The 57,671-nt window shown below is 42.2% G+C and carries 48 protein-coding genes, 3 pseudogenes, 1 CRISPR repeat array, 1 riboswitch and 1 other annotated feature (2 of these 54 cut by a window edge); of the genes and pseudogenes, 40 read left to right on the top strand and 11 right to left on the bottom strand.

The annotated features are described in order from the left end of the window. The 3 genes in view from cas6e to cas2e are tightly spaced (at most 4 nt apart) and all read left to right on the top strand, a layout consistent with a single transcriptional unit that may run on beyond the window. Positions 1 to 635, top strand: the 3' portion of a protein-coding gene (cas6e, locus tag K1I97_RS00555; RefSeq protein WP_223331083.1) for a type I-E CRISPR-associated protein Cas6/Cse3/CasE. It extends 13 nt beyond the left edge of the window; the window shows 635 of its 648 coding nt (coding positions 14–648); the start codon falls outside the window, past its left edge; it ends in the stop codon at positions 633 to 635. Then, complete coding sequence (gene cas1e / locus K1I97_RS00550) at positions 629 to 1,567, top strand: type I-E CRISPR-associated endonuclease Cas1e (RefSeq protein WP_223331084.1); 939 nt, start codon at positions 629 to 631, stop codon at positions 1,565 to 1,567. The genes cas6e and cas1e overlap by 7 nt, the downstream gene beginning before the upstream one ends. 4 nt (positions 1,568 to 1,571) lie before the next feature. After that, positions 1,572 to 2,474, top strand: a complete 903-nt coding sequence (gene cas2e / locus K1I97_RS00545; RefSeq protein WP_223331085.1) for a type I-E CRISPR-associated endoribonuclease Cas2e — start codon at positions 1,572 to 1,574, stop codon at positions 2,472 to 2,474. A gap of 23 nt (positions 2,475 to 2,497) precedes the next feature. Continuing rightward, a CRISPR array of direct repeats spans positions 2,498 to 3,807; the repeat unit is 28 nt; unit sequence GTTTTTCCCGCACTCGCGGGGGTGATCC. A 523-nt stretch (positions 3,808 to 4,330) separates the two neighbouring features. Here cas2e and K1I97_RS00540 read toward each other — a convergent pair. After that, entirely contained in the window at positions 4,331 to 5,296 is a 966-nt protein-coding gene (locus tag K1I97_RS00540; RefSeq protein WP_223331086.1) for a LacI family DNA-binding transcriptional regulator, read from the bottom strand. Next, positions 5,277 to 6,731 (bottom strand): sucrose-6-phosphate hydrolase, encoded by a 1,455-nt coding sequence (locus tag K1I97_RS00535; protein WP_223331087.1) that lies wholly within the window; start codon positions 6,729 to 6,731, stop codon positions 5,277 to 5,279. The genes K1I97_RS00540 and K1I97_RS00535 overlap by 20 nt, the downstream gene beginning before the upstream one ends. A 377-nt stretch (positions 6,732 to 7,108) precedes the next feature. On the opposite strand from K1I97_RS00535, the gene K1I97_RS00530 reads away from it, so the two are divergent. Next, entirely contained in the window at positions 7,109 to 8,995 is a 1,887-nt protein-coding gene (locus K1I97_RS00530) for a sucrose-specific PTS transporter subunit IIBC (RefSeq protein WP_223331088.1), read from the top strand. Positions 8,996 to 9,148: 153 nt separating this feature from the next. Next, the gene (scrK, locus tag K1I97_RS00525) at positions 9,149 to 10,036 is read left to right on the top strand and encodes a fructokinase ScrK (RefSeq protein ID WP_223331089.1); all 888 of its coding nucleotides are present in this window, start codon (positions 9,149 to 9,151) and stop codon (positions 10,034 to 10,036) included. A gap of 46 nt (positions 10,037 to 10,082) precedes the next feature. Here the strand turns inward: scrK and K1I97_RS00520 are convergent, their stop codons facing one another. Then, positions 10,083 to 10,700 carry a TVP38/TMEM64 family protein gene (locus tag K1I97_RS00520; RefSeq protein WP_223331090.1) on the bottom strand — a complete coding sequence of 206 codons (618 nt, stop codon included), beginning with the start codon at positions 10,698 to 10,700 and terminating at the stop codon, positions 10,083 to 10,085. Between the two features lie 133 nt (positions 10,701 to 10,833). Between K1I97_RS00520 and K1I97_RS00515 the strand changes: the two genes are divergently transcribed. The 16 genes and pseudogenes from K1I97_RS00515 (at position 10,834) to K1I97_RS00445 (ending at position 28,857) form a co-directional block, all read left to right on the top strand. Next, a complete protein-coding gene (locus K1I97_RS00515) occupies positions 10,834 to 13,467 on the top strand; it encodes a DEAD/DEAH box helicase family protein (protein ID WP_223331091.1) in 2,634 nt (877 codons plus the stop codon). A 37-nt stretch (positions 13,468 to 13,504) separates the two neighbouring features. Next, positions 13,505 to 13,603 (top strand): annotated as a pseudogene (locus tag K1I97_RS10265) (DUF6261 family protein); the annotation flags it as partial. Positions 13,604 to 13,710: 107 nt separating this feature from the next. Then, positions 13,711 to 15,555 carry a P-loop NTPase fold protein gene (locus tag K1I97_RS00510; RefSeq protein WP_061426838.1) on the top strand — a complete coding sequence of 615 codons (1,845 nt, stop codon included), beginning with the start codon at positions 13,711 to 13,713 and terminating at the stop codon, positions 15,553 to 15,555. 253 nt (positions 15,556 to 15,808) lie between these two features. Continuing rightward, a complete protein-coding gene (locus K1I97_RS00505; protein WP_049484307.1) occupies positions 15,809 to 16,600 on the top strand; it encodes an alpha/beta fold hydrolase in 792 nt (263 codons plus the stop codon). Between the two features lie 229 nt (positions 16,601 to 16,829). Then, on the top strand, positions 16,830 to 17,063 hold the full coding sequence (locus tag K1I97_RS00500; RefSeq protein WP_049484308.1) for a hypothetical protein: 234 nt from the start codon (positions 16,830 to 16,832) through the stop codon (positions 17,061 to 17,063). Between the two features lie 174 nt (positions 17,064 to 17,237). Beyond that, positions 17,238 to 17,642 carry a YbgA family protein gene (locus K1I97_RS00495; RefSeq protein ID WP_049484309.1) on the top strand — a complete coding sequence of 135 codons (405 nt, stop codon included), beginning with the start codon at positions 17,238 to 17,240 and terminating at the stop codon, positions 17,640 to 17,642. Further along, the gene (locus K1I97_RS00490; protein ID WP_223331092.1) at positions 17,626 to 17,991 is read left to right on the top strand and encodes a TIGR02328 family protein; all 366 of its coding nucleotides are present in this window, start codon (positions 17,626 to 17,628) and stop codon (positions 17,989 to 17,991) included. Before K1I97_RS00495 ends, K1I97_RS00490 begins: the two co-directional genes overlap by 17 nt. Before the next feature lie 376 nt (positions 17,992 to 18,367). Next, on the top strand, positions 18,368 to 20,617 hold the full coding sequence (gene metE / locus K1I97_RS00485; RefSeq protein ID WP_223331093.1) for a 5-methyltetrahydropteroyltriglutamate--homocysteine S-methyltransferase: 2,250 nt from the start codon (positions 18,368 to 18,370) through the stop codon (positions 20,615 to 20,617). A gap of 93 nt (positions 20,618 to 20,710) precedes the next feature. Beyond that, positions 20,711 to 21,577, top strand: a complete 867-nt coding sequence (metF, locus tag K1I97_RS00480; protein ID WP_223331094.1) for a methylenetetrahydrofolate reductase [NAD(P)H] — start codon at positions 20,711 to 20,713, stop codon at positions 21,575 to 21,577. 495 nt (positions 21,578 to 22,072) lie between these two features. Continuing rightward, positions 22,073 to 24,286, top strand: a complete 2,214-nt coding sequence (pnp, locus tag K1I97_RS00475) for a polyribonucleotide nucleotidyltransferase (RefSeq protein WP_223331095.1) — start codon at positions 22,073 to 22,075, stop codon at positions 24,284 to 24,286. Between the two features lie 15 nt (positions 24,287 to 24,301). Beyond that, a complete protein-coding gene (gene cysE / locus K1I97_RS00470; protein WP_223331096.1) occupies positions 24,302 to 24,919 on the top strand; it encodes a serine O-acetyltransferase in 618 nt (205 codons plus the stop codon). A 34-nt stretch (positions 24,920 to 24,953) separates the two neighbouring features. Continuing rightward, complete coding sequence (locus K1I97_RS00465) at positions 24,954 to 25,715, top strand: nucleoside phosphorylase (RefSeq protein WP_223331097.1); 762 nt, start codon at positions 24,954 to 24,956, stop codon at positions 25,713 to 25,715. Positions 25,716 to 25,723: 8 nt separating this feature from the next. Continuing rightward, positions 25,724 to 26,245: a dihydrofolate reductase family protein gene (locus tag K1I97_RS00460; RefSeq protein WP_223331098.1), complete on the top strand. Its 522-nt coding sequence runs from the start codon at positions 25,724 to 25,726 to the stop codon at positions 26,243 to 26,245. Between the two features lie 17 nt (positions 26,246 to 26,262). Then, positions 26,263 to 27,606: a cysteine--tRNA ligase gene (cysS, locus tag K1I97_RS00455; protein WP_223331099.1), complete on the top strand. Its 1,344-nt coding sequence runs from the start codon at positions 26,263 to 26,265 to the stop codon at positions 27,604 to 27,606. Continuing rightward, positions 27,599 to 27,985 carry a Mini-ribonuclease 3 gene (locus K1I97_RS00450; RefSeq protein WP_125416342.1) on the top strand — a complete coding sequence of 129 codons (387 nt, stop codon included), beginning with the start codon at positions 27,599 to 27,601 and terminating at the stop codon, positions 27,983 to 27,985. The genes cysS and K1I97_RS00450 overlap by 8 nt, the downstream gene beginning before the upstream one ends. A 2-nt stretch (positions 27,986 to 27,987) precedes the next feature. Beyond that, entirely contained in the window at positions 27,988 to 28,857 is an 870-nt protein-coding gene (locus K1I97_RS00445) for a helix-turn-helix domain-containing protein (protein ID WP_223331100.1), read from the top strand. 225 nt (positions 28,858 to 29,082) lie between these two features. Here the strand turns inward: K1I97_RS00445 and birA are convergent, their stop codons facing one another. Further along, positions 29,083 to 30,021 (bottom strand): bifunctional biotin--[acetyl-CoA-carboxylase] ligase/biotin operon repressor BirA, encoded by a 939-nt coding sequence (gene birA, locus K1I97_RS00440; RefSeq protein WP_223331101.1) that lies wholly within the window; start codon positions 30,019 to 30,021, stop codon positions 29,083 to 29,085. Between the two features lie 276 nt (positions 30,022 to 30,297). On the opposite strand from birA, the gene K1I97_RS00435 reads away from it, so the two are divergent. From K1I97_RS00435 to pnuC, 6 genes are all read left to right on the top strand, one after another. Continuing rightward, positions 30,298 to 31,491, top strand: a complete 1,194-nt coding sequence (locus K1I97_RS00435; protein ID WP_045617941.1) for an O-antigen ligase family protein — start codon at positions 30,298 to 30,300, stop codon at positions 31,489 to 31,491. Positions 31,492 to 31,635: 144 nt separating this feature from the next. Continuing rightward, positions 31,636 to 32,079, top strand: coding sequence for a MarR family winged helix-turn-helix transcriptional regulator (locus tag K1I97_RS00430; RefSeq protein ID WP_223331102.1), 444 nt, complete (start codon positions 31,636 to 31,638; stop codon positions 32,077 to 32,079). 3 nt (positions 32,080 to 32,082) lie between these two features. Next, complete coding sequence (locus K1I97_RS00425; RefSeq protein ID WP_223331103.1) at positions 32,083 to 32,847, top strand: nuclear transport factor 2 family protein; 765 nt, start codon at positions 32,083 to 32,085, stop codon at positions 32,845 to 32,847. A gap of 14 nt (positions 32,848 to 32,861) precedes the next feature. Next, positions 32,862 to 33,590 carry an ATP-binding cassette domain-containing protein gene (locus K1I97_RS00420; protein ID WP_223331104.1) on the top strand — a complete coding sequence of 243 codons (729 nt, stop codon included), beginning with the start codon at positions 32,862 to 32,864 and terminating at the stop codon, positions 33,588 to 33,590. Beyond that, on the top strand, positions 33,583 to 35,103 hold the full coding sequence (locus K1I97_RS00415; protein WP_223331105.1) for an ABC transporter permease/substrate-binding protein: 1,521 nt from the start codon (positions 33,583 to 33,585) through the stop codon (positions 35,101 to 35,103). Before K1I97_RS00420 ends, K1I97_RS00415 begins: the two co-directional genes overlap by 8 nt. A gap of 337 nt (positions 35,104 to 35,440) precedes the next feature. Beyond that, positions 35,441 to 36,232: a nicotinamide riboside transporter PnuC gene (pnuC, locus tag K1I97_RS00410; RefSeq protein WP_223331106.1), complete on the top strand. Its 792-nt coding sequence runs from the start codon at positions 35,441 to 35,443 to the stop codon at positions 36,230 to 36,232. Between the two features lie 34 nt (positions 36,233 to 36,266). Here the strand turns inward: pnuC and K1I97_RS00405 are convergent, their stop codons facing one another. Both K1I97_RS00405 and K1I97_RS00400 read right to left on the bottom strand, forming a co-directional pair. Continuing rightward, positions 36,267 to 36,599, bottom strand: a complete 333-nt coding sequence (locus tag K1I97_RS00405) for a glucuronide permease (RefSeq protein ID WP_223331107.1) — start codon at positions 36,597 to 36,599, stop codon at positions 36,267 to 36,269. Between the two features lie 26 nt (positions 36,600 to 36,625). Continuing rightward, positions 36,626 to 37,180 carry a TetR/AcrR family transcriptional regulator gene (locus K1I97_RS00400; RefSeq protein WP_223331108.1) on the bottom strand — a complete coding sequence of 185 codons (555 nt, stop codon included), beginning with the start codon at positions 37,178 to 37,180 and terminating at the stop codon, positions 36,626 to 36,628. 130 nt (positions 37,181 to 37,310) lie between these two features. On the opposite strand from K1I97_RS00400, the gene K1I97_RS00395 reads away from it, so the two are divergent. The 3 genes and pseudogenes from K1I97_RS00395 to K1I97_RS00385 all read left to right on the top strand — a co-directional run bounded on the left by K1I97_RS00395 (position 37,311) and on the right by K1I97_RS00385 (position 42,119). Continuing rightward, entirely contained in the window at positions 37,311 to 38,210 is a 900-nt protein-coding gene (locus tag K1I97_RS00395) for a cation diffusion facilitator family transporter (RefSeq protein WP_223331109.1), read from the top strand. Positions 38,211 to 38,319: 109 nt separating this feature from the next. Continuing rightward, positions 38,320 to 40,845: an ABC transporter ATP-binding protein/permease gene (locus tag K1I97_RS00390; protein WP_223331110.1), complete on the top strand. Its 2,526-nt coding sequence runs from the start codon at positions 38,320 to 38,322 to the stop codon at positions 40,843 to 40,845. Positions 40,846 to 41,082: 237 nt separating this feature from the next. Beyond that, a pseudogene (locus K1I97_RS00385) lies at positions 41,083 to 42,119 on the top strand (zinc-binding dehydrogenase). 67 nt (positions 42,120 to 42,186) lie between these two features. Here K1I97_RS00385 and galR read toward each other — a convergent pair. Next, positions 42,187 to 43,188: a DNA-binding transcriptional regulator GalR gene (gene galR / locus K1I97_RS00380; protein WP_223331111.1), complete on the bottom strand. Its 1,002-nt coding sequence runs from the start codon at positions 43,186 to 43,188 to the stop codon at positions 42,187 to 42,189. Positions 43,189 to 43,352: 164 nt separating this feature from the next. On the opposite strand from galR, the gene K1I97_RS00375 reads away from it, so the two are divergent. From K1I97_RS00375 to K1I97_RS00360, 4 genes are all read left to right on the top strand, one after another. Further along, positions 43,353 to 44,531: a galactokinase gene (locus K1I97_RS00375; RefSeq protein WP_223331112.1), complete on the top strand. Its 1,179-nt coding sequence runs from the start codon at positions 43,353 to 43,355 to the stop codon at positions 44,529 to 44,531. An 11-nt stretch (positions 44,532 to 44,542) separates the two neighbouring features. Beyond that, positions 44,543 to 45,199 (top strand): HAD family hydrolase, encoded by a 657-nt coding sequence (locus tag K1I97_RS00370; RefSeq protein WP_223331113.1) that lies wholly within the window; start codon positions 44,543 to 44,545, stop codon positions 45,197 to 45,199. Next, a complete protein-coding gene (locus K1I97_RS00365; RefSeq protein ID WP_223331114.1) occupies positions 45,199 to 46,686 on the top strand; it encodes a UDP-glucose--hexose-1-phosphate uridylyltransferase in 1,488 nt (495 codons plus the stop codon). The genes K1I97_RS00370 and K1I97_RS00365 overlap by 1 nt, the downstream gene beginning before the upstream one ends. Positions 46,687 to 46,755: 69 nt before the next feature. Then, the gene (locus tag K1I97_RS00360; protein WP_000651199.1) at positions 46,756 to 47,160 is read left to right on the top strand and encodes a PaaI family thioesterase; all 405 of its coding nucleotides are present in this window, start codon (positions 46,756 to 46,758) and stop codon (positions 47,158 to 47,160) included. 32 nt (positions 47,161 to 47,192) lie between these two features. Here the strand turns inward: K1I97_RS00360 and K1I97_RS00355 are convergent, their stop codons facing one another. The 4 genes from K1I97_RS00355 to K1I97_RS00340 form a co-directional block, all read right to left on the bottom strand. After that, complete coding sequence (locus K1I97_RS00355; RefSeq protein WP_223331115.1) at positions 47,193 to 48,455, bottom strand: nucleobase:cation symporter-2 family protein; 1,263 nt, start codon at positions 48,453 to 48,455, stop codon at positions 47,193 to 47,195. Further along, positions 48,455 to 49,036 carry a xanthine phosphoribosyltransferase gene (locus K1I97_RS00350; protein WP_223331116.1) on the bottom strand — a complete coding sequence of 194 codons (582 nt, stop codon included), beginning with the start codon at positions 49,034 to 49,036 and terminating at the stop codon, positions 48,455 to 48,457. The genes K1I97_RS00355 and K1I97_RS00350 overlap by 1 nt, the downstream gene beginning before the upstream one ends. A 120-nt stretch (positions 49,037 to 49,156) precedes the next feature. After that, positions 49,157 to 49,252, bottom strand: a riboswitch (purine riboswitch). Between the two features lie 133 nt (positions 49,253 to 49,385). Further along, entirely contained in the window at positions 49,386 to 49,772 is a 387-nt protein-coding gene (locus tag K1I97_RS00345) for a bleomycin resistance protein (RefSeq protein ID WP_223331117.1), read from the bottom strand. A gap of 11 nt (positions 49,773 to 49,783) precedes the next feature. Further along, positions 49,784 to 50,611: an exodeoxyribonuclease III gene (locus tag K1I97_RS00340; protein WP_223331118.1), complete on the bottom strand. Its 828-nt coding sequence runs from the start codon at positions 50,609 to 50,611 to the stop codon at positions 49,784 to 49,786. A gap of 133 nt (positions 50,612 to 50,744) precedes the next feature. Here K1I97_RS00340 and K1I97_RS00335 point away from each other — a divergent pair, with 133 nt between their 5' ends. The 6 genes and pseudogenes from K1I97_RS00335 to K1I97_RS00310 all read left to right on the top strand — a co-directional run bounded on the left by K1I97_RS00335 (position 50,745) and on the right by K1I97_RS00310 (position 57,432). Then, positions 50,745 to 51,200: a DUF3290 family protein gene (locus K1I97_RS00335; RefSeq protein WP_000675332.1), complete on the top strand. Its 456-nt coding sequence runs from the start codon at positions 50,745 to 50,747 to the stop codon at positions 51,198 to 51,200. Further along, positions 51,197 to 51,832: a DUF421 domain-containing protein gene (locus tag K1I97_RS00330; RefSeq protein WP_000174455.1), complete on the top strand. Its 636-nt coding sequence runs from the start codon at positions 51,197 to 51,199 to the stop codon at positions 51,830 to 51,832. The genes K1I97_RS00335 and K1I97_RS00330 overlap by 4 nt, the downstream gene beginning before the upstream one ends. A 54-nt stretch (positions 51,833 to 51,886) precedes the next feature. Continuing rightward, positions 51,887 to 53,632, top strand: coding sequence for an ABC transporter ATP-binding protein (locus K1I97_RS00325; RefSeq protein ID WP_223331119.1), 1,746 nt, complete (start codon positions 51,887 to 51,889; stop codon positions 53,630 to 53,632). Continuing rightward, positions 53,622 to 55,363 (top strand): annotated as a pseudogene (locus tag K1I97_RS00320) (ABC transporter ATP-binding protein). Before K1I97_RS00325 ends, K1I97_RS00320 begins: the two are co-directional and overlap by 11 nt. 104 nt (positions 55,364 to 55,467) lie before the next feature. Continuing rightward, positions 55,468 to 56,160: a sugar transferase gene (locus K1I97_RS00315; RefSeq protein ID WP_223331120.1), complete on the top strand. Its 693-nt coding sequence runs from the start codon at positions 55,468 to 55,470 to the stop codon at positions 56,158 to 56,160. 42 nt (positions 56,161 to 56,202) lie between these two features. Next, on the top strand, positions 56,203 to 57,432 hold the full coding sequence (locus K1I97_RS00310; RefSeq protein WP_223331121.1) for a DegT/DnrJ/EryC1/StrS family aminotransferase: 1,230 nt from the start codon (positions 56,203 to 56,205) through the stop codon (positions 57,430 to 57,432). 34 nt (positions 57,433 to 57,466) lie between these two features. Continuing rightward, positions 57,467 to 57,671: a binding site (T-box leader), on the top strand (it continues 27 nt past the right edge of the window).

Genomic DNA, 57,671 nt, shown 5'->3' with positions numbered 1-57,671 from the left:
GAGTAGAAATTGATCGGACCAATCGCCGAAAAATTAGGTGCTTAACACATATAGGCGCTTACCATGCTTGGGTAGAAGAGAGTTTTCCAGAAGAAATGGAACAATCTATTCGAACAAGGAAATTATGGCGTATAGATCGTATCCAAGATAAAGATTACCTGATTATTGTTAGTGAAAATAAACCTGATTTACAACGATTAGAAAAATACGGGGTTTCTGGTAGTGCTCAAACTAAGGATTATCAACAATTTTTAGATAATATCTATACTGGTAGCCGAATGAAATTTCGAGTGGTGCTTAATCCAGTTATTTCCTTAGTATCACCAGATAATCTTAAAAGAGGTATTGTAAAACCTCATGTTACGAGTGAATATCAGATGAATTATCTAATAGACCGCTCTGACAAAAATGGATTTTCACTGATAAAAGAAGATTTTTCAATCGTTGAACGTGGTTATGAGGTGTTTAAAAAAGCTGTTAAACCTATCCGATTGATAAAGGTTGTTTATGAAGGGATCTTAACAGTTAGTGATGCAGATCTTTTTAAGAAGCTTTTGACTGAAGGAATGGGAAAGAAAAAAGCATACGGTTTTGGTTTAATGACCGTAATTCCATTGGGAAACGAATCATGGTAAAAAAAAGTGGAACGAAGAAAACATCTCTGCGAGAACTTCCTAAAATAAGCGATCGTGTCAGCTTTATTTACGTAGAACACGCAAAGATAAATCGTGTGGATAGCGCTATTACAGTGCTTGATAGCAACGGAACAGTTAGAATACCTGTTGCTATGATTGGTGTATTATTGCTAGGGCCGGGTACTGATATTAGCCATCGTGCTGTAGAGTTGATAGGAGATGCTGGAACCAGTATGGTTTGGGTTGGTGAGCGAGGTGTTCGTCAGTATGCTCATGGAAGATCCTTAGCACATTCAACAAAATTCTTAGAGAGACAGGCTAAGCTGGTTTCAAATTCTCGGTCGCGTTTAGTTGTTGCCCGTAAAATGTATCAAATGCGATTTCCTGGTGAAGATGTCACCACATTAACAATGCAGCAACTACGGGGTCGTGAAGGAGCTAGGGTGAGAAAAGCATATAGGATGCAATCTGAAAAATTCAAGGTTCCTTGGGATAAAAGGGACTACAGACCTGATGATTTTGAAGGAGGGACGGTAGTGAATCAGGCGCTATCCGCAGCTAATGTAGCACTTTACGGTTTGGTGTATAGTATAGTGGTAGCGCTAGGTGTTTCTCCAGGTCTTGGTTTTGTACATACCGGCCATGATTTATCCTTTATTTATGATATTGCAGACTTATATAAAGCTGAATTGACTATTCCCTTAGCTTTTGAAATTGCAGCTAACTATACTGAGGATGATGATATTGGTAAGTTTGCTCGATTGAAAACAAGAGATTCCTTCGTAGATGGCAAGTTAATGGCTCGGATAGTTGCTGATATTCAATATCTATTTGAAATAGATGATGAAGAGGAGTTAGTGATTGATACGCTTTCTTTATGGGATGATAAGGATAAACTTGTTAAACATGGAGTTAGTTATACGGAGAATTGATAATATGCCACTGACTGTTTTAACTTTAAAAAATGTTCCGCCGTCTTTAAAAGGGGATTTAACCAAGTGGATGCAAGAAATTGCCACAGGGGTTTACGTTGGAAATATCAATACTAGGGTTCGTGAAAAGTTATGGAATCGTATTAAGGCGAACGTTGGAAAAGGTGAGGCTACAATTAGTTATGCCTTTAGAAATGAAATTGGCTATCAATTTGATACCGTAAATGCTCAGCGGAGTGTGCTAGACTATGATGGAATCCCATTAATTCTATTACCTAGCCAAACAGACAGCAATGGAAAAATATCCAGTTTTGGATACAGTGATGCTGCTAAGTTTAGACGGATCAAGCGTTTTGGCCGTCATTCGGAAGTTTCTTCAAAACCACAGAGTTCCTATATTGTGATTGATATTGAGACGGATGGTTTAGATGAGAATGAACATACCATTATAGAAATTGGGGCACTTAAGGTTACTCCATCCACTACAGAAGAGTTTAATGCTCTTATCAAATATGACGGAATCTTGCCTACGAAGATTTCTAAATTAACGGGAATTTCTCAGACTCTATTAGAACAAAATGGTCGAAATTTAAAAGAAGTACTTTCCGATTTTTTGCTTTTTATAGGTGAATCAGCTTTAGTTGGCTATGGTATCAATTTTGATGTTAAGTTTATTAACAATGAGCTTAACAAGTTAGGCTTGCCTTTATTATCAAATAAAACTCATGATTTAAAGAAATTTGTCAAGAGTGAAAAACTATTTCTGGCTAACTATCAATTACAGACAGCTCTTAAGGAATATGGAATTGAAGAGGTAGTTCCTCATAGAGCTTTACCGGACGCTAAGTTAATCTATCAGTTATCAACAAAAGTGAATAAATTTTTGGATAGAATCAATCGGGATTAGCGATTTCAATGGGATCTTTTAGTGTTTTTCCCGCACTCGCGGGGGTGATCCTGTTCGATACGATATGTTAGATGCTTTAGTAGAGTTTTTCCCGCACTCGCGGGGGTGATCCCATTCTTTAAAATCAAACTTGCAACTTCTTCTCGTTTTTCCCGCACTCGCGGGGGTGATCCTATTCAAGTTATCAACCTAGTTGACTTTGTGACGTTTTTCCCGCACTCGCGGGGGTGATCCTAAGATCCTGGCGATTTTTGAAATGCAGATAGGGTTTTTCCCGCACTCGCGGGGGTGATCCCGCTACTAATGAACTAATTTTGCATGTCTTTACGTTTTTCCCGCACTCGCGGGGGTGATCCTTATAAATCCAATTCCAATGCGCTTTCTGACCTGTTTTTCCCGCACTCGCGGGGGTGATCCCTCGGCAGTCAACCGCTTTTCTTGCATGCCATCGTTTTTCCCGCACTCGCGGGGGTGATCCTAAGTATCAACCCTCTACAACCTTTTGCGAAAAGTTTTTCCCGCACTCGCGGGGGTGATCCCATAGCCGAAATTCGTGCAAATAATCGCTTCAGGTTTTTCCCGCACACGCGGGGGTGATCCCACATTAAAGTTAATTGTACCTGTCACAGAATTGTTTTTCCCGCACATGCGGGGGTGATCCTGGCTACGAGCCAATCTATTACAGCTACAAGCCGTTTTTCCCGCACATGCGGGGGTGATCCTATCAGCATGACTGACCGTGACCTTGATACGTTGTTTTTCCCGCACTCGCGGAGGTGATCCCGGATAAGGCATGGCAATGATGTCTCCGTTTGAGTTTTTCCCGCACACGCGGGGGTGATCCTCGTATTCCTTGAACTGGAATTGCTGGATATAAGTTTTTCCCGCACACGCGGGGGTGATCCCAGGCAAACACAGATGCTTGTATTCGCTTTATGGTTTTTCCCGCACATGCGGGGGTGATCCCGGTCTCGAAGACCTGAAGAAAGCACGCAAGAAGTTTTTCCCGCATACGCGGGGGTGATCCTAAGTTTCAAGATAAGTTTAAGAAGATTGGTAGGTTTTTCCCGCACACGCGGGGGTGATCCTGATCCGACTGAGGGCTTTGTAGTCGCTCGTAAGCTTTTCCCGCACACGCGGGGGTGATCCTGATCCGACTGAGGGCTTTGTAGTCGCTCGTAAGCTTTTCCCGCACATGCGGGGGTGATCCTGGTGTAACTGTCCCAGCTAAACATGATACACTTGTTTTTCCCGCACATACGGGGGTGATCCCGCTGGTGCAAGTAGTTGGCTTGCTCAGGAAGCGTTTTTCCCGCACACGCGGGGGTGATCCTAAGGTTTTCGTTGAGGAGCATAAGATGTACCGGTTTTTCCCGCACACGCGGGGGATTGACTACATAAAATGAGATATAAGAAAAATATCCCTATTGAAAACTGATAAATTAGAGATAGGAGTGTTTTATTATAGGAAAAAAACATATTTTGTGTAAATGAAGATATCTTAAATAACAAAGGAGAAGACAAGTAAATCGAATGAATTCATCATGTAGACATTTGGTAACAATAACATCAGTTGGGTAAAAAACTTTTAGAAGAGTATAAGGAAATTTGTCTTGTATCTGTTGTCTTAAAGTGTTTCAGAACTAAATGCTCAATATTTTTTGATTGGAAAAACGAGACTAAAATCCTTCTGCCAAATCCTTGGCTCTCCTGGCTGGTGCTAGTGAGACCGAGGTTGCTCCCCTGGTCGAGCGCCTCATCGCAGAGAAAACCTTTAACTTAGAGATAGCCCAGCGCTATCTAGAAAATTTACGATCATAAAAAAACTCAGATCAATTGGTCTGAGTTTTTTGTAGTTAAATACTTTTTCCAGGTAATAGGGTGACTGGTAAGAAGTAACCAGTTGTCGCGACTTCCTTGCCTTCAATCTTCTGCAAGAGGAGATCAACAGTGAGGTGGGCAATCTCTTTTAGAGGCTGCTTAATTGTTGTCAGATGAGGGTAGTAGTTCTCGATAAAGTAAGTCCCATCATAGCCGATGATCTTAAGCTCTTCAGGAACAGAAATTCCCAGTTCCTGAGCGATTTTGATAACTAGGATAGCTGTCAAATCATCCGAAGCAAAGATGGCATCTGGTTTCTGATGAGTCAAGATATTCTTGATTTCCATTTCTTTTCTGACGGGAGAAAAGTCACTCGAAACATTGATAATAGGAGCTTTTGGGAGTACAGATGCAAAGCCAGCATGACGCAGTCCAGTAGGTGAGTTGGAATTGTCATTCCCTGTAATCATGATAATAGATTGGGCACCTGTCTTGACTAGGGTTTGGGCAGCGAGGACCCCGCCACCGTAGTTATCAGAGGAGACAACAGGGATGTCTGGTGATAGATTTCGGTCAAAGGAAATGATCGGCGCTGTCACACGATTGTAGTCTTCGATTCCCAAGTTGTGACTTCCAGAAATGATACCGTCGACCTGATTGGCCTCTAGCATTTCGATGTATTCCCGTTCTTTTTCAGAGTCATGCTCGCTGTTACAGATGATGGTCTTGTAACCATTCTTGAAGAGCTGGTGTTCCAACTTGTCAATCAACTCTGCATAAAAGACATGACTAATGTTTGGGAAAATGAGACCAATTAACTTAGCAGATTTTCCTTGGAGGCTTCGAGCCAGGTTGTTGGGCTTGTAGCCCAATTCTCTCATGGCTTCATTGACCTTTTGAATGGTTTTTTCCGATAGATACCCCTTTTTATTGATAACCCGTGAGACGGTAGTGGGGCTGACGCCTGCAAGTTTTGCGACATCAGTTAGTTTTGCGACCATAATCTAATTCATAGTAAGTTCCAGTTGGATTTCCAGATTTGATGAGGATACCGTTTTGGTCCGTATGCGGAAAGACGCGACCAGAAAATACTTTTTCTCCTTTATTGATGAAAATTTCAAAGATAGAATTGTCGATGAAGATGTTAGCAGTAGTAGCTTGGTTATTGATAGGGCAAGAACGAGTCGTCCCAAATTCTTGGGCATACTGCTCACCAGCCTGACTACGATCCACTGTAACTTGACCATTTACAAGGTCGAAGTTGATTGAAAGCCCCTTACCATCTTTATCAGCTAGTAAGACAATCTCGCTCTGGCTATTGGCTTCCAAGTTGAGCTCCAGTTCATAGGTGTTCTTGGTTTGAGCACGGTTTGAGAAGGTTTCCTCAGAAGCACGAAGTTCTTTGATAGCTGCGACTGGGTATTGGTAGAGTTTGCCATCTTTGATAGTGAGTTCTTTTACCAAGGAGAAGGTTCCTTGGTGGTCAAAACGGTCAGATGGGTAGGCTACATCTGGTAAACCAAGCCAACTTACTGCTAGTGCACGTCCGTCAGGAGCGTTGAAGGCTTGAGTTGCATAGGCTTCGAAACCATAGTCTAGATTATGAAGTTGAGACACATCTACCATTTTAGCATTTTCAGGATCAAAGGAAACCCCGATTTTGTACATATTTGGAAAGATATTATCGTAGTCTAGAACTTTTTTATCCAATCCTTGTGGACAGTAGAGAAGGACAGGTTGCTCACCTACAAAGACCAAGTTTGGACATTCCATCATGTAGGCAGTGCGGTCGTTGGCAAAGTCTAGGTCACCAACTGCCTGCCAGTTTGTGTAGTCATTGTTCACAGCCTTGTAGAGACGAACAAATCCTTTTTTCTCCAAGTCCTGACCACCCACGATGGCATAGTATTTCCCCTTAAAGTTGAAAATTTGTGGGTCGCGGAAGTGGTCAGTAGAGTCAGAAGGTTGGTCGATCAAGACCTTGTCAATCTTCGTGATTTTACCACTTTTGTCCAAGAGAGCCCCAATCTGGTAAGGGTGACGGATCCAGTTTTCATCACGGACATTTCCTGTATAAAATAGGAACAACTGATCGCCAAACTGCATGGCAGAACCAGAGTAGGCCCCGTGGCTATCGAGTTTTGTATCAGGTAAGACTTTGACATTAGTTTCTGCAAAGTGCACCAGATCATCACTTTCAAGCTGCACCCAAGACTTCAAGCCATGAGCTGCACCAAAAGGAAAGTTCTGGTAAAAGAGCATCCATTTGCCATCAAAATAAGAAAAGCCATTCGGATCATTGAGAAGCCCCATTTTTGGCTCGACATGGTAACGAGTATGCCAAGGAGATTGCGCCATCTTTTCCTTGATTTGCTTGATTTCATCATTAGACCAATCTTCATAGCGTCTGTAGCGACGCTCTGTTGTCCATTCCATTTTATCTTTCCTCCTAAAGTTCTACTATCTTAATAGTAAACGTTTTCGGCAAAAAAAGCAAGTCTTTTATGTTAAAAAAGAGGAAAAAATGTCAAACGATTGCCAGAAATTAAGCAGAAGAAATCGAGCAAATTTTCACGAAAAAATGAAAGGAAATGAAAAACGAAAGCTTTGAACCCTCTAATTTAAGGATATTTTTATAAGTAAATAGAAGAACTCAGTCAAAAACTATCATGAACGGAGATAAAGAAGAAAAGGAAAATAAAAAACTCTGCAAAACGCTTGACATATTTTAGAAACATGATAAAATAATAGTCGTAGGGCGAATAAAATCGCTTTCAAACAAGAACAAAATTTTTATAAGGAGATTATTGCAAATGAACAATCAGGATATTGCAAAAAAGGTCATCGAAGCCCTTGGCGGACGTGAAAATGTCAACAGTGTAGCCCACTGTGCGACTCGTCTACGTGTCATGGTCAAAGATGAAGGGAAAATCAAGAAGGAAGTGATTGAGAACTTGGATAAAGTTCAAGGAGCTTTCTTTAACTCAGGCCAATACCAAATCATCTTTGGGACTGGTACAGTAAACAAGATGTACGACGAAGTGGTTGCACTTGGTTTGCCAACATCTTCTAAAGAAGACATGAAAGCAGAAGCTGCTAAACAAGGAAACTGGTTCCAACGTGCTATCCGTACTTTCGGTGATGTCTTTGTACCAATCATCCCAGTTATCGTAGCAACTGGTCTCTTCATGGGTGTTCGTGGTCTCTTGAATGCTCTCGGAATGACACTTCCAGAAGATGTTACCATTTACAGCCAAATCCTCACAGATACAGCCTTCATCATCTTGCGAGGTTTGGTTGTGTGGTCTACCTTCCGCGTATTCGGTGGAAATCCTGCCGTTGGTATCGTCCTTGGTATGATGCTGGTTTCTGGTTCGCTTCCAAACGCTTGGGCAGTAGCCTCAGGTGGTGAAGTAACGGCTATGAACTTCTTTGGCTTTATTCCTGTTGTTGGTTTGCAAGGTTCCGTTCTTCCAGCCTTCATCATCGGGGTTGTCGGAGCCAAGTTTGAAAAAGCTCTCCGCAAAGTGGTTCCAGATGTCTTGGATCTCTTGGTGACACCATTCGTGACACTTTTGGTTATGTCTATCCTTGGACTCTTTGTCATCGGACCAGTCTTCCACGTTGTTGAAAACTACATTCTTCTCGGAACAAAAGCGATTCTTGGTTTGCCATTTGGTCTCGGTGGTTTGGTCATCGGTGGGGTTCACCAATTGATCGTCGTATCAGGTGTGCACCACATCTTCAACTTGCTTGAAGTGCAATTGCTTGCTGCTGACCATGTGAATCCATTCAACGCTATCATCACTGCAGCAATGACAGCTCAAGGGGCTGCAACTGTTGCCGTTGGTGTCAAAACTAAAAATCCTAAACTGAAAACACTTGCTTTCCCAGCTGCTCTTTCTGCCTTCCTCGGTATTACAGAGCCTGCTATCTTCGGGGTAAACTTGCGTTTCCGTAAACCATTCTTCCTTTCATTAATCGCTGGTGCTATCGGTGGTGGATTGGCTTCAATCCTTGGACTTGCTGGTACTGGTAATGGTATCACCATCATCCCTGGTACAATGTTGTACGTTGGGAATGGTCAATTGCTTCAATACCTTCTTATGGTAGCTGTATCATTCGTTCTTGGTTTTGCACTTACTTACATGTTTGGTTACGAGGACGAAGAAGAAGTTGCTACTGAAGTGGCAACAGAGCGCTTGGTCCAAGAAGAAACAACTGGTAACATTCCAGTAGCTCCTCAAAATGAAACACTTGTAACTCCTATCGTTGGTGACGTAGTTGCTCTTGAGAATGTCAATGATCCAGTCTTTTCAAGTGGCGCAATGGGACAAGGAATCGCAGTGAAACCAAGCCAAGGTGTGGTTTACGCACCAGCTGATGCCGAAGTATCGATCGCATTTCCAACAGGTCACGCCTTTGGTTTGAAGACAGCCGATGGAGCTGAAATCTTGATTCACGTTGGTATCGACACTGTATCTATGAACGGTGAAGGCTTTGAACAAAAGGTTGCTCAAGGCGACAAGGTCAAAGCAGGTGACGTTCTTGGAACCTTTGACTCAAACAAAATCGCTGCCGCAGGTCTTGACGACACAACAATGGTTATCGTTACCAACACAGCAGACTACGCTTCTGTAACACCAGTCGCAAGTGGTTCAGTTGTCAAGGGTGACGCGATCATCGAAGTGAAAGCCTAATCCTCTTCAAAAATCAAATCTAAAAACGAACAAATGACATGTTTGTTCGTTTTTGCTTGAATGGTAAGATTTACAGAGGAAAATCTAAAATATAGAGAAATGTAGCTCTTCAAAATGTGCTATAATAGAGAAAACAAAGATAAGAGGTTTATCATGACAAAATTATACGGAAGCTTAGAAGCAGGCGGTACAAAGTTTGTCTGTGCTGTCGGAGATGAAAATTTTAATGTTGTAGAAAAAACACAGTTTCCTACAACAACTCCTATCGAGACGATCGATAAAACCATCGAGTTCTTTTCAAAATTCGATAACCTTGCAGGTCTTGCTGTCGGATCATTTGGTCCGATCGATATCGACAAAAACTCAAAAACCTATGGCTTTATCACAACGACTCCAAAACCAAACTGGGCAAATGTGGACTTGCTTGGTGCCCTTCGTCGTGCCCTTAATGTACCCATGTATTTCACCACAGACGTAAACAGCTCTGCCTATGGTGAAGTGGTTGCCCGTAACAATGCTGGTGGTCGTATCGAAAACTTGGTCTACTACACTATCGGTACAGGAATCGGTGCAGGTGTTATCCAACGTGGGGAGTTTATCGGTGGTGTGGGTCACCCTGAAATGGGTCACTACTATGTAGCCAAACACCCAATGGACGAGGAGAAAGAGTTTAACGGCGTTTGTCCTTTCCACAAGGGCTGTTTGGAAGGCTTTGCGGCTGGACCAAGTCTTGAAGCTCGTACAGGTATTCGTGGTGAAAATATAGAACTCAATAACTCTGTCTGGGATGTTCAAGCCTACTATATTGCTCAGGCTGCTGTCAATGCTACTGTGACTTTCCGCCCAGACGTGATCGTCTTTGGTGGTGGAGTCATGGCCCAACAACACATGCTGGACCGTGTGCGTGAGAAATTTACAGCTCTTCTAAACGGCTACCTACCAGTACCAGATGTGCGTGACTACATTGTTACTCCAGCAGTCGCAGGAAATGGTTCTGCTACACTTGGGAACTTTGTCCTTGCTAAGAGTGTCGCAAAATAAAACAAACAAAAAATCCGCTTGGGCAACCAAACGGATTTTTCTATTCTCAAAACATCTGCCAGAAGAAATCAATAATATAGGTCAAACCATAAGTATAAACTACTAGGGTAAAGGGTTTGGTCAACACGATGATAATCATATAGCGCTTGAAGGTCATCTTGGTGAGGGCAGCCAGCATGCAGAGAAAGTCAGCTGGACTGATAGGCCAAATCATCATAAAGATAAAGAAACGCTCGAAACGATTGCCCTTATCTAGCCAACCGATGTATTTGTCATAGGTGTGCTTGCTGACGACTGACTGGACAAAGGCAGCTCCGTAGAGACGAACCAGGTAAAAGATAATGGCACAGCCAATCACGATGCCGATATAGTTATAGATGGTTCCAATGATATGACCGTATATAAAGACTCCAGCCACTGAAGTCAAAGCACCTGGAATGATCGGAACGACGGTTTGTAGGATCTGTAAAAAGATAAAGAGTGGTGGTCCCCATACCCCAGCTTGCTGGATAAAGGCTGATAGGGTTTCCTTGGACTGTAATACTCCTGCCTGATAGGCCCAAATACAGAAAATCAAGGTGCCGACTCCCCCGACGATAGATGAGATATTGATGACTTGCTGCAGAAGGGGAGAAACAGCTTTCATTTGCTTATCCTGTGACATAGAAACTCCTTATAGATAGTATGATTCTACTATACCATATTTTATGGAGAAAAACTATATAGATCATCTGAGAGGTGAAATAAGTGTGGTAAAATGAGAATAAGAAAAAGACGGTATAGGAATGAGGGGTATCATGTTAGGTTTAAACTTTAAAGGAAGTTGGCGTCAATACCAAAAACAGGTTTTGGATTGTTTTCAAGACTACCAAGCAGACGGTCATGTTCACCTAGTGGCTGCACCAGGGTCTGGAAAGACCACCATTGGTATCGAGCTAATCGCTCGTTTTGGCAACCCAGCCCTTATCTTGGTTCCAACTGTCACCATTCGTGAACAATGGGTAGATAGAATCCAAACAGCTTTTCTAGAGGACAATCAGAGACTTTCAGATCTCGTTTCCCAAAACTTAAAGGAGATGAAGGCACTAACGATTGTGACCTATCAGGCTTTTCATAGTGCCATGAATCAATTGCAATCACAAGAAGATGGAGAAGCAGAGGATTTTGTGGGGTTTGATTTGCTTGCAAGTCTAAGAACTCAGAAAGTTGCGACTCTTTGCTTGGACGAATGCCACCACCTGCGCAATGAATGGTGGAAAAGTCTGGAAGCCTTTCGCAAGCAGTATGGACAGCTGCAAGTCATCTCCCTGACAGCAACACCACCATATGACAGCGAGCCAGAACTCTGGGAACGATATATCCGTATATGTGGGGAAATTGACCAAGAAATCACGGTACCTGAACTAGTCAAGGAAGACACTCTTTGCCCTCATCAGGATTTTGTCTATATGTGTTCACCAACAGCTGAAGAGGCGGAACGTCTCAAACGGTTTGAGGAGACTAAGTGGGACTATATTCATCACCTTATAGTCGATCCTGATTTTCAAACATTTGTAGCAGGGTCTAAGGTCCTCAAAGGGGATATTTCATCTGATTTGCTTTTAGAAGATCCCAAGTACTTGTCTGCTATGTTGATTTATATGCATTCTCAGGGGTTAACGATTCCTCCCTCTTTGCAAAATTTACTGGGAACCCAGAAGCTTCCAGCATTGACCTCCTACTGGCTGGAGACGCTGTTGCAGAGCATACTCTATCAGACACCAGATTGGTATGAGGATCCAGATGGATATAGGAAAAAGTTAGAGGCTGACTTGAAGGCGCGTGGGTTGGTGGAAAAACGTCAGGTTTATCTGGTTAAGTCTAAGGCTTCTGACCAGATTTTAAGCCAATCTCTAGGGAAGTTGTCTGCCATTGCCGATATCTTTTTGACGGAGTATGAGAGTCTAGGTCTGGAACTGAGACAGTTAGTACTAGCTGACTATATTCGCAAGGATTTTGCCACCTATCTGGGAGATAATCAGGCAACCATTTCTCAGTTGGGGGTACTCCCTTATTTTGAAAGCATTCGTCGAAAAGCTCAGGAGCAAGAGATACCTGTGTCTTTGGCTGTCTTGTCAGGTAGTGTCGTTATTTTGCCTACCGATGTGGCAGCAGAGTTTAAGGATCTCTTGCCTCAGGTTCCTCTTAGTTTCTCACCTATTGGTCACTTGGATCCAAAAGATTATGTGCAGGTTGGTTTTCCGAGCTCAGCTAAGGGAATCGTAGCAGCAGTGACGGAGCTTTTTCAACGAGGGCGGATTCAAGTCCTAGTCGGAACCAAATCTCTCCTCGGAGAGGGTTGGGATGCTCCTTGTGTTAATTCCCTAATCCTCGGAAGCTTTGTGGGGAGCTTTATGCTAAGTAACCAGATGCGCGGGCGTGCCATTCGTATCTGGTCGGGACATCCAGAAAAGACCAGTAACATCTGGCATCTGGTAGCCGTTCAAGCGCAAGCACTTATCACTCTTCCTGGTGAGGAGCCTAGACCAGAGAGCAATCAAGATCTGCAGACCTTGTCGCGACGGATGGAGCATTTTCTTGGATTGGCCTATAATCAGGAGAGTATTGAGACCGGTTTGGATCGTTTGGATTTTCCAAAGCCCCCTTTTAAGAAAAAGCAAATCAGTGAGTACAATGAGCGAGTTAAGAGTCTCTCCAAGGATCGAGCAGGCTTGAGACAAAAATGGCAGGAAGCTCTTGTCGTAGCGGATCAGTTCGAGGTAGTTACAGAAGTCGCAACTCAAAAACAGAAGGTCCCAGTCATGCTCTTGCTTGATGCATTAAAATGGGTTCGCATGTCATTGCTCTTGTTGGCAGTAGATTTGTTGGTCTTGCTATTTAGACTGAGATTGATCGGTGTTTGGTGGCTTACGACAGCATGTCTCCTCTTTTTAGTCTTTGCATCTTGGCGCTACCTCCGCTATAAGAGTCCTTATAAACGTTTGCAATCTCTGGGTGAGCAGATCCGAAAGGCTCTGCTAGATTCGGGGCATCTAACGGATGATCAATCCCGTGTTCAGGTAGAGGAGGACAAGGAAAACTACATGGTCTTTGCCTATCTCAAGGGAGGAAGCATGAGGGACAAGGAGTTGTTTGCGCAGACTGTGGGAGAGTTCTTTGCTCCAGTGGACAACCAGCGTTATCTCTTGAAGGCAGAGAAAGTCCGACAAGGTCAGTCACCTTACTATGCCGTGCCTAGTCTTTTTGACAAGCGCAAGGAAGAAGCACAGAAATTCCTCGACTTTCTGACGCCGACTATCGGACGCTATCACCTCGTCTATACACGAACAGAGGCAGGAAGGAAAACCCTTCTCGAAGCTCGTATCAAAGCTCTCTCTAACAAAAACGACCGTATCTTGATTAAGAAGAAGGTTAAAAGCCGGTTGGAGTAGGGGAGTTTACAAGAGATAAATAAGTAAATTCTCTTAAAATATAAACACAATTAGAGACAGTAAGAGACGATTGACTAGTTCAAGTAAGAAGGAGAAGAAAGTTAAAGTAGAAGAAATAGAACAAGTAGCTGGATAAGGACAACCCCTTAGAAAAGGATTTCTAAGGGGATTTTTGTGGATTCGTGGTATAATTTTTATAAAAGTAGGCGCTATGAAATATTTTGTTTTTTAGAAAGAAATACTATGGATGATAGATTTATTACATTAAAGCACTTTGATACTTCAGTAGCAGCTAAAAATGTTGCTAAATTACTTGAAGAAAATAAAACTTATTTCTTAAATGGGAACTGGGGTTCTGGAAAAACAGAATTTCTAGTTGAAGTTGGTAAGAATACTAATAAAAAATTAGTTACGATAGACTTTTGGAGATTAAACGATAACCGCTCAACGATTGAGATTGTTTTTTCAAAATTACACCCGTTGGTATATAGCCTTTTAAGGATTTTCATAGTTTTATGTGTCGCAGTTTCTATCTTAATGACTAATGTAGTTGATTTGGGTTTAAGTTCTTTTTTTGAATCTTTTTGTGTTAAATTAATTATTGGGAGTATTGTTTTATTAGTAGCAATCTATCAATTTTTTAAAATCAAATCAGATGGTTTTTACAGTTGTTTACTAACTTCTAAATGTCTATCATTATCTCGAAAAGTATTAGTTATTGATGATTTTGATCGAATGTCTAACAAACAACAAGAGGAGAGTTATAAAATTTTTAGCTTGCTTAATGGCAAGATTCCAATTGTTTTTGTTGGAGATATTGAGAAAGTGCATCTTAACGACAATAATTTCCTCTCTAAAATTATTGATAGACGGATAGAACTACCATTTGTTCTTCACCCATCAAATATTTGGCAAGATTATTTTGAGTTGCTAGGAAAGAAATTTAGTACGAGATTGTCAGATGATTTTTGGAAAAGGTTCAGCTTTGAAAATAGAAATTTGCGAGATAGAAATCATTTTAATGACTATGTCAATCAAGAATTCTTTTCAAGGGGTAAATTAGGACATGTTCAGGAGGAACAGCAACTTTGGATTATCTATACCTACCTTTTTTATCCTGAATTATATAAACAATTATTAAAGGCTGAAGAAATAAAAGTCAAGGATGATGAAAAAATTAGTTTTACATGGCTGTTCAAGTTTGGACGAAGCATACAAGAAATACTGTCAGACATTCAACAATCAGCTCTTAACCAATATCCACCAAGCTATAAAATGAATGGCTCGGCCTATTTTCTTTATGAAGAATCTCTAAATCGTACAAAAGAGGAAATGGATACATTACTTGAGACAGATAGTCAGGAATTATCAAGAGAACTAAGAGAGGGGAATCATAAGACTGATTTTTATCAATATCTCTCAAGTGAATATAAATCTTTTTCTGAAAATCAGAAAGCTAAACTACTACGTATGACTATACAGGAATCTCTTAAATCTTATAATAGCCCTGCAATGGACTATATTGTTGCAGAAAAGTTAAATGAAGAAATTCCCCGATATGAGAGGAATAGTCCTTTAAGTGAGGAAATAATAGGTAGAATTGTGAATTTCTGGGAAAGTATTCTGAGAAAAGAAGGTTTGGATCCGTCTGAGATACTTTATTTTATGGAAAAACATAGAGTGCTGACCTTCTATGATTTGGGTCGTCACTATTCAAACTTAGAAATTAATAATGAAAATTTCGCTAAGCTAAGACGAAAAGATTTCTTTCTCTTGACCTATCTTAGTTCAATTGAAAAATTTAATGAATTTGAAAGTTGGAATAGAAGTATTTGGGATGCCATGGAGCAGTTTGGAGGCAGAGAGTTCTTAGTATTTTGGGAATTTCAAGGAATTCTTTCAAATGGATTGGGTTATTACTGTTTTGATGTTGTTCCTAGAAACAAAAAATATTTTCTTATGATGGGTGAAAATCAAGATAAAATGAAAAAGAATAGGTCTGTCATTGAAAAGATTCAGCCGCAACTTGAGCAATTGGAAGCTAAAGGATTTACATTTGAGGAGAAAATAGATAGGGAATACTGGTAGGCAATCTATGAGTTTTAAAGGATAATTGGTTAGTATGTTCTCCTTTTAGTAATATTCTTCATGCTTGTACCCTTTTCTCGTGTTAAATTTCGCTCCCACTCGTCCTCCCTAGTTCAAGTGGTTTTTCTAGGAATATGATAAAATAGAAAAGATAATATATTTATTTAATGGAGTGATTGTGATAGTATTTATTGAATTGATAAATGAGAAGATTAAAGCAGTGTAGATAAATTGGAATTTGTGGAGAGATAGGATGATTAAAAAAAGTGTGGAATCGGAACAAGGAAATACGTATTATTGGACTAATGAAAATGTCGAAAAACCATGCATTGTAATGCTTCCTGGATTGACAGCTGATCATAGATTATATGATAAACAAGTAGATGAATTTAAAAAGGATTTCAATATTATTGTTTGGGATTGCCCATGTCACGGAGAGTCCAGACCATACAGTACGTTTAATTACAAATTAGTGACGCAAGAACTGGAAATTATATTAAAAACGGAGAATGTTAAATCGGCAATATTTATTGGGCAATCACTTGGAGGAATGATAGCTCAATATTACATAGAAGGACATCAAGAACAAGCAATAGGTTTTATTTCTATAGATAGCGTTCCTTTTGGAAATTATTATAGCAAATCAGATATGTTTTGGTTAAACCAGATTGAGTGGCTAAGTAAACTATACCCAGATAAAATGCTAAGAGATTTTATGGCAAAAGGTTGTGGTGTTTCTGAGTATACTCAGAACAGTATGAAACTTATGCTCTCAATCTATAGTAAAAGGGAACTATGCCATTTGATGTGGATAGGTGAAGCAGCATTTATTCCTGAAAATCATGAAATAAATTTGAAATGTCCTGTAATACTTTTACTTGGGGAGAACGATAAGGTTGGTAAAGTGTCGCAGTATACAAGAGAGTGGCACAAAAGGGAAGGATACCCACTACATATTATTAAAAATGCCGCTCATAATTCAAATCAAGATAATCCTGATGAAGTAAATGATTTAATAAGGAAATATATAAATAAATGGCTATAAAGATATTGTAACTACTGTAAAATCGACAAATCCTAGTTTGTTGAACTTAGCAATTTATAAGTTTTTAAGAGATAGAACCTATAAAATTTGCACGAGAACTGTAGGTAGGAGAAGAAATCTTCCTATTGACTTATCTCAGTGTAGTTAATAAATTTGGGCAAATTAAGTCATGGGATAGCAGTATATGAAATGCGATAGATTGTTTTGGAGATAAGGAATTTTTATCATTTTGGAAATTCCAAGAGATTCTTTCTACAGTGGAAATTATTTTGACTTTGATAAAATTCCAGAAAATATGACCTATACTCTTTGGATAGAAAAATACGCTTTTGAACCTCCTCATGAATTTGAAGATTATAGGGAGGATGTTATTAGAAAGATTCGTCCGAAACTTGAGCAACTGGAATTAAAAGGATTTAAATTTGTAGAAGAAATAGATGGAGAACATAGACGTAGGAATTAGGATTTTAAAATTTGGGATTTTTTCTAATTCATTGCTTATTTTTAACCGTTATACCAAAGTTAATTTTTAGCAGTGAAAATATGATAAAATAGAAAGAAAATACATTTCCTTAAAAAATTAAGATACAACTTTGTTTCCATATTTCCTGGAAACTGATAGAAAGTAAGGAGAAACATGGAACAAACTAACCAAAAATCCCAGTGCCAACAACTCTGGGCTAGAAACAAATACCTCGTTTTGAGTCATTCTAGCAATATTTACAATGAGATTCGCCAATACTTGAAGAATGAAGTGGTGGAGGTAAGTCATGTTCAGGAACTGATCGACCGTGCCTGTCAAATCCCTGAGCATAGAGGTCAGGTTTGCAATGCCTTTCAGCATATTTGGGGCTATTTCAAAAAGAAAGCGACAGATGCCGAGCGTAAGGACTATATGCTCTTGCTTGATCGCTACCGCTATGGTCAGGCTTCTAAGGAAGACTTGATCTCTAAGACTCGAGAGTTGCTTGATCGCTATCCCAATACCTACTTGCAACATTCGACTTTACTGAAAGGAGACTCCCATGAGACTTTGGCATGAGGCTTTGATTTCACAACTTCCCCGTCCTCAACTTTTGGGGCAACATCGAGAGTGCTGCGCCCTGCGTGGCAATGGCTGGGGTAGAAAGCATGCGACGGTGGACTATGTCTTTACCCACTCGCCCTATCGTCTCTACGCCTATCATCTCTTGATCATGGAGGAGATGGCTGACCGTGGCTACAATGTCAGTCCAGAATGGTTGGACAAGAACTACCGAGGCAAAATTTGTCCAGCTTATGAAGACTTGCCTGAGGAAAAGTTGGACAATCCCATCTATAGTGAGCATGATGCAGGATACTATGAGGAATGTCTGGCTAATCTTCGAGAGAAAGGCATTGAGTTGGTGTAAGAGTCAGGATTAGCTCCACATTATAACTCTTCTCGTCATTTTTTTGAATAATAAAAATGAGATCTTTAGAATTTTCTGAAGGTCTTCTTTTTAAGGGAAATATCAGAATTACAAAAGAAAACCAACCTATAGTCTTTTCTAATAACAAGCCATAGTCATTGATGAGAATCGTCAATAGCTCGTTTGAGCATTCCAACTAAAATACAGCAATAAAACAAGCAATATAAAGGATTTGAGATGCTGGTCTCAAGTCTTTTTCTATTGTCTAAAAGAGTGATATAGTTTCAAACTATATCAAAGCCTAATTATTTACAATTATACAGACAGTTTCTTTTCTGTTAAGATAGTTTCAACAACAAATTTTGGAGGACACATCATGTCAACTACGATCATCGGTTTCCCTCGTTTGGGTGAATTCCGCGAATTGAAATTTACAACTGAAAAATACTTTAGAAAAGAAATCTCAGAAGAAGAACTCTTGGCTGCGGCTAAAGAATTGCGTGCAAAACACTGGAACATTGTCAAAGAAAAAGGCATCACTGAAATCCCATCAAATGACTTTTCTCACTATGACAACTTCTTAGATGCAGCTTTCCTTTTCAACGTAGTACCTGCATCCGTTCAAAACTTGGACTTGTCTGACCTTGAGCGCTACTTTGCTTTGGGACGTGGTTACCAAGGAGAAAAAGGGGACGTGCGTGCCCTTCCGATGAAGAAATGGTTCAACACCAACTACCACTACATCGTGCCTAAATTTGAAAAAGACACCCAAGTTAAATTGGCTGGTCACAAGATCTTTGATGAGTTCCAAGAAGCCAAAGAACTTGGTCTCAATACTCGTCCTGTCCTTGTAGGTCCATTCACTTTCCTTCAATTGTCAGACTTTGAAGAAGGTGTGAAAGCAGAAGACTTCGTAGATAGCTTAGTAGCTGCTTACCAAGATGTTTTTGCGAAATTGGCTGAACTTGGTGCGACTCGTATCCAACTCGATGAAGCTGCTCTTGTCAAAGACTTGACAGAAGAAGAAAAAGCTCTCTTCTTAAACCTCTACAACAAACTCTTGGCTGACAAGAAAGGTCTTGAAGTCTTGCTTCAAACTTACTTCGGTGATGTTCGTGATGTCTACACTGATCTTGTGAACTTGCCAGTAGATGCCATTGGTTTGGACTTCGTTGAAGGTAAGAAAACTCTTGAACTCGTTAAAGGCGGATTCCCAGCTGACAAGACTCTTTATGCGGGTATTGTCAATGGTAAGAACATCTGGCGCAACAACTACGAAAAGAGCTTGGCTATTCTTGAGCAAATCCCAGCTGAAAATATCGTTTTGACAAGCTCATGCTCACTTCTTCATGTACCATTTACAACTGCTAATGAAGACTTTGAACCAGCTATCTTGAACCACTTTGCTTTTGCAGTTGAAAAATTGGATGAAATCCGTGACTTGGATGCTATCCGTAACGGTCAAGGAGCAGAAGCTCTTGCAGCTAACAAAGAACTCTTTGCAACTGAACGTGTTGGTGAAAATGCTGAACTTCGTGCACGTATCGCTGGATTGACTGACGCAGACTACACTCGTTTGCCAGCCTTTGCAGAACGTGAAGCAATCCAAGAAGAAGCTTTCAAACTTCCAGCCCTTCCAACAACTACCATCGGTTCATTCCCTCAAACTAAGGAAGTTCGTGCTAAACGTTTGGCCTTCCGTAAGGGTGAATTGTCACAAGAAGAATACGATGCCTTCCTTGCTGAAACGATCGACGAATGGATCAAATGGCAAGAAGAAGTTGGATTTGACGTGCTTGTACACGGTGAGTTTGAGCGTAATGACATGGTTGAGTACTTCGGTCAAAACTTGTCAGGTTACCTCTTCTCTAAGAATGGTTGGGTACAATCATACGGTATGCGTGGAGTGAAACCACCAATCATCTGGGGTGATGTCACTCGTCTTAACCCAATCACTGTTAAATGGTCTAGCTACGCACAAAGCCGTACTGACAAACCTGTTAAAGGTATGTTGACTGGACCTGTTACCATCCTTAACTGGTCATTCCCACGTGAAGACATCTCTATCAAGGACTCTACTCTTCAAATCGCTCTTGCTATCAAGGATGAAGTTCTTGACCTTGAAGCTGCAGGTGTGAAAATCATCCAAATCGACGAGGCTGCTCTTCGTGAGAAATTGCCACTTCGTCGTAGTGACTGGTACGAAGACTACCTTGACTGGGCTATTCCAGCCTTCCGCTTGGTACACTCAACAGTAGCGCCAGACACACAAATCCACACTCACATGTGTTACTCAGAATTTACAGATATCATCCCAGCTATCGACAACATGGATGCAGACGTTATCTCATTTGAAGCTAGCCGTTCAAACCTTGAAATCTTGGACGAACTCAAAGCGAAAAACTTCCAAACAGAAGTTGGACCTGGGGTTTACGATATCCACTCACCTCGTGTGCCTAACGAAGGCGAAATCGACCACACCATCGAAGCAATCCTTGCTAAAGTTCCAAGCAAGAAAGTTTGGATCAACCCTGACTGTGGTTTGAAAACACGTGGTATTCCAGAAACGAAAGAAAGCTTGATCCGCCTTGTCGAAGCAGCAAAAGCTGCGCGTGAGAAATTGTAAGATAAGATTTCTCTCTTGACACTGACTGATCAAGGAACTGCTTGGCCCTGCTGGCTCAGCAATCATGAAATCAAAAAGAAAAGGATAATGACTATGTCACGCCAAACACCGTCACTTTCATTTGAAGTGTTCCCTCCAAACCCAGCTGTGGGTAATGATAAGATTATTTCTGCTCTTCAAGATATGCAGGAGCTGACACCGCACTTTATCAGTGTGACCGCCAGCAATAATAAATTTAATATCAAGGAAACGACGGTTCGTTTGGCTGACTTTATCCAGAATGACTTGGCGATTCCAACTATTGCCCACTTGCCAGCTATCTATCTGACCAAGGACAAGGTTGCTGAAACCATTGCGGACTTGGATAAGGTTGGGGTACAGAAAATCTTGGCCTTGCGTGGGGATATTATCCCTGATGTGGAACCACAAAAGGATTTCCGCTATGCAACGGACTTGATCGAGTTCATCAAGGAACAAGCCCCTCACTTTGATATTATCGGAGCTTGCTACCCAGAGGGACACCCTGACTCGCCAAACCAGATCTCGGATATCCAAAATCTCAAGAAGAAAGTGGATGCAGGTTGTTCAAGCCTCGTAACGCAACTTTTCTTTGACAATGAGCGTTTCTATGATTTCCAAGACAAGTGTACCTTGGCAGGGATTGATGTTCCCATTCATGCGGGGATCATGCCCATTCTTAACCGTAACCAAGCGCTTCGTCTATTGAAAACGTGTGAGAATATCCACCTTCCACGTAAATTTAAGGCCATCTTAGACAAGTATGAGCATGACCCTGAGTCGCTCAGAGCAGCAGGACTTGCCTATGCCGTGGATCAGATCGTGGACTTGGTAACCCAGGATGTCGCAGGTGTGCATCTCTACACCATGAACAATGCTGAAACAGCAAAATACATCCACCAAGCAACCCATGCCTTGTTTAACCATCAGTCTTTAGGATAACAAAAAGCAAACCATTCTTCTCAGGTGAGGGGAATGGTTCCTTTTTAATAGAAAAGCCCGCACTTTTTAAGAAAAATATGATAAAATAGACTCTGTACGTACTTGATACAAAGATGAGGGTATAAAAGTGTTAAAGGCTTTGTCGATTCTCAATTTTATGATAGAAATTTTTTCATAATTTGTTCTTTTCAGTATTTAGTTTGAGCGACACGAACGAGTCAAATCGATGTTATTTGACGAGAGAGTTAGTAAAGCATTTAGCTAATCGCCTAATAGCGATTAGCGTGAAAGGATTAGATGCTTTAGCATCAAACCTTTCTAATGATTTGTATCTTGAAAATTGAACTCGGCCGAAAAGCTGTGTAAAAAAGATAAACTGTCTTGTCTTCATCGAAGACTTCGCCAGTTTCCTATTTTTACTTTGCTTTTTGCGACCTTAGTATCTTGATCTTTGTAGGCAAGGCGTATAATTTCATCAATCCAAAGGGGATTAAAATGACAAAACATGTGTTTCAAACGACTTTTGCGGGTCGTGAGTTAATCGTAGAGACTGGTCAGGTTGCTAAGCAAGCAAATGGCTCTGTTGTCGTGCGTTACGGTGAGTCAACTGTCTTGACTGCGGCCGTTATGTCTAAGAAAATGGCAACTGGGGATTTCTTCCCACTTCAAGTCAACTATGAAGAAAAAATGTATGCGGCTGGGAAGTTTCCTGGTGGTTTTATGAAACGTGAAGGACGCCCTTCAACAGATGCGACTTTGACAGCGCGTTTGATTGACCGTCCAATCCGTCCGATGTTTGCGGAAGGTTTCCGTAACGAAGTGCAAGTGATCAATACGGTTCTTTCTTATGATGAAAATGCCTCTGCTCCAATGGCGGCAATGTTTGGATCATCCTTGGCACTTTCTATCTCAGATATTCCGTTTGACGGACCTATTGCTGGGGTACAAGTAGGTTATGTTGATGGCCAAATCATTATCAACCCTACTCAAGAACAGGCAGAGCGTTCGCTTCTTGAATTGACAGTAGCTGGGACCAAACACGCTATCAACATGGTGGAGTCTGGTGCCAAAGAATTGTCAGAAGAAATCATGTTGGAAGCCCTTCTGAAAGGTCACCAAGCAGTCAAAGAATTGATTGCCTTCCAAGAAGAGATCGTTGCGACAGTTGGTAAGGAAAAAGCAGAAGTTGAATTGCTTCACGTGGATGAGGAATTACAGGCTGAAATCATCGCAGCCTACAACAGTGACCTCCAAAAAGCGGTTCAAGTAGAAGAAAAATTGGCTCGTGAAGCTGCTACTCAAGCAGTTAAGGATCAAGTAACTGCTGTTTACGAAGAAAAATATGCAGACCACGAAGAATTTGACCGTATTATGCGTGATGTGGCTGAAATCTTGGAACAAATGGAACACGCTGAAGTGCGTCGTTTGATCACAGAAGACAAGGTGCGTCCTGACGGTCGTAAAGTCGATGAAATCCGTCCTTTAGATGCGCAGGTTGACTATCTTCCTCGTGTACATGGTTCTGGTCTCTTTACTCGAGGACAAACTCAAGCCCTTTCAGTTTTGACCTTGGCTCCGATGGGAGAAACTCAAATCATCGATGGTTTGGATCCAGAGTACAAGAAACGCTTTATGCACCACTATAACTTCCCTCAATACTCTGTAGGGGAAACAGGCCGTTACGGTGCCCCTGGTCGTCGTGAAATTGGTCATGGGGCTCTCGGTGAACGTGCTCTTGCTCAAGTCTTGCCAAGTTTGGAAGAATTTCCATACGCTATCCGCTTGGTAGCAGAAGTCTTAGAATCAAACGGTTCATCTTCTCAAGCCTCTATCTGTGCGGGAACGCTTGCCCTTATGGCTGGTGGTGTGCCAATCAAGGCGCCAGTAGCTGGGATTGCTATGGGTCTTATTTCAGATGGAAATAACTATACAGTATTGACAGATATCCAAGGTTTGGAAGACCACTTTGGTGACATGGACTTTAAGGTTGCCGGTACTCGTGACGGGATTACAGCCCTTCAAATGGATATCAAGATCCAAGGGATTACTGCAGAAATCTTGACAGAGGCTCTTGCTCAAGCCAAGAAAGCTCGTTTTGAAATCCTTGATGTGATTGAAGCAACCATTCCAGAAGTTCGTCCAGAATTGGCTCCAACTGCACCGAAAATTGATACCATCAAGATTGATGTGGACAAGATTAAGATTGTCATCGGTAAAGGTGGAGAAACCATCGACAAAATTATCGCTGAAACAGGCGTTAAAATCGATATCGACGAAGAAGGCAATGTGTCTATCTACTCTAGCGACCAAGATGCCATTAACCGAACCAAAGAAATCATCGCTGGCTTGGTTCGTGAGGCTAAAGTAGATGAAGTTTACCATGCCAAGGTTGTTCGTATCGAGAAATTTGGTGCCTTTGTCAACCTCTTTGATAAGACAGATGCACTTGTGCACATTTCTGAAATGGCTTGGACTCGTACCAACCGTGTAGAAGACTTGGTAGCTATCGGTGATGAAGTAGATGTTAAGGTTATCAAGATTGATGAAAAAGGACGTGTTGATGCTTCTATGAAGGCTCTTCTTCCTCGTCCACCAAAACCTGAGCGTGATGAAAAAGGTGAAAAGTCTGAACGTCCTCACCGTCCACGTCATCACAAGGACCACAAACCTAAGAAAGAAGTTACAGAAACACCAAAAGATTCAGAATAAGAAAAGGAGAAATGTATGGGATGGTGGCGCGAAACCATTGATATTGTAAAAGAAAATGATCCAGCGGCACGCAACAGTTTGGAAGTTTTGCTGACTTATCCAGGTGTCAAGGCCTTAGCGGCTCACCGTCTCTCGCATTTTCTCTGGAAGCACGGCTTCAAACTCTTGGCTCGTATGCACAGTCAGTTTTGGCGCTTTTGGACTCAGATTGAGATTCATCCGGGTGCTCAGATAGAATCAGGTGTCTTTATCGACCATGGCTCAGGCCTGGTGATTGGAGAGACGGCGATTGTTGAAAAAGGCGTTCTTCTCTATCATGGAGTGACTCTTGGTGGAACAGGGAAGGATGTTGGCAAACGCCATCCGACTGTGCGTAAAGGAGCTCTCATATCAGCCCATGCCCAAGTCATCGGACCAGTGGAAATCGGTGAAAATGCCAAGGTTGGTGCAGCAGCAGTTGTCGTGGCAGATGTACCTAGTGATGTGACGGTGGTCGGAATTCCGGCTAAGATTGTCCGAGTTCATGGACAGAAGGATGAGCCAACGATTCACGAAGTCGAAGAAAAACGAGAATACTACGTCAATAAACTCGAACATGCCCGCGAAGCCAGTCACAGATCGTCGGGGTTGTAGAGAGTAGTAATGCCTTGGGTAGGAGGTTAGGCAAATGCTATTAGAAGAATTCGAAAATGTACCTGCTGTTATCGAACCAACTGATCGAAGTATTCGTGGTGGAGAAATCTGTGACACGATTATTTTATCTTTTAATGGAGAAATCGTTGAACGAGTAAAGCAGTTTGAAGATGTTTACGAAGGTGGCTATCTAACCAATCTAAATGGCAGACTTCCATGGTATATCTATGAAAAAGATGGGAGTAAGGTAGCCGTTGCTATAGCTACGATTGGAGCCCCGGTGGTTGTTGGACTCTTAGAAGAACTCAAAGCAAGAGGATTTAAGAACTTTATTGTTTTGGGTTCTTGCGGAGTTCTAGATCAGTCTATTCAGGCAGATAAGATTATCCTACCAAGTTCAGCTCTACGTGATGAAGGTACAAGTTACCATTACGCTCCTGCAAGTGATGAGATAGCTTATGACGAAACTTTGCTTTTAACCATGGAAGAAGCTTTGAACAAATCTTGCATTGAGCATATCCGCACCAAGTCTTGGACTACTGATGCCTTTTATCGAGAAACGCCTGATAAGGTCAAGCGTCGCTTGGCTGCTGGAGCCCAAGTGGTGGACATGGAAGCTTCGGCTATCATGGCTTGGAGTCAATTTCGCAAGAGTAAAGTCTATCAGTTCTTCTACACAGCTGACTATGTGGATCATCATAACCGAACCTGGGATGCCCGCCATGAAGAGCGGACAGCTGATGCCATGACTTTTTTCACTATCGCTTTGACAATAGCAAAGGAACTAGAAAGGTAACTACAAGAATGGCAGTATATTTTTACGGCTGTATCACCATGGATGGCTACTTGGCAGACAGCCAGCACAGGATAGACTGGCTGCATCAGCTTGGTTCTGTAGAGGATACAGGCTATGATGACTTTTACAGGCAAATGGATATCACCATCATGGGCAAGCGGACCTTTGAGGAAATCCAAGATTTGCAAGATGTAGAAAGTTTTTATCAAGCTACGGAAAACTATGTCTTTACGCATGATAGGCACCTGCCTGTCAGCAATTACCAGCCAGTAGCTGGGGATGTGGTAGACTTTGTTCACCAGATTGACAAAGGCAAAAATGTCTTTGTGATTGGTGGTAATTCCTTGGTAGGACCGCTCTTGGATGCGGATCTTTTCGACTACCTCATTATTCAGATAGCGCCCCTTATCCTAGGAAAGGGGGTTCCCCTCTTTACCCAAGAGGAAGGGCAGCGCTTTTACCGACTGGATAGCCTCAGACAATTTGGCCCTTTTGCAGAGCTGGTTTTCAGCCGAAAAAGTCAGAAATAGAGAAGGGAGTGGACCGCATGATTAAAATTTATGACACCATGTCTCGTGATTTGCGAGAATTTGTACCTATTGAGGACGGCAAGGTTAAGATGTATGTCTGTGGGCCAACGGTCTACAACTACATCCACGTGGGCAATGCCCGCTCAACAATAGCTTTTGATACCATTCGCCGTTATTTTGAGTATCGGGGATTTGAAGTCAACTATATTTCCAATTTTACAGATGTAGATGATAGGATTATCCATCGCGCCAAGGAAGAAGGCATCACGCCTCAGGAGGTTGCGGACAAGTATATCGCTGCCTTTCGTGAGGATGTGACGGCCTTAGGCGTGAAACCTGCGACTCGCCATCCGCGTGTGGTGGAGTTTATGGCTGACATCATTCGTTTTGTCGCTGACTTGATTGAAAAAGGCTTTGCCTACGAGAGTCAAGGAGATGTTTACTTCCGAGTGGAAAAATCCCACAATTACGCCAAATTAGCTAACAAAACCTTGGAAGATTTGGAGCTGGGTGCTTCAGGTCGAACCGATGAAGAAACGGCACGTAAGGAAAATCCAGTGGACTTTGCTCTCTGGAAAGCTGCCAAACCAGGCGAGATTTCTTGGGACAGTCCTTGGGGAGCAGGCCGTCCGGGTTGGCATATCGAATGTTCGGTTATGTCAACAGAGATTTTGGGCGATACCATTGATATCCACGGCGGTGGAGCTGATCTAGAGTTTCCACATCATACCAACGAAATTGCCCAGTCAGAGGCCAAAACAGGCAAGACATTTGCCAATTACTGGATGCACAATGGCTTTGTCAATATCGACAATGTCAAGATGTCCAAGTCCTTGGGAAACTTTATCACTGTTCATGATGCCCTCAAAACCATCGATGGCCAAGTGCTTCGTTTCTTCTTTGCAACACAACACTACCGTAAGCCCATCAACTTTACGGAAAAAGCAGTGCGTGATGCAGAGACTAATCTCAAGTATCTAAAAAATACTTACGAACAACCATTTACAGGAAACGTGGATGCCCAAGACTTGCAAGCCTTTAAAGACAAGTTTGTAGCAGCTATGGATGAGGATTTCAACTCCGCAAACGGTATCACAGTAGTCTTTGAAATGGCCAAATGGATCAACTCAGGTAACTATGATGCAAGTGTCAAGCAAGCTCTTGCGGATATGTTGGAAGTCTTTGGAATTGTCTTTGTCGAGGAAGTTTTGGACGCAGATATCGAAGCCTTGATTCAAAAACGTCAAGAGGCGCGTGCCAATCGTGACTTTGCGACAGCAGACCAGATTCGTGACCAATTGGCAGAACAAGGGATTAAACTGCTGGATACAAAAGATGGAGTGAGGTGGACTCGTGATTGATGTCAATCTCATTAACGGGATTGCGTTGGCTTTTGAGGGAGATGCAGTTTATTCCATGTATATCCGTCGCCATCTCATCCTTAAAGGCATGACCAAGCCCAATAAACTCCACCAAGAGGCGACCAAGTATGTGTCAGCCAAGGCTCAGGCTCGCTTGATTGCCCTCATGTTGGAAGAGCAAGTCCTGACGGAAAAAGAAGAAGAAATCTACAAACGTGGTCGCAATACCAATAGTCATACAAAGGCTAAAAATGCTGATGTGGTGACCTACCGCATGTCTACAGGTTTTGAAGCAGTGATGGGCTATCTCCATCTGACTGAAAATCTGGAGCGGCTAGAGACCTTAATTTCTTGGTGTATCCAAAAAGTGGAGGAGTAGAAATGCTTGCTAAAGAACTACAAGACTGGTTTCCGGGGGCTCAGATTTCAGATCAACCGGTAGAGAAAGAGGGGCACTTAACTCTTCCTTTAGCTTCTCAGCAGTGGGTTTTACTGAAGGAAGCTGGGCTCAGCGAGCGTGAAAAGCAGCTGGTTGCCCTTTTGACCCATCAGGAGCAAGCTCGTTCGCTCAATCCTTGGTATCCCTATCTGATTGAGGGGAAGGGGCATGCGCCTCAAACTTTTAAAAAGATTCAGCTGGTTTATTGCCATCTTTCCTATTTCCAACAGGAAAATCTAGTCTCTTGGCTAGACATGATGCGAACTCTTTTTCCCAACTGCCAGACAGTGCTACAGGTCGGGGCTCAGGATTATGTATTTGTGCTTCAACAAGATAAGTACAGCTCTGTTCGCTCGATTTTATCTGATACGATTGAAGCGGTTGAGTATGACTTTGGTCTTCGTCTGTCTATCATGTTAGGCCAGGTTTGGTCTCAGACAGGCCATCAAGCCCTGTCAGATTTAATCCAAGCAGAGCGAGATTTGTTTAAGACTTGGTGGCGTCAGGGTCACCAAGGTGTTCACACATTTTCACAACTCTATCTTTGGAGTATGGGGGAAAGACTAGTGGACTTGAAAGTCATTAAAGAATGCCTACACCAGATGATCTTAAATCAGGATCAGATTCAGGAAATTATCCTCTCTCTCTGGGAAAACAGTGCTGTTCTGACTAAAACAGCCCAGCAACTCTATTTGCACCGCAACTCTCTCCAATACAAGATTGATAAGTGGGAAGAATTGACAGGGCTACAGTTGAAGGAGTTAACGGATCTTACTTTGTGTTATCAGTTGATTTTACCAGATATTCTTTAAAGTTTTATATTCATTTTATCACCTGTGGTGGGGTTGTGAAAATTTACATTATGGAGAGGGTTATATTGGCTCTCTCCCTTTTGGTGTTCAAAACGATCAGAATTATCTTATAAAAAATAAAGGTATTTCGTTTATTGACCTTGATGAACTTGTTGGTGGATCAATCTCAAAAAGCTAGACAAAATATCTAGCTTTTGAGAGGGGGACCAAAGATGAAAATTTTGTTTATTGCCAGCTAGTTAGAGATATTTCTCCGCCATTCAGCCAGATAGTATGTTTATCTTTAAGTTCGACTTTAAGTTGACCGGCGTTTGAGATTTCTTTTGCAAGGCCTTTTTTCTCTTTTCCATCTAGCTGGAAGGTGACTTCTTTTCCAAGAACTAAAGATCTCTCTTTATAGATATAAAGTAGCTCATCTGGATCAGTCTTGTAGAAACAAGTCCATATTTCGCTAATCAACTCATTGCGACTAATTGGGGTAGGTAGTGTGAATAAACTTCCTGCTTTCTCGTTTAAATCGTCTGGGAAATTTGTAATAGAAAAATTTATTCCAAGTCCGATAATGACGTCAGTAACCAAGCCTGTCTCTACGGATGTCATTGCTTCAGTGAGGATACCTGCTATTTTTTTCTTTTTAAAGTAGATGTCATTTACCCATTTGATATCTACTTCAATCAAGGTCAGATTTTTAATCGCTTTGTAAACTGCACCAGCTACAAGGAGAGTATAGGAAGGAAGTTTTTCATAGGGAAGATTTGGTTGAATATGCAAGGACATATAAATTCCCCCTTGAGAAGGTGAGTAGTAAGGACGCTGAAAGCGTCCACGCCCTGCTGTCTGACATGTGGAAAGATAGAGGATGTTTCCCTTGTTTCCATCCTCAATACCTTTTTTTGCATCTGTTTGTGTTGATTTGGTTTCAGGTTTGTAGAGAATGGTTAAGTTGGTTTTCTCTTGAATCACATCAGGCAATATCAAATCGCCTTGGATAAGCTTGTAACCTCTATTTTTAATACTGTCAATCATGAGCCCTTCTTGTTGGAGGCGTTGGATTGCTTTCCATATGGATGTCCGACTTAGATTCAGTTCTTCGCCAATTTTTTCTCCGCTGACATAGTCGTTTTCTCTGGCTAGTATTTGGTAGACTAGTTGGTGTGATTTCATACTTTCTTTCCTTTTTACTGTCGTTCAATAGTAGATATTTTCGCCTTTCTTATATTCTACCATAGCTTTTCCTTTTTTAGAAAGTTTACTTCTTTTTCTCTAACAATTATTGGACTGGAATATCTCCGAATATAGTAGAGTATACTTTCATTCTCCCCTAAAAGTTTTTTATTTTGGTAGCGTGTTCATTGTTCCCAAATGACGGAAAAAATGGTAGAATATAAAGATAGTTTAGCATTTATCTTCTGGAGAAATCCAGAACAGAAAGGATCCGTTTTGAAATCAATTGGATTACTGGATAAGATAAGAGGGCTTTCGAAAAAAGATTTCTTTTTGTATTTGATGATCATAAGTATCTTTTTACCTTTTTATTTGTTCTTAGCGCTCTTTGCTTTATATTTGATAGGTTTACTTGTTACTGGGGAGATGAAGGGAATTATCAAAGGATTGGCCAAACATCCTGTACTTCTCTTTTTTATTGCCTACAGTAGTATCATCTCCATCGTCGCCAAGAACTGGCTTGGATTGGTTGCATCTTTACTGATGTTTCTCTTCCTCATTTTCTTTAGTTATTACCAGAAACGTCTGACACATGCTTTCTTTCGACTGATACTGCAGACAATCTTGTTTGGTAGTGTGCTCTCTGCTGTTTTTGCTACTTTGGAGCATTTCCAAATTGTAAAGAAATTTAACTATGCCTTTCTTTCGCCCAATATGCAGGTGTGGCACCAGAACCGTGCAGAGGTCACCTTCTTTAATCCTAACTACTATGGGATTATCTGTTGCTTCTGTATCATGATTGCCTTTTATCTCTTTACAACGACGAAGTTAAGATGGTTGAAAGTTTTTTGTGTGCTAGCAGGTTTTGTAAATCTATTTGGTTTGAATTTTACGCAAAATAGAACAGCCTTTCCTGCCATTATCGCTGGGGCCATCATTTATCTCTTTACAACCATTAAAAACTGGCGCGCCTTCTGGCTCAGTATTGGAGTTTTCGGGATTGGACTTTGTTTCCTCTTCTCAAGCGATTTGGGTGTCCGTATGGGAACGCTAGATTCTTCAATGGAGGAGCGAGTTTCAATCTGGAATGCGGGTATGACTTTGTTCAAGCAAAATCCGATTTGGGGTGAGGGTCCACTGACCTATATGAATTCTTTCCCGAGAATCCATGCACCTTACCACGAACACGCGCATAGTCTTTACATCGATACTATTTTGAGTTATGGTTTGATTGGAACCATTCTCCTATCCATTTCTTCGGTTATCCCGGTTCACATGATGATGGATATGAGTCAGGAGTCTGGCAAACGACCAATTATCGGTCTTTATCTCTCCTTCCTTACAGTAGTCGCTGTACATGGAATTTTTGATTTGGCTCTCTTCTGGGTACAGTCAGGATTCATCTTCTTGTTGGTTATGTGCAGTTTACCACTGGAACATCGAACACTGGTGTCCGAAATGACAGATTAAGTTAATAAATAGTGAAGATCTTCTACTCTAGGTAGGAGGTCTTTTTTGTTGGTGAAAATTATTTCTAAATCGAAATAGTTGACAGATGGAATGATAAGTATTACAATGTAATATAATTCGATATCGAAATAAATTGGAGGTGTTATGAAAGATAGTCATTTGGTAGCCCATCATATTCGTTTGTTGAATGGACGGATTTTTCAAAAGTTATTGAGCCAGGATCCTGAGGCTCTTTATCGGAGTGAACAGGGAAAGATTTTAGCGGTTTTATGGAATAGTGAAACTGGCTGTGCAACTGTGACAGATATTGCTCTGGCGACTGGTCTCGCCAACAATACGCTCACAACCATGATTAAGAAACTTGAGGGGCAAAAGCTGATCACGATTAGTCCATGTGGGGTAGATAAGAGGAAAAAATATGTTGTTCTGACTGAACTTGGTTGGTCCCAGAAAGAAATTGGCCAGCGTGTCAGTCAAAAATTGGATGCAATTTTTTATAAAGGATTCACTGAGGAAGAAATTTGTCAGTTTGAAAGTTATCAGGAACGCATTTTGGACAATCTGAAAGAGAAAGCAAATGAGGAATAAATCATGTCAAAACAAGTTGAAAATGCACAAAATCTATATATTCATTCCATTCAAGATGGGCGTGTTGCCGAGGCTCAAGCTCAGTCAGTAGGGGATACCTACATTCAACACTCGACAGGTGTGCCAGATGGGAAAGAAGGGTTTGCGGCTTTCTTTGCAAATTTCTTTGAGCGCTATCCCGAGCGTGAGATGAAGATTGTCCGTACTATTGAGGATGGCAATCTGGTTTTTGTTCATGTTCATCAATATCTCAATGGTGGGGAAGCTCAATGGGTGACGACGGATACTTTCCGTGCGGATGAGAATGGCCGTATCGTGGAGCATTGGGATGTTATTGACTACTATCGAACACCTGAAAATGACCAATTAAACCAGATTTTTGGAGATTTTGAAATCACAGATTTGGATAAGACAGCAGAAAATAAAAAAACCGTTCGTCGTTTCTTGACAGAAATTTTCCAAAATGGGGAGCTGGAGCAGTGGAGTGATTATGTGGCAGACGATTTGATTCAGCATAATCATGAGATTGGACAAGGAAGTGATGCTTATAAAAACTATGTGGCTGAACATGGTGTCACTTTTGACTTTGTTTTCCAGCTTTTGGGACAAGGAAATTATGTGGTCAGCTATGGGCAGACTCAGATTGATGGAGTTGCCTATGCCCAGTATGACATCTTCCATTTGGAGAATGGCTTGATTGTGGAGCATTGGGACAACAAAGAAGTCATGCCTAAGGTAGAAGACTTGACTAATCGAGGAAAGTTTTAAATTGAGGACAGAGAATGATTGAATACAAGAATGTAGCGCTACGCTACACAGAAAAAGATGTTTTGAGAGATGTCAATTTACGGATTGAGAATGGGGAGTTCATGGTTTTAGTTGGGCCTTCTGGGTCCGGTAAGACGACCATGATTAAGATCATTAATCGTCTCTTGGAACCAACTGATGGAAATATTTACATGGACGGTAAGCGCATCAAAGACTATGATGAGCGAGAATTGCGTCTTTCTACTGGTTATGTTTTACAGGCCATTGCTCTCTTTTCCAATCTAACGGTTGCGGAAAATATTGCCCTCATTCCTGAAATGAAGGGTTGGACTAAGGAAGAAATTACGAAGAAAACAGAGGAGCTTTTAGCTAAGGTTGGTTTACCAGTGGCTGAGTATGGGCATCGTTTACCTAATGAATTATCTGGTGGGGAACAGCAACGGGTGGGCATTGTCCGTGCCATGATTGGTCAGCCAAAGATTCTCCTCATGGATGAACCTTTTTCAGCCTTGGATGCTATTTCGAGAAAACAGTTGCAGGTTCTGACGAAAGAATTGCATAAAGAGTTTGAGATGACAACGATTTTTGTGACCCATGATACGGATGAAGCTTTGAAATTGGCAGACCGTATTGCTGTCTTGCAGGACGGAGAGATTCGTCAGGTGGCGAACCCTGAGACCATTTTAAAAGCTCCTGCAACGGACTTTGTAGCAGACTTGTTTGGAGGTAGTGTTCATGACTAATTTGATATCAACTTTTCAGGAGCGTTTTGGTGATTGGGTAACAGCTCTATCTCAACATTTGCAGTTGTCGCTTTTGACTTTGTTACTAGCTATTTTTATCGCGATTCCCTTGGCTGTTTATCTTCGTTATCATGAAAAGATGGCGGACTGGGTCTTGCAGATTGCAGGAATTTTCCAGACCATACCGTCACTGGCCTTGTTGGGGCTCTTTATTCCTTTGATGGGAATTGGAACCTTGCCTGCTTTGACAGCTCTGGTGATTTATGCGATTTTCCCGATTTTGCAAAATACCATTACTGGACTGAAGGGAATTGATCCAAGTCTACAAGAGGCTGGGATTGCTTTTGGGATGACCAGGTGGGAGCGTCTCAAGAAGTTTGAAATTCCACTTGCTATGCCCGTCATTATGTCTGGAATTCGGACAGCGGCTGTCTTGATTATCGGTACGGCGACCTTGGCGGCCTTGATTGGGGCTGGCGGCCTGGGTTCCTTTATCCTTTTGGGAATTGACCGCAATAATACCAGTCTGATTTTAATCGGGGCCCTTTCTTCTGCAGTGCTGGCCATTGCCTTTAACTTCCTACTAAAAGTGATGGAAAAAGCAAAATTGCGGACGATTTTCTCTGGTTTTGCCTTGGTGACAATATTGCTCGGTCTGTCTTATAGTCCAGTCCTCTTAGCTCAAAAAGAGAAAGAAAACTTGGTGATTGCTGGGAAATTGGGACCAGAACCCGAAATTTTGGCTAATATGTATAAGTTGCTGATTGAAGAAAATACCAGTATGACTGCGACTGTTAAACCGAATTTTGGGAAAACAAGCTTCCTCTATGAAGCTCTGAAAAAAGGGGATATTGATATCTATCCTGAATTTACCGGTACGGTGACTGAAAGTTTGCTTCAACCATCACCTAAAGTAGGTCATGAGCCAGATCAGGTTTATCAAGTGGCGCGTGATGGCATTGCCAAACAGGATCAACTAGCCTATCTCAAACCCATGTCTTATCAAAATACTTACGCTGTAGCTGTTCCGAAAAAGATAGCTCAAGAATATGGCTTGAAGACCATTTCGGACTTGAAAAAAGTGGAAGGACAGTTGAAGGCCGGTTTTACTCTCGAGTTTAATGATCGTGAGGATGGCAATAAGGGCTTGCAATCAATGTATGGTCTCAATCTCAACGTAGCGACCATGGAACCAGCTCTTCGCTATCAGGCAATTCAGTCAGGCGATATTCAAATTACGGATGCCTATTCGACAGATGCAGAGTTGGCGCGTTATGATTTGCAGGTCTTGGAAGATGACAAGCAACTCTTCCCACCTTATCAAGGAGCTCCACTCATGAAAGAAGCTCTTCTCAAGAAACATCCTGAGTTGGAGACAGTTCTCAATAAATTGGCTGGTAAAATTACTGAAAGCCAGATGAGCCAGCTCAACTATCAAGTTGGTGTCGAAGGCAAGTCAGCAGAACAAGTAGCCAAAGAATTTCTACAAGAACAAGGATTGTTGAAGAAATAGCTTGAAAATGCTAAACTCAACTTTGCTAAACGACTATATAAAAAAATGCTCAGACAATCTTGTCTGGGCTTTTTTGGTTTCAGAATTAATGATTTTCATTTTTAAATGGAAAATAAGAGGAAATTTTCAAAATTATCTAAAATTTTACTGTAAACACACTTGACTATTCATAGAATAGGTGTATAATGTGTTGTGAACTGCTTAACAAATAAGGATTTTCAGCTCATGTCGACTAAGGATAGAAATCTTGTGTATAGACAGTTCAGGAGATATATAATAGAGCGTTGCGTCCGAAAGTCTATCCAGACACGGCTCTTTAAAAACAAAAGGAGAAAATATGACGACTTATTTGCAAACAAAACTCAAGAACATCAAAATAACTCTTGGTGAAATGTCTGGTGGCTACCGCCGTATGGTTGCTGCTATGGCTGATCTGGGATTTTCAGGAACCATGAAGACTATCTGGGATGACCTCTTTGCCCATCGTACTTTTGCCCAGTGGCTTTACCTACTGGTTTTAGGAAGTTTTCCAATCTGGCTTGAGTTGATTTATGAACACCGCATTGTTGACTGGGTTGGGATGATTTGTAGCCTGACTGGAATTATCTGTGTTATCTTTGTATCGGAAGGTCGAGCAAGTAATTACCTTTTTGGCTTGATTAACTCTGTCATTTACCTTATCTTGGCTTTGCAGAAAGGCTTTTATGGTGAGGTGCTGACGACACTTTACTTCACGGTCATGCAGCCAATTGGACTTCTAGTGTGGATCTACCAAGCACAGTTTAAAAAGGAAAAACAGGAGTTTGTCGCACGTAAACTGGACGGCAAGGGTTGGACCAAGTATCTTTCCATTAGTGTTCTCTGGTGGTTGGTATTTGGGTTCATTTATCAGTCTATCGGAGCCAATCGTCCTTATCGCGATTCCATCACCGATGCGACCAATGGGGTTGGGCAAATCCTCATGACGGCTGTCTACCGTGAACAATGGATATTCTGGGCAGCTACAAATGTCTTTTCTATCTATCTCTGGTGGGGAGAAAGCCTGCAAATCCAAGGGAAATATCTGATTTACCTCATCAATAGTCTAGTTGGGTGGTATCAGTGGAGCAAGGCCGCAAAGAGTGCTTAAAAAGTAAAAAAGGATCATCTGATCCTTTTTTGTGTTAGAGCAAAATGAATAATACCGTAATGATAATAGCGCTCGTTATACGAACGATGTGGTGCGAGATATGTTGGTTTTCTTGCTGTCGCCCATTCCAGTAAGCACCGTAGCAGATTATGCTAGAGCCCACTATCCATAAGATGATCGTTGCTGGTGGAACGAAGAAAAAGATAGCAAGAGCTAGTGAAGTGAGACAACTGCCGACCAAGATGCACGTGTTTCCTAGACTGTAGTTCTTTTGTTTCATGGCTGCGAAAGCTGCCGCGAGATGAAGGAGGGAGAAAATAAGAGCCAATACAATCGTTAGAATTCCTAGGATAATAGAAGTTAACATGGTTGATTCCTTTCTTCGTGATAGGATTAAATTTCGAGTGATTTTGTAGAAGTCATCTCAATCACATCTAAGTAAAATCTCACCACTTGCTCTTCTGTATAAGATTTTCCTTTTTTTAGCCACCAGGTCAGTGTTTCGATAAAGTTGGTTACTACAAAATGTTTGAGGTAGGAGGCCGGTATGTTCGGATAGGCCTCTTGCAAATCCTCCGCTACCATGGGGTAAACATGGTGTTCGAGTTCCTTGTGTAGTTGGCGGAGAAAGTAGTCGTTTTTGGAAAAAAGAAGACTGGTAACATGGTCTTGGTTTTTTTGAAAATGTAAAAAGATATGTGCGAGGTAGTCTTCTGTAGTCAAGTGTTCTTCCCTTTCAAAGAGATGATGAAAGAGGTAGCGACAGAGTTCATCTAAAAGCAGTTCCTTACTCTCGTAGTGACAGTAAAAAGTGGAGCGCCCAACATCTGCCAAGTCAATGATATCTTGGACAGTAGTAGCATCATAGCCCTTGTCGTTCAAAACTTGTAGAAAAGCTTGATAAATGGCTTTTTTCGTCTTACTAACCCGACGATCTCTTTTTGGCATATAGACACTTGAGACAAACTGTTCAGAACTGAACAAGGCTGACAGTTTGCTTCTATCCTTTCTTTGGATTTTATTAGATAATACAAATGAAAGAAGTATATATACCTATTATACCAAAGGAGGGAGAGAAATGAGTTCTAAAACATCTATCTGGCTAGCCTTTTTCTTGAATCTATCATTTTCTGTTGTCGAATTTATTTTTGGAGGCATCTTTAATTCAAGTGCGGTCTTAGCGGATGCGGTTCATGATTTGGGCGATGCCCTTGCCATAGGCTTATCAGCTTGCTTGGAAACTATTTCCAATCGTCAGGAAGACAAACGTTATACACTTGGTTATAAACGCTTCAGTCTGCTAGGCGCCATGCTGACTGCTTTGATCCTTTTGACAGGATCTTTCATGGTGCTCTTGGAGAATATTCCTCGACTCCTATCCCCTCAGCCTGTCAACTACCAAGGGATGCTGTGGTTTGGGATTCTTGCGATTCTTATTAATCTCGTGGCTAGTCTAATCGTTCGTAAGGGTCAGACCAAGAACGAAGCTATCCTGACCTTGCATTTTCTAGAAGATATTCTAGGATGGCTAGCGGTTATTCTGGTTGCTGGTGTTTTGTATGTGACTGACTGGTACTTTCTCGATCCACTCTTGTCTCTTTTAATTTCTAGTTTTATCCTCTGGAAAGCCATTCCTCGTTTTTGGTCAACACTCAAGATTTTCTTAGATGCTGTGCCTGAAGGGATCGAGACCGCCGAGCTAGAGAAAGAGTTAGCAGCGCTAGCTAATGTTAAAAGTGTTAATCAACTCAATCTCTGGACTATGGATGGTTTGGAAAAAAATGCCATTGTTCATGTTTGCTTAGAAGAGATTGAACATATAGAGTATTGTAAAGAATCTATTCGTAATTTACTCAAAGATTATGGCTTTCAAAATGTTACCATTGAAGTTGATTCAAACCTAGCAAGTCACCAAACCCATAAGCGAAAAATTGAGGAGTTGGAAGTAGGTCAAAGTCATGGACATTATCATTCATAAGAAGTCGATTTTCCATTTGTTGATTATTTTTGATGAATTGTAAATGTAACATATTTACTCCATTATGAAATTGTGATAGACTACATATATCACTGAAAGGAGATAGACGATGTTACAGCTACAACACATTTCAAAAGTCTATCATACGGGCGATCAAGAGTTCCACGCGCTAAAGGATATCTCGATTCGCTTCCGTGAGAATGAGTTTGTCTCTATTCTCGGGCAATCGGGTTCTGGGAAAACCACCCTATTAAATATCATCGGGGGACTCGACCAATACACATCTGGTGATTTACTCATCCAAGGAAAATCAACAAAGCAATTTAAAGACCGCGATTGGGATAGCTACAGAAACCACACCATCGGTTTCATCTTTCAGTCTTATAATCTCATCGGGCACCAAACTGCACTCTCTAACGTAGAAATTGCAATGACTCTTTCGGGTGTTTCAAAAGCAGAACGTAAGAAACGTGCTATCGAAGTGCTCGAACGCGTAGGCCTAAAAGACCATTTATATAAGAAACCAAGTCAAATGTCTGGGGGACAAATGCAACGAATCGCGATTGCGCGTGCTCTTGTTAATGATCCAAAAGTCGTTTTAGCCGACGAACCGACAGGAGCGCTCGATTCTGAGACTTCTGTTCAAATCATGGATTTATTAAAAGACATTGCCAAGGAACGTTTGGTTATCATGGTGACGCATAACCCAGAGCTGGCGCAGAAGTACTCCACACGTATCGTACAAGTATTAGATGGAAACATCTTGAGCGACTCAAACCCATGCGAACCAACAGAGGAGACAAAGCAAGTCGACATCCAGTTCACGAAGACGAAGATGAGCTTTATAACCGCCCTTGTACTTTCCTTTAATAACCTATTGACGAAGAAAGGTCGTACCTTACTAACAGCTTTTGCGGGTTCTATCGGGATTATCGGGATTGCTCTTATCTTAGCCCTTTCCAATGGTGTGAGTGACTACGTTAAAAAGGTGCAGGAAGATACTCTCGTCTCTCTCCCACTGACGATTAGCGAGCAGAACCAGAGCAACTTGTTGGCGACCTCTCCAGATTTGAGCGAGAAGCCTTACAAGGATAATCATGAGCTCGGTATCAATACGGTTTTAACTAATTTATTGAAAAAACAAATCGGAAAGAACGACTTAGCTTCCTTCAAGACTTACTTGGAGGAACACGCTTCGAAGGTCGAATCTCTCACAAAAGACATTCGTTACCGATACAATTTACAACCGTTTATCTATGCAAGTGATACTTCCAACGGACCCAAAAGTATTCTGCCTTCAACCTTAGCTGATGAAGTAGAAACAGCGAACCAAACGATGAAGGGATACTTACAAAACCTCAACTACTGGAGTGAACTTTCTAGTGATTCTTCAATGCTAGAAAGCAAGTACGACGTGTTGGAAGGACGCTTCCCACAAGACAAGTCCGAGATCGTCCTTATCGTAGATGAAAACAATCAAATTAGCGATTTGTTGCTCTATAGTTTGCGTATCAAAGATCCCAGTGAATTGAACGATACGAAGAAGCTCGACGAACTCTCTTCTCAAACGTATCAATATAGTGATTTTATCGGAAAAACTTTCAAAGCAGTTGTCAATACAAACCGTTTTGTGAAAGAAAATAACTTATGGGTCAATAAGATTGATAATGCTTCTTATATGAAAACTCAAATCGAGGATGGGCTCCAACTTAAAATTGTGGGTGTCCTTCGCCAAAAAGACGGCACAAGTTCAGGCGTGAATACTCCTTCAGGAGGAATCGCCTACACAAGCGCCCTTATTGATTACACTTCCGAATACATTCAAAATAGTGATATTGTTAAGGAACAGGAAGCCAATCAAAATCTAAATGTATTTACGGGTAAAGACTTTGCCAAAGATCCTAAACCATTCAGTTCGGAGAATTTAACCGAAGAAGAAAAAATTCAGTTGGCTAAAATGACGCCTGAAGAACAGGCGCAGTATGTCCAACAATATAACGACAATTCGGCTTCAACTTACGAGGAAAACCTCGCAAAAATGGGCGTCATCAACAAATCCAAACCAGCTGCCATTGAGCTCTACACCTCTTCGTTCCAACAAAAACAAGACTTAAAAGAGTTCATAAACGCCTATAACACAGCGAAAAAAGAAGCTGGAGAAGACGATAAAGTACTCGCTTATTCAGATGATATCCAAACTATCATGTCTTCAATTACGACATTGGTTGGCGTAGTGACAACAGTACTCGTTGGCTTTGTGGCTATCTCACTCATTGTATCTTCTATAATGATTTCGATTATCACGTACATTTCAGTTCTCGAACGTACAAAAGAAATCGGAATCCTACGTGCAATGGGGGCTTCGAAGAAAGATATTCGTCGTATCTTCACTGCTGAAACAGCCATCGAAGGATTCATCTCTGGGGTGCTCGGTATCACGATTACCTTTCTTGCGACATTCCCAATCAATGCGATTGTTGCGAAAATGACAAATGTAGGAAATGTAGCGCAATTACCAATAGAAGTAGCTCTAATCCTTATCGGTATTTCTATTGTCCTTACCATGTTAGCCGGTCTAATCCCTTCACGCATCGCTGCTAAGAAAGACCCAGTCGAATCGCTTCGTAGCGAATAACAACTAAACCACAAAAAGGTGGATAAAGGAATATTTCTTTATTCACTTTTTCTATTGGCTGGAAACTATTAAAAACGTAATCGAAAAATCTCTCCTTATAAAACTTAAATTTCAAGAAGAAAAGACTATATTGGACTAAACTAGTGCCTTATCGCCGTTAATAATGATTGATACGAGCGAAAGCTTGACAAAAAGTGTATAATGAAAGTAAGAAACCAATAGAAAAGGAGTGGTTCTATGAAGAAAACAGTTTATACAAAAGCTGGTCAGGTTGGACTTGCTACAATTGAACGTCCGCAAATTGAGGCGCCAGATGATGCCATTATTCGCATTGTCCGTACTTGCGTTTGCGGTTCTGACCTTTGGAGTTACCGTAATCCCGAAATCGAAGAAGGGCACAGTAATAGCGGTCATGAGGCTATCGGAATTATCGAAGAAATCGGAGAGGCTATTACAACGGTCAAACCGGGAGATTTTGTTATTGCACCTTTCACCCATGGCTGTGGGGAGTGTGATGCCTGTCGCGCTGGCTATGATGGGACTTGTGACCGCCATATTGGCACCAACTGGTCTAACGGGGTCCAAGCAGAGTACATCCGTTTCCACTTTGCTAATTGGGCTCTTGTCAAAATTCCGGGTCAGCCCTCTGATTATACAGAAGGCATGCTCAAATCCCTCTTGACACTGGCGGATGTCATGCCGACCGGCTATCATGCTGCGCGTGTTGCTAATGTGCAAAAAGGGGATAAGGTTGTCGTTATCGGTGACGGGGCTGTTGGGCAATGCGCTGTTATCGCCGCTAAAATGCGTGGTGCATCACAAATTATCCTTATGAGCCGTCATGAAGACCGCCAAAAGATGGCCTTGGGGTCAGGTGCGACAGCTGTTGTGGCTGAACGTGGCGAAGAGGGAATTGCCAAAGTCCGTGAAATCCTTGGTGGTGGAGCAGATGCAGCCCTTGAATGTGTTGGGACTGAAGCAGCCGTAGATCAAGCCCTTGAGGTTCTTCACAATGGTGGACGTTTAGGCTTCGTTGGTGTTCCTCATTACAATAACCGTGCGCTCGGTTCTACCTTTGCTCAAAATATTACGGTAGCAGGCGGTGCGGCCTCTGTCACGACTACGACAAGCAAATCTTATTAAAAGCCGTTCTGGATGGTGATATCAATCCAGGCCGCGTCTTTACTTCAAGTTATAAACTGGAAGATATCGACCAGGCTTATAAAGACATGGACGAACGCAAAACCATTAAGTCTATGATTGTGATGGATTAACAATGAAAATCCTAATGGAGATTTGAGACTCCCTATTAGGATTTTTTGCGTTGCTATATTTGTTGAGTTATGGTAGCGTACTTTCTCTCAAAGTCAGTCTGGTGCCCAGCATAGTCAGACTAGGAATTTTCCGACCATGGAGAACTTCCTTATTAAGAATATCCATACCTGCTCGGCCCATTTCCTCGGTATAGACGGTAATGCTAGAAAGAGGAGGATATACCTGCTTGGTCAGGCTAGTGTCGTTAAAAGAAATGAGGCTGACGCGGTCTGGTAGGCTGATTCCAGCTTCTTGGAGGGCACGGAGGGCACCGATGGCTAAACTATCGCTGGCGGCGAAAAAGGCTGGTGGGAGTTGTTCTCCTAGCTTGTGAATTGCCTCCTTCATCAAGTCATAGCCAGACTGGGCAGTAAAGCTCCCTTGAAAGACCAGTTCTCCATGGTAGATTCCATTTGCTTGGGTAATGTCTTTGAAATTTTCTAGCCGCTTATCCTGAATAATTTCTTCTTGGTCGGTTGTTTCCTCAAGGCCTGTGAGAATTCCGATACAGTTCATACCTTGACTGAGGAAATGGTCTACAACTTGTTTCACAGCAGTGTAAAAGTCAGTGATAATACAGGTATGACCTAATGAGAGGGTGTCACTGTCTATAAAGACTAAAGGTTTTTGGTATTCTTCAAAGGCAGAAATCTGAGCTCGGCTAAATTTTCCGATGCAGAGAATGCCAATCACTTCCTCGCTTAATGTAAAAGGATGGTCATTAAAATAGCGCAAGATATCATAGTCCAACTCTTGGGCTCTTTTTTCAATACCGAGACGAATCTGGTAGTAGTAGAGGTCGTCCAACTCCCCTTGTTCGCTGACCCATTGGATAATGGCAATCTTTTGCTTGGGTTTGTGGGATTCGCCTGTCTTGAGGTGCTTAGTATAGCCCAGCTCTTCCGCAACGGTTAAAATACGGTGTCTGGTTTCTTCTGTAACAGATAGACTCTGGTCGCGATTGAGGACACGAGATACGGTCGCGATAGAGACAGAGGCTAGCTGTGCAATGTCTTTTAAGGTAGCCATAAATCCTCCTCCTTTTAGGTTAGTATATCATATTTTTCTGCTTTTTACTGATAGTTTAGTAAAAGTTTAGTAAAAAGGATTGACCTTGGTAAATCCCTTGGATACAATAGAAGAAAACGATTACACGTTAAGGTGACTTAACGGTCAGTCAAAGGAGAATTCATATGACACAAGATCTTACTACTGAAGCACTTCGTAAAGACTTTCTTGTCGTTTTTGGTCAAGAAGCAGACCAAACTTTCTTTTCACCAGGTCGTATCAATCTGATTGGTGAACACACAGACTACAACGGTGGGCACGTTTTTCCAGTTGCTATTTCTTTGGGGACATACGGTGCAGCTCGCAAGCGTGACGATCAAGTCTTGCGTTTCTACTCAGCAAACTTTGAGGACAAGGGTATCATCGAAGTGTCTCTTGCAGACCTCAAGTTTGAAAAAGAGCACAGCTGGACCAACTATCCAAAAGGGGTTCTTCATTTCTTGCAAGAAGCTGGACATGTGATTGACAAAGGGTTTGATTTTTATGTTTATGGGAATATCCCAAATGGTGCTGGCTTGTCTTCATCAGCATCCTTGGAACTCTTGACAGGGGTCGTGGCAGAGCATCTCTTTGATTTAAAACTAGACCGTTTGGATTTGGTTAAAATCGGAAAACAAACAGAAAACAACTTTATTGGAGTCAACTCTGGTATCATGGACCAGTTTGCTATCGGTATGGGGGCTGACCAACGTGCCATTTACCTGGATACCAATACGTTAGAATACGACTTGGTGCCACTTGATTTGAAGGACAATGTTGTTGTTATCATGAACACCAACAAACGTCGTGAACTGGCGGACTCTAAGTACAATGAACGTCGTGCTGAGTGTGAAAAAGCAGTAGAAGAATTGCAAGTTGCCATGGATATTCAGACCTTGGGTGAATTGGACGAGTGGGCCTTTGACCAATATAGCTATCTGATTAAAGACGAAAATCGTTTAAAACGTGCTCGCCATGCTGTGCTTGAAAACCAACGTACCCTTAAAGCTCAAGCAGCCCTTCAAGCAGGAGATTTGGAAACATTTGGTCGCTTGATGAATGCATCACACGTTTCTCTAGAACATGACTATGAAGTAACTGGCTTGGAATTGGATACTCTTGTCCACATAGCTTGGGCACAAGAAGGTGTTCTCGGTGCTCGTATGACAGGGGCAGGTTTTGGTGGATGTGCTATTGCTTTGGTGCAAAAAGATACAGTTGAGGTCTTTAAGGAAGCTGTTGGTAAGCACTACGAGGAAGTAGTCGGATATGCTCCAAGCTTCTATATCGCTGAAGTTGCAGGTGGCACTCGCGTTTTAGACTAGGAGAGAAGTATATGGAAGCTGTAATATTTGATTTAGACGGCTTATTAGCTGATACTGAGATCATTTCTCTAAAAGTTTATCAAGAATTACTTGAAGATTTTGGAATTCCTTTCACAGAAGAAACATATTCTAGAGAATACAGTGGACATAGGGAAGAGGAGAATGTTCAACGATTTTTGGATACCTATGATTTACCTTGGAACTTTGACCAAACCTTGGAAAAAGTTTATGAACTGGAAGCTCGAATATTAGCCAAAGGTGTAAATTTAAAAAAAGGTGCTAAAAATTTGCTTGCTTTTTTGCAAAGAGAAGGTATTCCAATCGCTCTAGCAACTTCAAGTGTTGAATCTAGAGCTAGAATGATTTTGGATAGTAATGGGATACTGTCCCTATTTGACCATCTAGTTTTTGCAAAAGATGTAAAGCGAAGCAAACCTTACCCTGATATATTTTTAAAGGTCTGCAGTGATTTGAATGTTTTACCAGAGAATTGCTTAGTATTAGAGGATAGTGAAGCAGGGATTGAAGCAGCGTATAGAGCTGGGATACCAGTTATTTGTATTCCAGACTTAAAAATGCCAGCACAGTCTTTCTTAAATAAAACAGAACAAGTTTTTCAGGATTTAGATGCTGTCAGAGACTATTTAGAAAGTAAGAAGGAGAATTAATGAGTCAGGGAGTTCTAGATGCATTTATCACGGAAGTCATTGCAGAAAGTGCTTTTGAGGAGATTGATCGAATCTACCTGACCAATCGTGTTTTGGCTCGAGTGGGCGAAGGTGTTTTGGAAGTTGAGACTGATCTGGATAAATTGATTGACCTCAAGGGCCAGCTGGTCGAGGAAGCGGTTCGATTAGAGACGATTGAGGATAGTCAGGCTGCGCGTGAAATCCTCGGTGCTGAATTGATGGATTTGGTGACACCTTGTCCAAGTCGGGTCAATCGTGACTTTTGGGCAACTTACGTCCAATCTCCCGAACAGGCGATAGGGGATTTTTACCAGCTCAGCCAGAAAAATGACTACATCAAACTCAAGGCCATTGCTAAGAATATCGCTTATCGCGTTCCGTCTGACTATGGAGAGCTTGAGATTACCATTAACCTCTCTAAACCTGAAAAGGATCCAAAGGAGATTGCGGCAGCTAAGTTGGTTCAAGCTAGCAATTACCCTCAGTGTCAGCTTTGTATAGAGAATGAGGGCTACCATGGTCGAGTTAACCACCCAGCTCGTAGCAACCACCGTATTATCCGTTTTGAAATAGCTGGTCAGGAGTGGGGCTTCCAGTATTCGCCCTATGCTTATTTTAATGAGCACTGTATCTTCTTAGATGGCCAGCATCGGCCCATGGCTATCAATCGTCAAAGCTTTGAGCGCCTGCTAGCTATCGTAGACCAGTTTCCAGGCTATTTTGCGGGCTCAAATGCCGACCTGCCGATTGTGGGAGGCTCTATTCTGACTCATGATCACTATCAAGGAGGCCGTCACGTATTTCCTATGGAATTGGCTCCTCTGCAAAAGACCTTCCGATTTACTGGTTTTGAACAGGTCAAGGCTGGGATTGTCAAGTGGCCAATGTCAGTGCTACGTTTGACCTCGGATTCTAAAGAGGATTTGATTAACTTGGCTGACAAGATTTTGCAGGAATGGCGTCAGTATTCAGACCCTGTAGTGCAAATTTTGGCAGAGACAGACGGGGCACCGCATCACACCATTACACCCATTGCCCGTAAACGCGATGGACAGTTTGAGTTGGACTTGGTCTTGCGGGACAATCAGACATCCCCAGAGCATCCTGATGGTATCTATCATCCCCACAAGGATGTTCAACATATCAAGAAGGAAAATATCGGCTTGATTGAGGTCATGGGCTTGGCTATCTTACCACCTCGTTTGAAAGCAGAAGTGGAGCAAGTTGCAAGCTATCTTGTAGGAGATGATGAAGCAGTTGCAGACTATCATCAGGAATGGGCAGACCAACTCAAAGTCCAACATCCAGACCTAACAGATAAAGAAAAAGCCCTTGAAATCGTCAAGGACTCTGTGGGTGCTATTTTTGCGCGCGTTCTGGAGGACGCAGGAGTTTACAAGCAGACGGAACAAGGACAGGCAGCCTTTATGCGCTTTGTAGAACAGGTCGGAATTTTGCCAGACTAGGAGCTTTCTCCTTGCACAGTCCTATAAAAAGTAGTATCATAGTGTCGTTTGAAATATCAGGAGGAAACGATGAAAGATTTTCATTTTGACGCTATATCTGCCTTTGAAAATTACGAAATAGAAAAAATGAGAGATGGTCATGTTGTGGTGACGACGAAAGTGGTGGACTCGTCGCTCAATTACTATGGCAATGCCCATGGTGGCTATCTCTTTACCCTCTGTGACCAGATCAGTGGATTGGTGGTCATCTCGCTGGGGCTTGATGGAGTGACGCTCCAATCCTCTATCAACTACCTCAAGGCAGGAAAACTCGACGATGTACTGACCATTAAAGGAGAATGTGTCCATCAAGGTCGCACAACCTGTGTCGTGGACGTGGATATTACCAATCAAGAAGGCAGAAATGTCTGCAAAGCAACCTTTACCATGTTTGTCACTGGCCAGCGGTCAGAAGAAAGACAGGTGAGGATATAGATAAACAAAAAAGAGGCTCGCACCTCTTTTTCTTATTTCTTTTTCCGGTTTAGGACGGCATTGAGGACAATGGAGAGAAGGCTGGCTACGACGATTCCGTTTGAGAAGAACATTTGGAAAGCTGTCGGCATGCTGACAAAGAGATTACTGTTATTGAGTCCGACACCTGCAGCGATGGAGACAGCTGCGATAAGGAAGTTGTGTTCATTGTTAGCAAAGTCAACGCGGGCAAGGATTTGCATCCCTTGAAGGGAAACAAAGCCAAACATCACCAGCATGGCCCCTCCAAGAACAGGGCTCGGAATGATTTGAGCTAGGGCTCCAAACTTAGGAAGGAGTCCAAGGAGAACTAGGAAACCAGCTGCGTAGTAGATTGGTAGGCGAGTCTTGATACCTGACAATTTAACCAAACCAACGTTTTGTGAAAATCCTGTGTAAGGGAAGGTGTTAAAGATTCCTCCGAGAAGGACAGCTAAACCTTCTGCGCGATAACCGTTGCGAAGGCGCGTGCTGTCGATTGGGTCATTGGTAATATCAGACAAGGCCAGGTAAACACCAGTCGACTCAACCATAGACACCGTTGCGATGATACACATCATGACAATAGAGGAGATTTCAAAGGTTGGCACCCCAAAGTAGAGGGGGGTTGGGACATGGACAAGCGGTGCTGCAGCCACAGGAGAAAAGTCAACCAAGCCCATGGTAGCAGCAATGGCAGTTCCAACAACCAACCCAATCAAAATGGAGATGGACTTGATAAATCCTTTGGTAAAGATGTTAATCAAGAGGATAATCAGAACAGTGATAGCTGCAAGCAAGAGACTTTGACCAGTTGGCTCTGGGACGTTATTTCCCATATTTCCAATAGCGACAGGAATCAAGGTCAATCCAATCGTGGTAATGACAGAGCCCGTTACGATAGATGGGAAGAGATTGGCAACTTTTGAGAAAATGCCTGAAATCAGAACTACATAAATCCCTGAAACGATAAGGGCACCAAACATAGCCCCGCTACCGTGGCTTTGCCCAATCATAATTAAAGGAGCGACGGATTGGAAGGCAACTCCGAGAACGACTGGTAGTCCAATTCCGAAGTATTTGTTGAGTTGGAGTTGAAGGAAGGTGGCCACCCCACACATGAAGATATCTGTGGAGATTAGGTAGGTCAACTGCTCAGCTGAATAGCCAAGAGCTGTCGCAATCATGATGGGAACCAGGATAGAACCTGAGTACATGGCTAGTAAGTGCTGCAAGCCAAGAACGGCTGCTTGCGAATGTTTTTCTTGTTTTTGCATTAGAGATCTGCCTCCTTAAATACGACCTGACCATTTTCGAAACGATCCAAGCGAGCCAGTGATAGGACTGGATACCCTGCTTTTTCAAGCAAATCACGACCGTCTTGGAAAGACTTTTCAATTACGATACCAATGGCTTCGATTTTTGCTCCAGCTTGTTCGATGATTTGGATCAAGCCTTTGGCAGCTTGGCCATTAGCAAGGAAATCATCGATAATCAAGACCTTGTCCTCTGGTGAGAGGAATTTTCCAGCGATAGAAACGGTGCTGGTCACCTGCTTGGTAAAGGAGTAGACTTGGGCAGTTAAGATACCTTCGTTCATGGTGATGTTTTTAGCTTTCTTGGCGAAAATCATAGGGACATCTAAGGATTCGGCAGTAAAAACGGCTGGGGCAATGCCTGAAGCTTCAATGGTTACGACCTTGGTAATGCCAGCAGAAGCGAATTTGTCCGCAAATACCTTACCAATTTCCCGCATCAAGCTAAAGTCAACTTGGTGGGTTAAAAAGGAATCCACCTTGAGGATGTTGTCCCCCAAGATATGCCCATCCTCGAGGATGCGCTCTTCTAATAATTTCATAAGACCTCCTAAAGTCTAAAAGATGCTTCATTTGCTTGTTTAGAGTTTCTAGCAAGAAATAGAAAAAGGACCTACTTAATCCCCTAAGTAAGTCCCCAAAATAGGTATGGCAAAAACCATACCTTCAGCTGACATACTCATTGTTAGGTGTTCCGGCACCTTGTAGAAACGTCGTGCCAATTCACGACATAAACAAGTAAAATGATATTCAATTTTAAATAGGCTGCTGCCAATGTTTTTATTTTACACCAATTAGCTTTATAAATCAAATATTTTGTTAGCAAATAGACCATAAAAGCGAACGAATAAAAGGCTGCAATGCTAGATAGTATTGTAGCCTTTTATTTTTCTATTCGCTAAATCTTAAAAAATAGCCATCTGGATCCAAGACTGCAAATTCGTGAGGATAGATGTAGTAATCCCCAACACGAAATGTTCTCTTAGTCAAAGGACGATAAATAGGATAGTTGGCCTCTATTACTTTTTGATAAAGTTGTGGGACATCCTTTATACCAAAGGATAGGTTGACACCACGCCCGAAAGGATAGGTTAGTTGGGCTAATTCTTCTGTGCTGCCTTCTTCTAGCATAAGTTGGCAGTCTTCAAGCGAGAGGAAGAGAAATTTCTCCTCTGGACGCTCGTATTCGACAGAAAATCCCAGCAAGTCGCAGTAGAAGTGGCGTGACTTTTCGAGGTCAGATACTACAAATTCAGGAATGACAGCTTGATAGTCCATTAGCTTTCTCCTTAGAGTTCAATTTCCAATACAATCGGCGTATGGTCTTGACGCGCACCCGAGTCAATCATGTCGGACTTGGTCACCTTGTCAGCGATGCGGTTACTTGTGAGCCAGTAGTCGATTCTCCAGCCTGTATTGTTGATTTTAGAAGTCTTACTGCGTTGCGCCCACCAAGTGTAACACTCTGGGACATCGCCGTGAATATGGCGGAAGGTGTCGGTAAATCCAGTTGCCAAGAGGTTGGTAAATCCAGCACGCTCCTCGTCTGTAAAACCAGGTGAACGGCGGTTGCTGGCAGGGTTTGCAAGGTCGATTTCCTTGTGAGCTACGTTGTAGTCTCCTGTCGCAAGGACTGGTTTTTCTTTGTCTAGTTTAGCCAAATACTCAGCATATTTGACATCCCAGACTTGGCGTTCTTCCAAGCGTTTGAGCCCATCACCAGCGTTTGGAGTGTAAACTTGCGTTACGAAAAATTCATCAAATTCTAGGGTAATGATGCGGCCTTCCAAATCCATGGTAGAAGGAGCCCCGATTTCTGGGAAGCTAATCGTTGGTGTGAGTTCTTTCTTATAGAGGAACATAGTTCCAGCGTAGCCTTTGCGAGCAGGTTCTTGAGAGGAACGCCAAGTGTTTTCATAACCTGGGAAGAGTTCTTCTAAAATTTCCAAGTGTTTTTTTGTAGGCCCTTTTGCAGAAAGCTTGGTTTCCTGGATAGCGATAATATCAGCATTTTCTGCTTGCAAGGTCCGAAGGACAGCCTGAGAGAGCTGAGCACGGGCAGAATCACTGGTCAAAGCAGCGTTGAGGGAATCAATATTCCATGAGATGAGTTTCATAAAGTTACCTTTTTCATTCAGATTATAGATTTTATTATACCAAAAAAAGGTCCATTTCCCCAACGTATGGCTTGAAAAATCACTCTCTTTCGTTTATAATTAAGAATGATTTTATGAAAGGGAGTGAAAATAAATGAAATTTTACTCATATGACTATGTACTTAGCCAAATCAGTCAGCAAAATGGCATCATGATTGGCTTTGGAATTGTTCTCCTAGCTATCACAGGATTTTTTGCTTTTAAAGCCTATCGAGATAAAAAGGGGACTAAGTTTCGGGAATTGGTCATGATTTTGGCCTTGACCTTGGTGGCCATGCTTTTGGTGACAATCTCAAAATACCAGACCAATCAAGCCTCTAACAACCAATTTCAAACCTCCCTTCATTTCATAGAGGTTGTTTCCAAAGACTTGGGAGTGGATAAATCAGAAGTTTATGTCAATACTTCTGCAGCCACTGATGGAGCGCTTGTCAAGGTAGGTCCAAATTTCTACCGCGCCATGAACGGGAGCCAACCAGACAAGTATCTTTTAGAGAAATTAGAATTGAATCAAACAGACGCTATTGAATTGGTGGAGGTAAACAAATGACACTCAATTATATGGAAATTTTAATCAAACTGGCCTTGGGGCTCTTCTCGCTTGTTTTTGTTATCAATGTGACAGGAAAGGGGAACCTAGCACCTAACTCTGCGACAGACCAAATTCAGAACTATGTTCTCGGTGGTATCATCGGTGGGGTGATTTACAATAGTTCTATCAGCATTCTCCAGTATGCAGTGATTTTGATGATGTGGACGATTTTGGTCTTGACCCTCAAGTGGCTCAATAACAATGTTCGTTTTGTCAAACGCTTGATTGATGGAAAACCAACTCTCCTTATCAAAAATGGGCAGATTGACCCAGAAGCCTGTCGTTCAGTTGGCTTGTCTGCATCGGATGTAGCCCTCAAACTTCGTAGCCAAGGAATTTTCCAGATGAAGCAAGTCAAACGAGCTGTGCAGGAGCAAAATGGCCAACTCATCGTGGTCCAAATGGGGGATGAAAATCCTAAGTATCCAGTTGTGACTGACGGTGTGATACAAGTCGATGTTTTGGAGTCGATTGGTCGTAACGAAGAATGGCTGCTTGATAACCTCAGCAAGCAAGGGCATGACAATGTAGCCAATATCTTTATCGCTGAGTATGACAAGGGTGCGGTCACAGTCGTAACCTATGAATAAGAAAAACCTGGGGTCTTGGCCTCAGGTTTCTATTTGCAATCAGAAAGGGATGTTATGTCCATTATTCAAAAACTTTGGTGGTTTTTCAAGTTAGAAAAACGCCGTTATTTAGTCGGGATTGTGGCTCTGGTCTTGGTTTCCGTCCTCAACCTCATTCCCCCAATGGTTATGGGGAGGGTCATTGATGCCATCACATCGGGGCAATTAACCCAGCAGGACCTCCTTCTTGCCCTATTTTACTTGCTTCTTGCAGCCTTTGGGATGTACTATCTGCGCTATGTTTGGCGTATGTATATCCTCGGTACTTCCTACCGTTTGGGACAGATTATGCGCTCTCGCTTATTTGAGCATTTCACAAAAATGTCTCCAGCCTTTTATCAAACCTATAGGACGGGGGACCTGATGGCACACGCAACCAACGATATCAATGCCTTAACGCGTCTGGCAGGGGGAGGGGTTATGTCAGCGGTTGATGCCTCAATCACAGCTTTAGTGACCTTGTTGACCATGCTCTTTAGCATTTCATGGCAGATGACCTTGGTTGCCATTCTTCCCCTGCCTTTCATGGCTTATGCGACCAGTCGTCTAGGGAGAAAGACCCACAAGGCCTTTGGCGAATCCCAAGCTGCCTTTTCCGAACTTAATAACAAGGTACAGGAGTCTGTATCAGGTATTAAAGTGACCAAGTCTTTCGGTTATCAGGCGGACGAGTTGAAGTCCTTTCAGGCAGTCAATGAATTGACCTTCCAGAAGAACCTGCAAACCATGAAATACGATAGTCTCTTTGACCCTATGGTTCTCTTATTTGTTGGTTCATCCTATGTGTTAACCCTCTTGGTCGGCTCCTTGATGGTTCAGGAGGGACAGATTACAGTTGGTAATCTAGTTACCTTTATCAGCTACTTGGATATGCTAGTTTGGCCTCTTATGGCTATCGGCTTCCTCTTTAACATCACTCAGCGAGGAAAGGTTTCTTACCAGCGGATTGAGGAACTCTTGTCTCAGGAATCACCTGTACAAGACCCCGAGATTCCTCTGGACGGTATTGAAAATGGGCGCTTGGAGTATGCCGTTGAAAGCTTTGCCTTTGAAGATGAGGAGACATTGACTGATATTCACTTCAGTTTGGAAAAAGGGCAAACCCTGGGCTTGGTCGGACAGACAGGTTCTGGGAAGACGTCCTTGATCAAACTGCTCCTACGTGAGTACGATGTGGACAAGGGAACCATTTACCTAAACGGACACGATATTCGCGACTACCGTCTGACAGACCTTCGCAGTCTCATGGGCTATGTCCCTCAGGACCAGTTCCTCTTTGCAACCTCTATCTTAGACAATATCCGCTTTGGCAATCCTAACTTGCCCCTTTCAATGGTTGAGGAAGCGACTAAGCTAGCCCAAGTTTATCAAGATATTGTAGCCATGCCTCAGGGATTTGATACCCTGATCGGTGAAAAGGGGGTCAGTCTTTCTGGTGGTCAAAAGCAGCGTCTGGCTATGAGTCGGGCAATGATTTTAGACCCTGATATCTTGATTTTAGATGATTCCTTGTCCGCCGTAGATGCCAAGACAGAGTATGCTATTATCGACAATCTTAAGGAAACGCGTAAGGACAAGACAACCATCATCACAGCCCATCGCCTCAGCGCAGTTGTCCATGCAGATCTGATCTTGGTTCTGCAAAATGGCCAAATTATCGAACGGGGCAGACACGAAGACTTGTTAGCCCTGGATGGCTGGTATGCCCAAACCTACCAGTCTCAGCAGTTAGAAATGAAAGGAGAAGAAGATGCAGAATAAGCAAGAACAATGGACTGTATTGAAGCGCTTGATGTCCTATCTCAAGCCTTATGGCCTCCTGACCTTTTTGGCACTTAGTTTTCTCCTAGCGACTACGGTCATTAAAAGCATCATTCCCCTTGTAGCTTCCCACTTTATCGACCAGTATCTCAGCAATCTCAACCAACTTGCCGTGACCGTTTTGCTAGTCTACTATGGTCTTTACATCCTACAAACTCTAGTTCAGTATGTTGGCAATCTTCTCTTTGCGCGCGTGTCTTACAGTATTGTCAGAGATATTCGTCGCGATGCCTTTGCTAATATGGAAAAACTAGGCATGTCTTATTTTGACAAGACTCCAGCTGGTTCGATCGTCTCTCGTTTGACCAATGATACCGAGACCATCAGCGATATGTTTTCAGGGATTTTGTCCAGTTTTATCTCAGCAGTATTTATCTTTCTGACAACCCTTTATACCATGTTGGTGTTGGATTTTCGTTTGACTGCTTTGGTCTTGCTCTTTCTCCCCTTGATTTTTCTTTTGGTCAATCTCTATCGGAAAAAATCGGTGAAAATCATCGAAAAAACCAGAAGTCTCTTATCGGATATCAATAGCAAGCTAGCAGAAAGTATCGAAGGAATCAGAATTATTCAAGCCTTTAATCAAGAGAAGCGCCTGCAGGCAGAATTTGATGAAATCAACCAAGAACACTTGGTCTATGCCAACCGATCTGTAGCCTTGGATGCTCTCTTTTTGAGACCTGCCATGAGTTTGCTAAAACTCCTAGGCTATGCAGTTTTGATGACCTATTTTGGCTACCGTGGGCTTTATCTGGGAATAACAGCAGGAACCATGTACGCCTTTATCCAGTATATCAACCGCCTCTTTGACCCTTGATTGAGGTGACGCAAAACTTTTCAACCCTTCAAACTTCTCTGGTTTCTGCAGGCCGTGTCTTTGCCTTAATCGATGAGAGGACCTATGAGCCTCTTCAAAAAGATGGGCAGGCTAAAGTCAAAGAAGGCAATATTCGTTTTGAACATGTGTGCTTCTCATATGATGGCAAACACCCGATTCTGGATGATATTTCCTTTTCAGTTAAGAAGGGTGAAACCATTGCCTTTGTAGGACATACAGGTTCGGGGAAATCTTCGATTATCAATGTCCTCATGCGTTTTTATGAATTTCAGTCAGGGCGAGTTCTCTTGGATGATGTGGATATCAGGGACTACAGCCAGGAAGAACTGAGAAAAAATATCGGTCTGGTCTTGCAAGATCCCTTCCTCTATCATGGGACCATCAAGTCCAACATCGCCATGTACCAAGAGATTAGTGATGAGCAAGTAAAGGACGCAGCTACCTTTGTCGATGCGGATTCCTTTATTCAGAACTTTCCGCTGGGCTATGATTCCCCTGTGTCTGAGCGTGGTTCGAGCTTTTCTACTGGACAGCGTCAGCTTCTTGCCTTTGCCAGAACAGTCGCAAGTCAGCCTAAAATCTTGATTTTGGATGAAGCGACAGCCAATATTGACTCTGAGACAGAAAGCTTGGTTCAGGATTCCCTAGCCAAGATGAGACAGGGGCGGACGACCATTGCCATCGCTCATCGCCTTTCTACCATTCAAGACGCCAACTGTATCTACGTTCTAGACAAGGGGCGCATTATCGAGAGTGGAACTCATGAGGAACTCTTGGCTCTGGGAGGAACTTATCACAAGATGTATCGTTTGCAGGCAGGTGCTCTTTCCTAAAGAAGAATTCCTCTAAATCACAGATTTCTTTCACCGCCTTTTCCATTTTGTGGTATAATGAAAAATGTTGATAAATAGTATACTAAAAACAAAGGAGAAACAGCATGCTGAAATGGGAAGACTTGCCCGTGAAAATGAAATCAAGCGAGGTTGAGTCTTACTACCAGCTTGTCTCTAAAAGGAAGGGTTCGCTGATTTTCAAGCGTTGCTTGGACTGGGTTTTGGCCTTGGTCTTGCTAATTTTGACTTCCCCAGTCTTTCTTATCTTGAGCATATGGATCAAGTTGGATAGCAAGGGTCCAGTGATTTATAAGCAAGAGCGCGTGACCCAGTACAACCGTCGGTTCAAGATTTGGAAGTTCCGTACCATGGTGACGGATGCGGATAAAAAAGGAAGTCTGGTGACTTCTGCTAACGATAGCCGCATTACCAAAGTTGGAAATTTCATCCGCCGTGTTCGTTTAGATGAACTACCTCAACTAGTCAATGTTCTTAAAGGCGAAATGTCCTTTGTCGGTACACGACCAGAAGTGCCACGTTACACAGAGCAATATAGTCCTGAAATGATGGCGACCTTGCTCTTACCCGCAGGGATTACCTCTCCAGCCAGCATCAACTACAAGGATGAGGACACTATCATCAGTCAAATGACCGAAAAAGGCCTGTCAGTTGACCAAGCCTATGTAGAGCATGTTCTTCCTGAAAAGATGCGCTATAACCTTGCTTATCTTCGAGAATTTAGTTTCCTTGGAGACATTAAAATCATGTTTCAAACCGTGTTTGAAGTGCTAAAATAAAGTAGTCATGAGAAAATGAGTACAGATAAAAGGAGCAAATCAATGCCAAATTACAATATTCCATTTTCACCACCTGATATTACAGAAGCTGAAATTGCTGAAGTAGCGGACACCCTTCGTTCTGGTTGGATCACAACAGGTCCTAAGACAAAAGAACTGGAGCGTCGCTTGTCTCAATACACACAGACGCCCAAGACTGTCTGCCTCAACTCTGCGACGGCCGCTCTTGAGTTGATTTTGCGTGTTTTGGAAGTGGGACCAGATGATGAAGTCATCGTTCCAGCTATGACTTACACAGCTTCATGTAGTGTCATCACACACGTAGGAGCAACCCCTGTCATGGTGGATATCCAAGCCGATACGTTTGAGATGAATTATGACCTGCTGGAGCAAGCCATCACTGAAAAGACTAAGGTGATTATTCCGGTTGAGCTTGCAGGGATTGTTTGCGACTACGACCGTTTGTTCCAAGTTGTGGAGAAAAAACGGGACCTCTTTACTGCTTCAAGCAAGTGGCAAAAAGCCTTTAACCGTATCGTGATTGTTTCTGATAGTGCCCATGCTTTGGGATCAACTTACAAGGGGCAACCAGCTGGTTCTATCGCTGACTTTACTTCCTTCTCATTCCACGCCGTTAAAAACTTTACAACGGCTGAGGGTGGAAGTGCCACCTGGAAAGCCAATCCAGCGATTGATGACGAAGAAATGTACAAGGAATTCCAAATCCTTTCCCTTCATGGTCAAACCAAAGATGCCCTTGCCAAGATGCAGCTGGGATCATGGGAATACGACATCGTAACCCCTGCCTACAAGTGCAACATGACGGATATCATGGCTTCCCTTGGTCTAGTACAATTGGATCGTTACCCTGCTTTGCTACAACGTCGTAAGGAAATCGTAGACCGTTATGATCGTGGTTTTGCTGGTTCTCGCATCCATCCATTAGCACACAAGACTGATACTGTCGAATCTTGTCGTCACCTCTACATCACACATGTTGAAGGAGCAAGCCTAGAAGAACGCAATCTCATCATCCAAGAATTGGCTAAAGCAGGAATTGCAAGTAACGTCCACTACAAACCGCTTCCGCTCTTGACAGCCTATAAGAATCTTGGTTTTGATATGTCGAACTATCCTAAGGCCTATGCCTTCTTTGAAAATGAAATTACGCTCCCTCTTCACACGAAATTAAGCGATGATGAAGTAGACTATATCGTTAAGACTTTGGTGAGAATTTCCGAAGAAATACTCGGTTCTGGAAAAAAATCATAAAAAAATCTTGACAAAGATAGAACAATGACATATAATATTTTCAATAAATCAGAAAAGTAGTTATTTTTGATCTTCAGGGAGCCTGTGGTGATTGTGAACAGGTGGTTGGAAGTAGTGAAAGTGGGCTGATTTAAAAAATGAATTTGAAACAATAAAAATTCGGTGCGCACACCTTACAGTGCAACTTGTTGTTAGACAAGGCAGAGATGTAAAGGAGAATAATCCCTTTATAATTGAGG

It is taken from the genome of Streptococcus oralis, assembly GCF_019929345.1.
In the GTDB taxonomy this organism is placed as follows: domain Bacteria; phylum Bacillota; class Bacilli; order Lactobacillales; family Streptococcaceae; genus Streptococcus.
This window is presented reverse-complemented; position numbering and strand designations above follow the sequence as displayed.

What these genes read in the sequence shown, in the direction of transcription:
- cas1e (WP_223331084.1), top strand. Translation starts at nt 629, where the DNA reads ATGGTAAAAAAAAGTGGAACGAAGAAAACATCTCTGCGAGAACTTCCT.
- cas2e (WP_223331085.1), top strand. Translation starts at nt 1,572, where the DNA reads ATGCCACTGACTGTTTTAACTTTAAAAAATGTTCCGCCGTCTTTAAAA.
- K1I97_RS00540 (WP_223331086.1), bottom strand. Translation starts at nt 5,296, where the DNA reads ATGGTCGCAAAACTAACTGATGTCGCAAAACTTGCAGGCGTCAGCCCC.
- K1I97_RS00535 (WP_223331087.1), bottom strand. Translation starts at nt 6,731, where the DNA reads ATGGAATGGACAACAGAGCGTCGCTACAGACGCTATGAAGATTGGTCT.
- K1I97_RS00530 (WP_223331088.1), top strand. Translation starts at nt 7,109, where the DNA reads ATGAACAATCAGGATATTGCAAAAAAGGTCATCGAAGCCCTTGGCGGA.
- scrK (WP_223331089.1), top strand. Translation starts at nt 9,149, where the DNA reads ATGACAAAATTATACGGAAGCTTAGAAGCAGGCGGTACAAAGTTTGTC.
- K1I97_RS00520 (WP_223331090.1), bottom strand. Translation starts at nt 10,700, where the DNA reads ATGTCACAGGATAAGCAAATGAAAGCTGTTTCTCCCCTTCTGCAGCAA.
- K1I97_RS00515 (WP_223331091.1), top strand. Translation starts at nt 10,834, where the DNA reads ATGTTAGGTTTAAACTTTAAAGGAAGTTGGCGTCAATACCAAAAACAG.
- K1I97_RS00510 (WP_061426838.1), top strand. Translation starts at nt 13,711, where the DNA reads ATGGATGATAGATTTATTACATTAAAGCACTTTGATACTTCAGTAGCA.
- K1I97_RS00505 (WP_049484307.1), top strand. Translation starts at nt 15,809, where the DNA reads ATGATTAAAAAAAGTGTGGAATCGGAACAAGGAAATACGTATTATTGG.
- K1I97_RS00495 (WP_049484309.1), top strand. Translation starts at nt 17,238, where the DNA reads ATGGAACAAACTAACCAAAAATCCCAGTGCCAACAACTCTGGGCTAGA.
- K1I97_RS00490 (WP_223331092.1), top strand. Translation starts at nt 17,626, where the DNA reads ATGAGACTTTGGCATGAGGCTTTGATTTCACAACTTCCCCGTCCTCAA.
- metE (WP_223331093.1), top strand. Translation starts at nt 18,368, where the DNA reads ATGTCAACTACGATCATCGGTTTCCCTCGTTTGGGTGAATTCCGCGAA.
- metF (WP_223331094.1), top strand. Translation starts at nt 20,711, where the DNA reads ATGTCACGCCAAACACCGTCACTTTCATTTGAAGTGTTCCCTCCAAAC.
- pnp (WP_223331095.1), top strand. Translation starts at nt 22,073, where the DNA reads ATGACAAAACATGTGTTTCAAACGACTTTTGCGGGTCGTGAGTTAATC.
- cysE (WP_223331096.1), top strand. Translation starts at nt 24,302, where the DNA reads ATGGGATGGTGGCGCGAAACCATTGATATTGTAAAAGAAAATGATCCA.
- K1I97_RS00465 (WP_223331097.1), top strand. Translation starts at nt 24,954, where the DNA reads ATGCTATTAGAAGAATTCGAAAATGTACCTGCTGTTATCGAACCAACT.
- K1I97_RS00460 (WP_223331098.1), top strand. Translation starts at nt 25,724, where the DNA reads ATGGCAGTATATTTTTACGGCTGTATCACCATGGATGGCTACTTGGCA.
- cysS (WP_223331099.1), top strand. Translation starts at nt 26,263, where the DNA reads ATGATTAAAATTTATGACACCATGTCTCGTGATTTGCGAGAATTTGTA.
- K1I97_RS00445 (WP_223331100.1), top strand. Translation starts at nt 27,988, where the DNA reads ATGCTTGCTAAAGAACTACAAGACTGGTTTCCGGGGGCTCAGATTTCA.
- birA (WP_223331101.1), bottom strand. Translation starts at nt 30,021, where the DNA reads ATGAAATCACACCAACTAGTCTACCAAATACTAGCCAGAGAAAACGAC.
- K1I97_RS00430 (WP_223331102.1), top strand. Translation starts at nt 31,636, where the DNA reads ATGAAAGATAGTCATTTGGTAGCCCATCATATTCGTTTGTTGAATGGA.
- K1I97_RS00425 (WP_223331103.1), top strand. Translation starts at nt 32,083, where the DNA reads ATGTCAAAACAAGTTGAAAATGCACAAAATCTATATATTCATTCCATT.
- K1I97_RS00420 (WP_223331104.1), top strand. Translation starts at nt 32,862, where the DNA reads ATGATTGAATACAAGAATGTAGCGCTACGCTACACAGAAAAAGATGTT.
- K1I97_RS00415 (WP_223331105.1), top strand. Translation starts at nt 33,583, where the DNA reads ATGACTAATTTGATATCAACTTTTCAGGAGCGTTTTGGTGATTGGGTA.
- pnuC (WP_223331106.1), top strand. Translation starts at nt 35,441, where the DNA reads ATGACGACTTATTTGCAAACAAAACTCAAGAACATCAAAATAACTCTT.
- K1I97_RS00405 (WP_223331107.1), bottom strand. Translation starts at nt 36,599, where the DNA reads ATGTTAACTTCTATTATCCTAGGAATTCTAACGATTGTATTGGCTCTT.
- K1I97_RS00400 (WP_223331108.1), bottom strand. Translation starts at nt 37,180, where the DNA reads ATGCCAAAAAGAGATCGTCGGGTTAGTAAGACGAAAAAAGCCATTTAT.
- K1I97_RS00395 (WP_223331109.1), top strand. Translation starts at nt 37,311, where the DNA reads ATGAGTTCTAAAACATCTATCTGGCTAGCCTTTTTCTTGAATCTATCA.
- K1I97_RS00390 (WP_223331110.1), top strand. Translation starts at nt 38,320, where the DNA reads ATGTTACAGCTACAACACATTTCAAAAGTCTATCATACGGGCGATCAA.
- galR (WP_223331111.1), bottom strand. Translation starts at nt 43,188, where the DNA reads ATGGCTACCTTAAAAGACATTGCACAGCTAGCCTCTGTCTCTATCGCG.
- K1I97_RS00375 (WP_223331112.1), top strand. Translation starts at nt 43,353, where the DNA reads ATGACACAAGATCTTACTACTGAAGCACTTCGTAAAGACTTTCTTGTC.
- K1I97_RS00370 (WP_223331113.1), top strand. Translation starts at nt 44,543, where the DNA reads ATGGAAGCTGTAATATTTGATTTAGACGGCTTATTAGCTGATACTGAG.
- K1I97_RS00365 (WP_223331114.1), top strand. Translation starts at nt 45,199, where the DNA reads ATGAGTCAGGGAGTTCTAGATGCATTTATCACGGAAGTCATTGCAGAA.
- K1I97_RS00360 (WP_000651199.1), top strand. Translation starts at nt 46,756, where the DNA reads ATGAAAGATTTTCATTTTGACGCTATATCTGCCTTTGAAAATTACGAA.
- K1I97_RS00355 (WP_223331115.1), bottom strand. Translation starts at nt 48,455, where the DNA reads ATGCAAAAACAAGAAAAACATTCGCAAGCAGCCGTTCTTGGCTTGCAG.
- K1I97_RS00350 (WP_223331116.1), bottom strand. Translation starts at nt 49,036, where the DNA reads ATGAAATTATTAGAAGAGCGCATCCTCGAGGATGGGCATATCTTGGGG.
- K1I97_RS00345 (WP_223331117.1), bottom strand. Translation starts at nt 49,772, where the DNA reads ATGGACTATCAAGCTGTCATTCCTGAATTTGTAGTATCTGACCTCGAA.
- K1I97_RS00340 (WP_223331118.1), bottom strand. Translation starts at nt 50,611, where the DNA reads ATGAAACTCATCTCATGGAATATTGATTCCCTCAACGCTGCTTTGACC.
- K1I97_RS00335 (WP_000675332.1), top strand. Translation starts at nt 50,745, where the DNA reads ATGAAATTTTACTCATATGACTATGTACTTAGCCAAATCAGTCAGCAA.
- K1I97_RS00330 (WP_000174455.1), top strand. Translation starts at nt 51,197, where the DNA reads ATGACACTCAATTATATGGAAATTTTAATCAAACTGGCCTTGGGGCTC.
- K1I97_RS00325 (WP_223331119.1), top strand. Translation starts at nt 51,887, where the DNA reads ATGTCCATTATTCAAAAACTTTGGTGGTTTTTCAAGTTAGAAAAACGC.
- K1I97_RS00315 (WP_223331120.1), top strand. Translation starts at nt 55,468, where the DNA reads ATGCTGAAATGGGAAGACTTGCCCGTGAAAATGAAATCAAGCGAGGTT.
- K1I97_RS00310 (WP_223331121.1), top strand. Translation starts at nt 56,203, where the DNA reads ATGCCAAATTACAATATTCCATTTTCACCACCTGATATTACAGAAGCT.